This is a genomic window from Streptomyces sp. NPDC053048, assembly GCF_044547045.1.
Classification (GTDB): Bacteria; Actinomycetota; Actinomycetes; order Streptomycetales; family Streptomycetaceae; genus Streptomyces.
Genome location: NZ_JBITZS010000006.1, coordinates 341317 through 397695 on the forward strand (window position 1 = coordinate 341317; position 56379 = coordinate 397695).

Genomic DNA, 56379 nt, shown 5'->3' on the forward strand with positions numbered 1-56379 from the left:
GCCTGCGGGGCCCGGCCCTGGTCCTTGGCCGTTCGCTTGTGCCGTCCGTGTGCGGCCGCCGCCGTCTCCGAGGAGGCGCGGCCGCGCCGGCGGCGGGCGACTTCGCCGCGCCGCCGGACGACAGGCAGCCGGCGCGCGTCGGTGGAGGCGGGCGTACCGAGCGACGGCACGGTGACCGTGCGGCTGCCGATGTCCGGCTCCGGGGCCGACCGGATGAGCGAGCGGAGCCAGCCCCGCAGTTCCTCGAACTCCGGGCGCTCGGCCGGGTCCTTGCGCATCAGGGACTCGACGACGGGCCGCAGCGCGCCGCATTCCTCGGCGTACGCGGGAGGTTCGGCGCAGACGATCTGCACGAGCTCGGCGGTGCTGTCCTCCGGGTAGGGGGCGTGCCCCTGCACGACGCGGAAGAGCAGCGCGCCCAGCGCCCACAGGTCGGCCGCGGGCCCGACGGGGGGCGCGAGCTGCCAGTTCTCCTGGACCGGCCAGGCCTGCTCGGGTGCCCAGCGCTCGGTGACGGCGCCCACCACGACCATGCGCGCCTGCCGGGCCCGCTCGGCGGCCAGGGCGCTGCCGGGACCTCCGGCATGGCCCCACCCCTCCGCCGGCCCCGGGGAGGGGACAGAGAGGGCTTCGGGCCGGAGCTCGCCTGCGACGGCGGGCGGCGTGGGGTGGGCCGGGCCGGGCTCCGGCGCGGCCGTTCCGGTGCCGGGACGGCCGCCGCGGCCGGACGAGGGGCCGTGCAGCAGGGTGTCCGGGCTCCGCGGCGGGGTGGAGCCGGGCGCGGGCGCCGTGCCACTGGCGGCGCTTCCACCGCCCCAGGTGGATGCTCCGGCCGCCGGTACGGATGTGGCCTCGGCCGCCGCGCGCGCGGCGGCGGCACGGGCCGCCGCGTGGTACGCGGCGATGGCACCGGAACGCACCGCGCGGGCGTTACGCGAGGCGTCCCCGTCGCCGGCGTCCCCACGGGCGGGCCCGCCGGCCGGGGTGGGCCGGCCACGGCCGGCAAGGCCCCCTTGGCCGACGGCACCTGCCGAGGGGTACGACGGTCCCGGGACCCCTGGAACCGCTGGGACCCCAGGGACCGCCGGAACCACTGGAGGTGTGCGAGGGACGGGGTCGTAGCCGCACAGGGCCTCCTCGGCCGCGCCGGCGGCCAGGCCCGTGAGAATGGCACGGCCGTCGTCGCAGATGAGGACGGTGCGGGCGGTGATGTTGCGGTGGGTCCAGCCCTGGGAGTGAAGGGCGCGCAGGGCGGTGAGGACGTCGGCGGCGACCTCGGCGGCGCGGTGCGGGGTGAGGGTGCGCTCGGCGAGGAGCGCGGCGAGCGGCCGGGCGGAGACGAACTCGCTGACGATCCACAGGCTGCCCGCCTCGGCGAAGACGTGGAAGACCTGGTCGAGCCGGGGATGGTCGGGGATCTGCGCGGCGGCGGTCGCGGCCGCCAGCGCGCGGCGCACCGCCGGGTCGCCGGTGCCCTGGGCCGGCCGGCCCGTGCCCCCGCCGCCCGCTCTGCCCCCGGGCCGGCCCCGGGCCACGGTTCCGGACCCTGTCCCGGCCCCGGTTCCGTATGCGCCCCCGTCGCCCACGACGTCGGCGTCCACGAGCTCGGGCAGCGGAATCTGCCGGACCAGGACCTCCTGACCGCTGTATGTGTCGAAGGCCCGGGTCTCCACGAGTTCGAACGCCTCGGAAGGTGGCAGCGGCAGGCGGTAGCGGTCGGCGAGCACCCGGCCCGCGTAGTCGTCCACGACGCCTCCCCAAACGTGCGATCCGCCCGAACGTGCGATCCGCCCACCATTGCCCGAACGACCATCAAAGGCGGTCGTTCCACGCTTATTGCGGCTGCGTACGGTCCACGACGACTCACGATACGTGCCGAACCCGCCCCTTCGGGCCCGTACGGCTCAGTACGTCCCCCGGCCCGGCACCGGGTATGCCTGCGGACCGGTCCCCGACCGGCTCAGGGTGTCGGTACGGTCAGTTTGCGCGCGGAACGTCGCGCGTGCCGTCGGCCGGGGTGCCGTACACGGACGTCACCGACGAGACCGAGGCCTTCTTGTGCGGGGTGGTGGAACCGCCCTTGCCGTTCTCGTCCTTGTCGCCGCCGCTCAGGGCGAGGGCGAGCACGGTGCCGATGACGGCCAGCACGACGACGACCGCCGCGATGAGCAGCACGCGGCGCGGCACGACGTCGGTGATCGACGCGCGGCCGTACGTGGTGACCCGGCCGCCCCGGTTGGCGCGGGCGCCGGCGGCGACGCTGTCCACCCGCAGCTTCACGGGCTGCGCGGACCCTTCGGGCTCGGCGGTGACGGACGAGCTCGACGGAGTGTCGTCGCGCAGCGGGCGGAACGCTCCCCGCGTGCGCTCCGTGGCCGCGTCACCCGGACGCGAGCTCCTGGCGGAGACCGGGGACGACGACCTGACGGACGCCCCGGACGAGGCAGAGGCAGAAGCAGAGGCGGCGGAGGAGGAGGAACCGGCCGCGGGCGACGACCCCGACGACCGGCCGCCCGTGTAGCCGCCGTAGCCGCCCTTGCCGTAGCCGTCCTTCTTCGCCTTGGACGACGATCGGCCCGCCGACGAGGACGGGGAGGGCTTCTCCGGTATGGACGGCATGACGATGGCCTGGGTGGCGTCCAGGTCGGGGGTGGGCTCGGGCGGCTTGGGAAGGCGCTCGTCGGGGGCGTTGACGGCGTCCGTCAGCAGCGCCCGCGCGCCGGCCTCGTCGAGCCGCTTCTGCGGGTCCTTGGCGAGCAGTCCGTACATCACCTCGGCCAGCGGGCCGGCGTTGCGCGGCGGCCCCAGGGGCTCGGTCATGACGGCGGTGAGGGTCGCTATGGCCGACCCCTTGTCGTACGGCGGGACACCCTCGACGGCCGCGTAGAGCAGGCCGCCCAGCGACCACAGGTCGGCCGGGGGCCGGGCTTCTGGCCGCGGGCCCGCTCGGGGGATATGTACGAGGGGGCACCGACGAGCATGCCGGTCGAGGTGACCGACGGGTCGCCCTCGACCTGGGCGATCCCGAAGTCGGTGAGGACGACGCGGCCGTCGTCCGCGATGAGCACGTTGGAGGGCTTCACGTCGCGGTGCAGGATGCCCTCGCGGTGCGCGGCGCGCAGCACGTCGAGGACGGCGAGGCCGACCTCGGCGGCTCTGCGCCACTTCAGCGGTCCGTCCTCGCGGATGACGTCGGCGAGCGAGCGGCCCTCGATGAGCTCCATGACGATCCACGGACGGTCGTCCTCGTGGACGACGTCGTAGACGGTGACCGCGCCGGCGCTGCGGATACGGGCAATGGCCTTGGCCTCACGCAGAGTGCGCGTGATGAGGCGTCGCTTCTCGTCCTCGTCGATGTTGGCGGGGAAGCGCAGCTCCTTCACCGCGACGACCCGGCCCAGGGTTTCGTCCGTCGCCCGCCAGACCGTGCCCATGCCACCGCGCCCGAGGACGTCCCCGAGGCGGTATCGCCCGGCGAGGAGGCGCCCTGCCGTGCCCTGCGTCTGCTCCGCCTCCGACATGCGTCCCCTCTGGCAATCAGCTCTGCGACCAACCGACCCTGGCAGAGCGACCATTGTCTCTCATCCGCGGACCGGCGGAAGGCCAGGGTCCGAGAGGCCATGGATGATGAGCGCGTGCCGACGCGTTCCGCCCTCCCGCGCCTCATGGCGGCCATGGCCGCTCTGACCTGCGTCGTGGCGGTTTTCGTGACGACGGGACGCGGCGGCGTCGCCGCCCGCTCCCCTGTAGGGGACCTGGTTTCGGAGCGTACGGTTCCAGGCGCGGCGCAGCTGTCACAGGACGCTCATGGTGCGGCCCGGTTCAGCACGGCGGGCGTCGCGGACCTACGGACCGGACGCCCCATCCGCCTCACGGATCGCTTCCGGGCCGGGAGTATCACCAAGACGGTCATCGCCGTCGTCGTCCTCCAGCTCGCCGCCGAACGCCGGCTGAACCTGGACGATCCGGCCGCCGAGCACCTCCCGGCGGCGGCCGCCGCCGCCCTCCACCGGGCCGGGGCCGGCGGGCCCCCGGTCACCGTCCGTCAACTCCTCACGCACACCAGTGGGCTCTTCTCCTACACCGATGACCGGCCCTTCGGCCGCCGCGTCTTCGGCCAGGGCTTCGCCACGCACCGCTACGAGTCCCACACGCCCGACGCGCTGCTGCGGACCGCGCTCGCGCACCCGCCGTACGCACCACCCGGACAGCGCTACGGCTACTCCAACACGGGGTACCTACTGCTCGGTATGGTCATCCGTCAGGTCACCGGCCATTCCTACGCCGCCGAGGCCCGCCGCCGGGTCATCACCCCCTTGCGCCTCGCCGGCACCACCTTCCCCGGCGTCCGGCTCACGCTGCCGGCACCGCACGGCCGGGCGTACAGCGCGTCAGGGCGTCTGCGCGCGGACGCCCTCACCGACGTCACCGACCTCAATCCCTCCGCCGCGGGGGCCGCCGGTGAGCTGGTCTCCACCCTTCCCGACCTCAACCGCTTCTTCGCGGCCCTGCTCGGCGGCGCGCTGCTGCCGCCGCCTCAGCTGCGCGCGATGCGCGACACCACGGCGTCCGGCGGCCGGTACGGCATGGGACTGTTCCCCGTCCGGCTGCCCTGCCACCGCACCGTGTGGGGCCACAACGGCGAGATCAACGGCTCGTACGTGCAGACCCTGGGCACCGCCGACGGGCGACGCGTGGTCAGCTACCGCACCAACAGCGACACGCACATCCCCCAAAGGGCCGAAACACGGCTTCTGCGTGCCGCGTTCTGCCCGACCGGCGCTTGAGCGTGTCCGAGTTCCGGGCGGTACCCCTCAGATGGGCTGGATCTCCGGCGCGCCCAGCCGGGCCGCGTCCGCCGTCAGGTCGTCGGGCTGCCGCTGCGACTCGCGCTCCGCCTCCACCCGCTTCTCGTAGTGCTCGACCTCCTTGTCGATCTGCGCCGCGTCCCACCCCAGCACGGGGGCGATCAGCTCGGCGGCCTCACGGGCACTGCGCGTCCCGCGGTCGAAGGTCTCGATGGAGATCCGCGTCCGCCGCGTGAGCACGTCGTCCAGGTGGCGCGCCCCCTCGTGCGAGGCGGCGTAGACGACCTCCGCCCGCAGATAGTCCTCGGCGCCGGTCAGCGGCTCACCCAGGGAGGGGTCGGCCAGTACGTAGGACAGCACCTCGTCCACCAGCGAGCCGTACCGGTTGAGCAGGTGCTCCACGCGCGCGACGTGCAGGCCCGTGCGCCGTGCGAGCTGTGCGCGGCCGTTCCACAGCGCCCGGTAGCCCTCGGCGCCGACCAGCGGCACGTCCTCGGTGACACAGTCGGCCACCCGCTGCGCGAGGCCGTGGACCGCCTCGTCCACGGCGTCCTTGGCCATCACCCGGTACGTCGTGTACTTGCCGCCCGCGACGACCACCAGGCCCGGCACCGGGTGCGCCACGGTGTGCTCGCGCGAGAGCTTGCTGGTCGCGTCCGACTCGCCGGCCAGCAGGGGGCGCAGCCCGGCGTACACGCCCTGGACGTCGTCCCTCGTCAGCGGCACGGCGAGCACCGAGTTCACGTGCTCCAGCAGGTAGTCGATGTCGGCGCTGGAGGCGGCGGGGTGGGCCTTGTCGAGGTCCCAGTCGGTGTCCGTGGTGCCGATGATCCAGTGCCTGCCCCACGGGATCACGAAGAGCACGCTCTTCTCGGTGCGCAGGATGAGGCCGGTGGTGGAGTGGATGCGGTCCTTCGGCACGACCAGGTGGATGCCCTTGGAGGCGCGTACGTGGAACTGGCCGCGTTCGGCGATGAGCTGCTGGGTGTCGTCCGTCCACACCCCGGTGGCGTTGACGATCTGCCGGGCCCGGATCTCGAACTCGCCGCCCTGCTCCAGGTCGCGCACCCGGGCCCCCACCACGCGCTCGCCCTCGCGCAGGAATCCGACGACCCGGGCCCGGTTGGCGGCGTCGGCGCCGTAGGCGGCCGCGGTGCGCACGAGGGTGGTGACGTAGCGGGCGTCGTCCATCTGGGCGTCGTAGTACTGCAGGGCGCCGATCAGCGCGTCCTTGCGCAGGCAGGGCGCGACCCGCAGCGCCTTGCCGCGGGTGAGGTGACGGTGCGTGGGCAGCCCGCGGCCGTGGCCGGAGGAGACGGACATCGCGTCGTAGAGGGCCACGCCGGCGCCGGCGTAGAAGCGCTCCCAGCCCCGGTGCTGGAGCGGGTAGAGGAAGGGCACCGGCTTCACCAGGTGGGGCGCCAGCCGCTGCAGCAGCAGCCCGCGCTCCTTGAGGGCCTCGCGCACCAGGGCGAAGTCGAGCATCTCCAGGTAGCGCAGCCCGCCGTGGATGAGCTTGCTGGACCGGCTGGAGGTGCCCGCCGCCCAGTCCCGCGCCTCGACGAGCCCGGTCGTCAGCCCCCGGGTGGCCGCGTCCAGCGCGGTGCCCGCGCCGACGACGCCGGCGCCGACCACCAGGATGTCCAGTTCCCGCTCCGCCATCCGGGCGAGCGCCTCGCCGCGCTCGGCCGGCCCGAGTGTCGCTGTCCTCACCACTGCCTCCCGCCTGACCGCTGTCGCGGCCGTCGCCGGTGACCCGTCACTGCCGGTGCCGCACGCCGCCCGGTGCACCCTCGTCGCGCCGGACGACGGGCCGTCCTCCTTCGATGCTGCCCCAGATCGGCCGCGCGGGCCGGGCCGGACGCCCGAAGCCACCCCCGCCGACGCGGGTTCACCCCGGGGCGTCATCCCAGGCGCGCCCGCGGGCGTCGTCCCGGGCCCACCTCCGGACGTCACCCCGGATCCACCCCACGATCCGTCGGCGCGGCACCGACTCTCCCATGGCAATACGGGAAAACAGTCATATATCCGCCTAACCTGATGTAACGGCCTACCCCGCCGGAAACCGGCCGGTAATCCCCTCCGGGAAGGACCGCATCCCCCCATGCCCGCAGATCTCGCCGTCATCGGTCTCGGCCACCTCGGACTCCCCCTCGCCCAGGCCGCCACCGCCGCCGCCATCCCCACCGTCGGCTACGACACCGACCCCCGCACCGTCGCCGAGCTCCGGGCCGGCCGGGTGCCCGCCGATGTCTGCGACAGATCCCTGACCGCCGCCGGAATCCGCCGCATGCTCTCCGCCGGATTCCGCGCCACGACCGACCCCGCCGAGCTCGGCAGGGTCCGTACGGCCGTGATCTGCGCCCCCACCCGGCTGGGCGAGGACCGGGCCCTGGACCTGAGCGCCATCGACGAGGCGGCCCGCGTCCTGGCGGCCAGGCTGCGCCCGCGCACCACCGTGCTGCTGGAGTCGGCCGTCTACCCGGGCACCACCGAGGACTTCCTGCGCCCCGTCCTCGAGGCGGGCTCCGGGCTGCGCGCGGGCCACGACTTCCACCTCGCCTACTCCCCCAGCCGCCTCGACCCCGGCAACCGCCACTACGGCTACTCCAACACCCCCAAGGTCATCGGCGGCCTCACGCCCGCGTGCACGGAGGCGGCCGCCGCCTTCTACGGGCGCGTCTGCGAACGCGTCGTCCGCGCCCGCGGCCCCCGGGAGGCCGAGGCGGTCAAGGTCCTCGAGATCAACTACCGGCACGTCAACATCGCGCTCGCCAACGAGATGGCGGTCTTCTGCCACGACATCGGCGTGGACCTCTGGGACGTCGTGCGCTGCGCCGAGACCAAGCCGTTCGGCTTCCAGGCCTTCCGCCCGGGGCCCGGGGTGGGCGGCCACGGCGTGCCCATCGACCCCAACTACATCTCCTACAAGGGCCGCAGCCTCGGCTATCCGCTGCGCATGGTCGAGCTGGCGCAGGAGGTCAACGGCCGGATGCCGCGCTACGTCATCCAGCGCTGCGCCACGCTGCTCAACGAGCACGGCAAGTCGGCACGAGGCGCCCGCGTGCTGCTGCTGGGCGTCGGCTACAAGGCCGACGTGGGCGACCAGGAGGGATCGCCCGCCCGCGAGATCGCCTCCCGGCTGATGGAGATGGGCGCCCAGCTCACCTACCACGACCCGCACGTCCCGCAGTGGCGCGTCCTGGGCAAGCCCGTGCCGCGCGCCGACTGCCCCCTGGAGGCCGCGGCCGCCGCCGACCTGACGGTGCTTCTGCAGCACCACCGCTCGTACGACCTGCAGGGGCTCACGGTCAAGGCCCAGCTCCTGCTGGACACCCGGGGCGCGAGCCCCGCCGGAGCGGCCCACCGTCTCTAGGGCCGCGCCGGGAAGGACGTCCTACAGCCGCCCGGTCGACAGCATGCGCGGCTGGGCGTCCAGGACCGTGCGCAGCGCCGCGAAGTTCTCCACGCAGCGCCCGGTGCCGACGGCGACGCAGTCGAGGGGGTCGTCGGCGACGATGACGGGGATGTCGAGCTCCGTGCTCAGCCGCACGTCCAGGCCGCGCAGCAGCGCGCCGCCGCCGGTGAGGACGATGCCCCGGTCCATGATGTCGCCGGACAGCTCCGGCGGGGTCTCGTCGAGGGTCTGGCGCACGGCCATGACGATCGCGTCGACCGGCTCGGTCAGCGCGTGCCGGATCTCGTCGGCCGTCAGCTCGAGCGTCTTGGGCAGGCCGCTGACCTGGTCCCGGCCGCGGATCCGCAGACGGTCCCCGGGGCGCAGGCCCTGGGTCTCCTCCGGGTCGCCGCCCGCCCCCTCCGGGCCGCCGTCGCGCTCCAGCTGCTTGGTGAGGGCGGTGAGCCCGGACGGCGACCAGTAGCCGGTGGGCGAGGCCGAGCCGATGCTCATCTTGATTTCCTCGGCGGTGCGCTCGCCGATCGCGAGGGCGTACTCCTTCTTGATGTACGACATGATGGCCGCGTCCATCGCGTCGCCCGCCGTCCGCACCGAGCGCGCGGTGACGATGCCGCCCAGCGAGATCACGGCGACCTCGGTGGTACCGCCGCCGATGTCGACGACCATGCAGCCGGTCGGTTCGCTGACGGGCAGCCCCGCGCCGATCGCCGCCGCCATGGGCTCCTCGACCAGGTGCACCTGACGGGCCCCGGCGCCCGCGGCGGCCTCGATGACGGCCCGGCGCTCGACGCCGGTGATGCCGGAGGGGACGCACACCACGACGCGGGGGCGCGAGAAGCGGCGGTTGCCCATGACCTTCTTGATGAAGTGCCGCAGCATCCGCTCGGCGATCTCGAAGTCGGCTATGACGCCGTCCCGCAGCGGGCGGATGGCGACGATGTTGGAGGGAGTGCGGCCGATGGTCTCCTTCGCCTCGAAGCCGACCGACAGCACGCTGCCGTCCTCGGCGTTGACGGCGACGACCGACGGCTCGTTGACCACCACTCCCTTCCCCCGTACGTACACCAGCGTGTTCGCGGTGCCGAGGTCGATGCCCATGTCCCTGCCGCTGAACGACTTGCTTTGCGCCATAAGTCGCCAGTATTCCCTATGCTCGAACCTTTATACGGAGCTAACGGCATACGGAGCCAACGGCCTTGGCGGATCGGCGCGCAATAGCGCCGGCGGGCGCGGGAAACGGAAAGGGCCCGGACCGCCGAAGCGGTCCGGGCCCTCCTGACCGAAGGTCAGCGCTTGTCGTGCTGCGACGGAGCGACCGTCACCTCGACGCGCTGGAACTCCTTGAGGTCGCTGTAGCCGGTGGTGGCCATCGCACGGCGCAGGGCGCCGAACATGTTCATCGAGCCGTCCGGGGTGTGCGAGGGACCGGTGAGGATCTCCTCGGTGGAGCCGACCGTGCCCAGGTTCATGCGCTTGCCGCGCGGCACGTCCTCGTGGACGGCCTCCATGCCCCAGTGGAAGCCCCGGCCCGGCGCGTCGGTGGCGCGGGCGAGCGGGGAGCCCATCATGACGGCGTCGGCACCGCAGGCGATGGCCTTGGGCAGGTCGCCGGACCAGCCCACGCCGCCGTCGGCGATGACGTGCACGTAGCGGCCGCCGGACTCGTCCATGTAGTCGCGGCGGGCGGCGGCCACGTCGGCGACGGCGGTCGCCATCGGGACCTGGATGCCCAGGACGTTGCGGGTGGTGTGCGCGGCGCCGCCACCGAAGCCGACGAGGACACCGGCGGCGCCCGTACGCATCAGGTGCAGCGCGGCCGTGTAGGTGGCGCAGCCGCCGACGATGACCGGCACGTCGAGCTCGTAGATGAACTGCTTGAGGTTCAGCGGTTCGGCGGCTCCGGAGACGTGCTCGGCGGAGACGGTCGTCCCGCGGATCACGAAGATGTCCACGCCGGCGTCGACGACGGCCTTGGAGAACTGCGCGGTGCGCTGCGGGGAGAGCGCGGCGGCGGTCACGACACCGGAGTCGCGGACCTCCTTGATGCGCTGGCCGATCAGCTCTTCCTTGATCGGCTCGGCGTAGATCTCCTGGAGGCGCTTGGTCGCGGCGGTCTCGTCCAGCTCGGCGATCTCGGCGAGCAGCGGCTCCGGGTCCTCGTAGCGGGTCCACAGGCCCTCGAGGTTCAGGACGCCCAGGCCGCCCAGCTCGCCGATGCGGATGGCGGTCTCGGGCGAGACGACCGAGTCCATGGGGGCGGCCAGGAACGGCAGCTCGAAGCGGTAGGCGTCGATCTGCCAGGCGATCGAGACCTCCTTGGGGTCGCGGGTACGGCGACTCGGGACGACGGCGATGTCGTCGAACGCGTACGCCCGGCGGCCGCGCTTGCCGCGCCCGATCTCGATCTCAGTCACGTCTGTGGCCTTTCACTTTCCTTGGCGCTCCGTCTGCCGCATACCAGTATCCCCGACGCGGCGGAGCCCGCGGCCTGACGGCCACGGGCTCCAGGGGCGCTGTACGAAGCTCCGACTACTACCGGCGGGAGTAGTTGGGAGCCTCCACCGTCATCTGGATGTCGTGCGGGTGGCTCTCCTTGAGGCCCGCGGACGTGATCCGCACGAAGCGGCCCTTGTCCTTGAGCTCCTGGATGTCGGCCGACCCGACGTAGCCCATGGAGGCGCGCAGGCCGCCGATGAGCTGGTGGGCCACCGAGGAGAGCGGGCCGCGGTAGGGGACCTGGCCCTCGATGCCCTCGGGGACCAGCTTGTCCTCGGAGAGGACGTTGTCCTGGAAGTAGCGGTCCTTGGAGAAGGAGCGCGCCTGGCCGCGGGACTGCATGGCGCCCAGCGAGCCCATGCCGCGGTAGGACTTGAACTGCTTGCCGTTGATGAAGACCATCTCGCCCGGCGACTCCTCGCAGCCCGCGAGCAGCGAGCCGAGCATCACCGTGTCGGCACCGGCGGCGATCGCCTTGGCGATGTCGCCGGAGTACTGCAGGCCGCCGTCGCCGATGAGCGGGACGCCCGCGGCGTGGCAGGCCTGGGCGGCCTCGTAGATGGCGGTGACCTGCGGGACGCCGATGCCGGCGACGACGCGGGTGGTGCAGATCGAGCCGGGGCCGACGCCGACCTTGACGCCGTCCACGCCCGCGTCGATCAGCGCCTGGGCGCCGTCACGGGTGGCGACGTTGCCGCCGACGACGTCGACGCTGATGTTGGACTTGATCTTGGCGATCATGTCGAGGATGCCGCGGCTGTGGCCGTGGGCGCTGTCGACGACCAGGAAGTCCGCGCCGGCCTCGACGAGCGCCTGGGCCCGCTCGAAGGCCTCGCCGCCGACGCCCACCGCCGCGCCGACGACCAGGCGGCCCTCGGCGTCCTTGGCGGCGTTCGGGTACTTCTCGGCCTTGACGAAGTCCTTGACCGTGATGAGGCCCTTGAGCACGCCGGCGTCGTCCACCAGCGGCAGCTTCTCGATCTTGTGGCGGCGCAGCAGCTCGATGGCGTCCTCGCCCGAGATGCCGACCTTGCCCGTCACCAGCGGCATCGGGGTCATGACCTCGCGCACCGCACGGCTGCGGTCCATCTCGAAGGCCATGTCACGGTTGGTGACGATGCCCAGGAGCTTGCCCGCCGGGTCGGTGACCGGCACGCCGCTGATGCGGAACTTGGCGCACAGGGCGTCGGCCTCGGCCAGGGTGGCGTCCGGGCGGACGGTGATCGGGTCCGAGACCATGCCGGACTCGGAACGCTTGACCAGGTCGACCTGGTTGGCCTGGTCCTCGATGGAGAGGTTGCGGTGCAGCACGCCCGCGCCGCCCTGGCGGGCCATGGCGATGGCCATGCGCGCCTCGGTGACCTTGTCCATGGCGGCGGACAGCAGCGGGATGTTGACCCGCACGTTGCGCGAGACCCGGGAGGAGGTGTCCACGGCGTTCGGCAGGACCTCGGAGGCGCCCGGCAGCAGCAGGACGTCGTCGTATGTCAGACCGAGCATCGCGAATTTCCCGGGCATTCCGTCGACGTTGTCAGTCATGACACCTTCCCAAATGGTCTTGCCCCAGCGAGGACTCCCATGCTAACGGCCGTCACGCGTGTCCCATTCCACGATGACTGAGGCTCGCATCACTTGGAGATTCCTACGAACAGGGGCCCCCTTTGTGCCTTTCACTGCTCGGCGAGCGCCCTGAGCCTGCTGAGCGCCCGGTGCTGGGCCACCCGCACGGCGCCCGGCGACATGCCCAGCATCTGCCCCGTCTCCTCGGCCGTGAGCCCCACGGCGACCCGCAGCAGGACCAGCTCGCGCTGGTTCTCCGGCAGATTCGCCAGTAGCTTCTTGGCCCACTCGGCATCGCTGCTCAGCAGCGCCCGCTCCTCCGGCCCGAGCGAGTCGTCGGGCTGCTCCGGCATCTCGTCGGAGGGCACGGCGGTACTGCCCGGGTGACGCATGGCGGCCCGCTGCAGGTCGGCGACCTTGTGCGCGGCGATGGCCACGACGAAGGCCTCGAAGGGCCGGCCGGTGTCGCGGTAGCGCGGCAGGGCGCACAGCACCGCGAGGCAGACCTCCTGGGCGAGGTCGTCCACGAAGTGACGGGCGTCGCCCGGCAGCCGCGACAGCCGGGTGCGGCAGTAGCGCAGGGCGAGCGGGTGCACCAGGGCGAGCAGATCATGGGTGGCCCTGCGGTCGCCCTCGACCGCGCGGCTGACGAGGGCGCCGATCTCCCCCGGTCCGGCAGCCACGGGTGGCTCCGGGGTCTCGTCGTCGCGCATCGGTCCATGGTGCCTTGACGTCAAGCGATCCACGGCATCGCCTTCATCGTTGTGCGTCGAACCGTTACGCGTCGGTGTCCTCGCACTCACGTCTCGCGTCGCCCCCTTCCGGGTATACCCGCCCCGCGCCCACGACTCCACCGATAGCTTGAGCCCGTGCCGTGCGGCATCGGGCAGGGCCTGTCCGTCATGAGGTCTCTTCCGGCCGAGTGAGGAGCCTCGGCCTCCGCCGGGGAGGAGTCACACTCCAAGGATGCGGCATCCCTCGGAGTTTCGGAGTCGGACGCCTGTGACGGACGTGATCGCGCACCCGGCGCGCACGACCGCACACCCATGACGCGCGCGACCGGACACCCGTAACGGGTGGTCGCGCGCCCGCGACGGAGCATCGGCGGCCGATGCGATCGTGGCCGGCGTCATGAGGTCGCGGTGCGCACCACCTGTCCGAGTGACACGTACCGCGACCGCACGGCGCCCGGCGCCACGCCCGGCCTAACGGACCAGGCCCCAGCGGAATCCGAGCGCCACCGCGTGGGCCCGGTCCGAGGCACCCAGCTTCTTGAACAGGCGCCGGGCGTGGGTCTTGACCGTGTCCTCGGAGAGGAACAGCTCGCGGCCGATCTCGGCGTTGGACCGCCCGTGGCTCATGCCCTCGAGCACCTGGATCTCACGCGCGGTGAGGGTGGGCGCCGCGCCCATTTCCGCCGAGCGCAGCCGGCGCGGGGCGAGCCGCCAGGTCGGGTCGGCGAGGGCCTGGGTCACCGTGGCGCGCAGCTCGGCGCGCGAGGCGTCCTTGTGGAGGTAGCCGCGGGCCCCGGCGGCGACCGCGAGCGCGACCCCGTCCAGATCCTCGGCCACCGTGAGCATGATGATCCGGGCGCCCGGGTCGGCGGAGAGCAGCCGCCGGACCGTCTCCACACCGCCCAGTCCGGGCATGCGTACGTCCATGAGAATGAGGTCCGAACGATCGGCGCCCCAGCGGCGGAGGACTTCCTCGCCGTTGGCCGCCGTCGTCACGCGCTCGACGCCGGGCACGGTCGCCACCGCGCGACGGAGCGCTTCTCGGGCAAGCGGGGAGTCGTCGCAGACGAGGACGGATGTCATGGCCGCCCTCCGCAGCTGATGCGCGTCACCTTGAGCCTCCAGAGGCTGGTACTGATCGTCATCTGTGCGGTTGACGACGTCCGGGCACCTGCCACCGCCCGACTGCTTCACGCGTCAACCGTCTCCGCACTCTCAACGACGGTCACCCGAAAGAGTTACGGTCTCGGTCGGTCGTGTTCGGCACTCTACGTGAGGGCGCGGACACGGAGCAGGGCGCACAGAGGGCGCCCGACACATCGGCCAAGCTATGCCCCATTTGCCCACTCGGACCTGCTTTTCTTCCCATTTGCTGCCGTCTATGGCTAGATTCGCAATGAGTCATATTTTCATCTGCTCACACGGATCGCTTCACAGGTTCGCTGCGGCATCGCTTCGACATCGCTTCGATCAGATCGTCTCGAGGGGATAAGCAATGGCAGATTTCTCCCGCCTTCCCGGTCCCAACGCCGACCTGTGGGACTGGCAGCTCCTGGCGGCATGCCGAGGGGTCGACAGCTCGCTCTTCTTCCACCCCGAGGGCGAGCGGGGCGCGGCCCGCAGCGCCCGTGAGACCTCCGCCAAGGAGGTGTGCATGCGTTGCCCCGTGCGCGCGGAGTGCGCGGCGCACGCGCTGGCGGTACGGGAGCCCTACGGCGTCTGGGGCGGCCTCACCGAGGACGAACGCGAGGAACTCATGGGGCGCGCACGGCACCGGTCCATCACGGCGAGCGGCGCGGGCGCCGGCGCGATGACCGCCTGAACGAGCCCCCGGCGGCTCCACCCCCAGCGGTTCCGCCCGGCCACCGGCTCAGCGGCTCCCCGCCGCCGACAGCCGGTCCAGCATGGCCCCGACCGCCGGCACCCGTGCCAGGTCCGGCAGCGTCAGGGCCACGATCTCGCGCTGCACCACGGGCTCGACCGGGACGATCCGCGCCCCCTTGGGCCGTACCGACTCCAGCGCCAGCTCGGGCATCACGGCCACCCCGAGCCCGGCTCCGACCAGCCCGAAGACCGCCGGGTAGTCGTCCGTCGCGAAGTCGATCCGCGGCGTGAAGCCGGCGGACTCGCACACCTCGACCAGGTGCCGCCGGCAGCGCGGGCAGCCCGCGATCCACGGCTCCGACTCCAGCTCCGCGATCCCGATCCGCTCCGCGCCGGCGAGCCGGTGCCCCTCGGGCAGGACGCCGATGAGGCGGTCGGTCAGCAGGGGCCGGACGACCAGGTCGTCCCACTCCGCGCCGGCGGACGGGTCGGCGCCGCGCACATCGGGGTAGCGGAAGGCCAGCGCGATCTCGCAGTCGCCCTCGCGCAGCATCTCCACCGAGCGCGGAGGCTCCGCCTCCACCAGGGACACCTGTGTGCCGGGGTGCGCCGCCCGCATCTCCGCGAGCGCGGTCGGCACCAGCGTGGAGCTGCCGCTGGGGAACGACACCAGCCGCACCCGGCCGGCACGCAGCCCGGCGATGGCGGCGATCTCCTCCTCGGCGGCGGTCAGCCCGGCCAGGATCCCGGTCGCGTGCCGGACGAGGGCCGCGCCCGCCTCGGTCAGCCGCATCTCCCGGCCCGTACGGACCAGCAGCAGCGTGCCCGTCGACTGCTCGAGCGCCTTCATCTGCTGGCTGACGGCGGGCTGGGTGCACCCCAGCTCACGGGCCGCCGCGGAGAACGAACCGGTGCCGGCCACCGCGCGCAGCACCCTGAGATGACGTGCCTCGATCATGCCATCGAGCATAAGCCCACCTTGGGGGCGACCAAAAATGCCCGCATGCCGCTTTGAGAGATGGCCGCGCCATACCCCCTACGCTTGAGTTTCATGCACCTGATCTCCGTGAACACCGGCCGGCCCCGGACCGCCGACGACCGCTCCGGCCTCGGCGCCGCCTTCACCGGCGGCCTCGAGACCGGCATCGACAAGCGCCCGGTGAGCGGCCCGGTCGCGGTGGCCGCGCCCGGCCCCACGGGCACGGCGGGCAGCGGGGTCGCCGGGGACGCGGTGGTGAACCTGCGCCACCACGGCGGGGACCACAAGGCGGTGTACGCGTTCGCGCGTGAGGACCTCGACGACTGGGAGCGCGAGCTGGGCCGGGTACTGCCGAACGGTTCGTTCGGCGAGAACCTCACCACCGGCGGCATCGACGTCAACGGCGCGCGCATCGGCGAGCGTTGGCGCATAGGTACGGATCTGGTGCTGGAGGTCGCCTCGCCGCGCGTCCCCTGCCGCACCTTCGCCGACTGGCTGGGCGAGAACGGCTGGATGCGGCGGTTCACCCAGCGGGCCGCACCCGGCGCCTACCTGCGCGTCGTCGAGCCGGGCGTGATCCGCGCGGGCGACCCCGTCACCGTCGTCCACCGCCCCGCGCACCAGGTGACCGTCTCCTTCGTCTTCCGGGCGATGACGACCGAGCGGGACCTGCTGACCGAGGTGCCGGCCGCCGGGGACGCGCTCGATCCGAAGGTCCTGGCGAAGGCGCTGGCCCACAGCGAGCGTCAGGTGGCGGCCGCGGAGAGCCGGTAGGGGCCGCGAGAGGGACCGGAAGGCCGTCACGGGGTCGCGCCGAGCACTAACGTTCCCGTATGACGACTGCACTGATCACGGGGGCCACGGCGGGCATCGGCGCGGCCTTCGCCCGACGGCTCGCGGCCGACGGCCACAACCTGGTGCTCGTGGCCCGCGACGAGAAGCGGCTGAACGAGCAGGCGACCGAGCTCCACGACCGTCACGGGGTCGAGGCGGAGGTGCTGCGCGCGGACCTCTCCGAGGACGCGGGCATCGCGGCGGTCGAGGCCCGGCTCTCGGATCGCAAGAATCCCGTCGACCTGCTGGTCAACAACGCCGGGTTCGCCAACAAGGGCCGCTACCTCGAGGTCCCGATGGCCGACGAGCTGACGATGCTCAAGGTGCACTGCGAGGCCGTGCTGCGGCTGACCTCGGCCGCGACGGCGAGCATGCGGGAGCGCAGACGCGGCGGGGTGGTCAATGTCGCGTCGGTCGCGGCCTTCGTACCGCGCGGTACGTACGGGGCGAGCAAGGCGTGGGTGGTGCAGTTCACCCAGGGTGCGGCGCGTGATCTGGCGGGCAGCGGGGTGCGGCTGATGGCGCTGTGCCCCGGCTTCGTACGGACCGAGTTCCACCAGCGGGCCGGGATGGGCGTGGACAACGTGCCCGGCTGGATGTGGCTGGACGCGGACAAGCTGGTGGAGGCCGCGCTGAAGGACCTGGCGCGCGGCAAGTCCCTGTCCATCCCCGACCCCCGGTACAAGGCCCTGACCGGCCTGATGAAGCTGGCCCCGCGCCGGGCGGTGTCGCGGGCGGGGGCGACGACGGGCCGCAGGTACGGCCCGAACTGACGGAACACCGGCCTCTCGGGTGACAGACACAGGCAGGACATACAGGACTAGCCTGGAAATATCACCCGGGAGGCCGCCATGACTTTCGTGCAAGTAATCGACTGCAAGACGCGTCGGTACGACGACATGAACCGGCTCATGGACGACTGGGTCGCCGCCACCGAGGGCAAGCGCACCGCCACCCACTCCATCGTCGGCCGGGACCACACGGACAGCGAGCACTACGTCGAGATCATCGAGTTCCCCTCCTACGCCAAGGCGATGGAGAACTCCAACCTTCCGGAGACCAACCGGATCTTCGAGGAGATGGTCGCGCTCTGCGACGGCATGCCGACCTTCACCGACCTCGACGTGCTCCGCGACGAGCAGCTGAACAAGGCGACGGCCCGCCGCTTCTACGAGGAGGTGGCCGTCGGCGGCAATCTGGACCTCGTCGACGAGCTCTTCACCGCCGACTACCGCGACCACGACGTCGGCAAGGAGGAGCTGACCACGACCGGCTCCGATGTCATCAAGCAGGACGTCACCGGCTGGCGCGACGCGTTCGACTTCGACTTCGAGCTCGAGAGCGAGCTGGCCGAGGGCGACCAGGTCTGCGTCCGCTGGACCTGGCGGGGCACCCACCGGGGCGACTTCATGGGCCTGCAGCCCACGGGTCAGCAGGTCGAGATGACGGGCACGACGGTCTGGCGCTTCGAGGACGGCAGGATCTGCGAGGGCTGGTGGACCTACGACATGCTGCGGCTGCTGCGCGAGCTGGGCGCGGTGCGGTTGTAGCGGCGGGCCCGCAGCCGGCACGCCTGCGCACCGGCGCGCCCGTGAACGGGACCGGCCCGGCCCCCCCGCGATGGGGAGACCGGGCCGGACCACTACGAGCGGTGCGCGCGAGGCGCGACGCGTCAGTGCGCGTGGCCGTGACCGTGGCCGTGACCGGCCTCGGCGGGCTCCTCTTCCTTCTTCTCGACGACCAGGGTCTCGGTCGTGAGCAGCAGGGAGGCGATGGACGCGGCGTTCTCCAGCGCGGAGCGGGTGACCTTGACCGGGTCGATGACGCCGGCCTTCACCAGGTCGCCGTACTCGCCGGTCGCGGCGTTGAAGCCCTGGCCCTTGTCGAGCTCCGCCACCTTGGAGGTGATGACGTAGCCCTCGAGGCCGGCGTTCTCGGCGATCCAGCGCAGCGGCTCGACGGCGGCGCGGCGGACGACGGCGACACCGGTGGCCTCGTCACCCTCCTTGCCCAGGCCGCCGTCCAGCACCTTGACGGCGTGGACGAGGGCGGAGCCACCACCGGAGACGATGCCCTCCTCGACCGCGGCACGGGTCGCGGAGATGGCGTCCTCCAGACGGTGCTTCTTCTCCTTGAGCTCGACCTCGGTGGCCGCACCCACACGGATGACGCAGACGCCACCGGCGAGCTTGGCGAGGCGCTCCTGGAGCTTCTCGCGGTCCCAGTCGGAGTCGGTGGTCTCGATCTCGGCCTTGATCTGGGCGACGCGGCCCTCGACGTCGCCGGCGTTGCCGCCGCCGTCGACGATGGTGGTGTCGTCCTTGGTGATCGTCACGCGGCGGGCGGAGCCCAGCACGTCCAGACCGGCCTGGTCGAGCTTGAGGCCGACCTCCTCGGCGATGACGGTGGCACCGGTGAGGGTGGCCATGTCGCCCAGCATCGCCTTGCGGCGGTCACCGAAGCCCGGGGCCTTGACGGCCACGGCGTTGAAGGTGCCACGGATCTTGTTGACGACGAGGGTGGAGAGCGCCTCGCCCTCGACGTCCTCGGCGATGATCAGCAGCGGCTTGGAGCCACCGCCCTGGATGATCTTCTCCAGCAGGGGCAGCAGGTCCTGGATGGAGGAGATCTTGCCCTGGTGGATCAGGATGTACGGGTCGTCGAGGACGGCCTCCATACGCTCCTGGTCGGTGACCATGTACGGCGAGAGGTAACCCTTGTCGAAGGCCATGCCCTCGGTGAAGTCCAGCTCCAGGCCGAAGGTGTTGGACTCCTCGACGGTGATGACGCCGTCCTTGCCGACCTTGTCCATCGCCTCGGCGATGAGCTCGCCGACCTGCTTGTCCTGCGCGGAGAGCGCGGCCACGGCGGCGATGTCGGACTTGTCCTCGATCGGGCGGGCGGTCGCCAGCAGCTCGTCGGAGACGGCCTTGACGGCGGCGTCGATGCCCTTCTTCAGGGCGGCCGGGGAGGCGCCGGCGGCGACGTTGCGCAGACCCTCGCGGACCAGCGCCTGGGCCAGGACGGTGGCGGTGGTGGTGCCGTCACCCGCGATGTCGTTGGTCTTGGTCGCCACCTCCTTGACGAGCTGGGCACCCAGGTTCTCGTACGCGTCGTCGAGCTCGACCTCGCGCGCGATGGTGACACCGTCGTTGGTGATGGTGGGGGCGCCGAACTTCTTGTCGATGACGACGTTGCGGCCCTTGGGGCCGATCGTCACCTTCACGGTGTCGGCAAGCTTGTTGACGCCGCGCTCGAGGGCGCGACGGGCGTCCTCGTCGAACTTCAGGGTCTTGGCCATGGGTTACGTATCCTTCGCCGTATCTCAAACGAACTGCGCCCCCGGTGCCCGGCTAGCAGGCACGGGTACCAGGGGCGCAGATCAAAAGCTTCGAAAGCTCGAAGGCCGCAGGGCCTTCGGCCTCGGGCTCAAAAGCCTGGGGTGAATTACTTCTCGATGACCGCGAGGACGTCGCGGGCCGAGAGGACGAGGTACTCGTCGCCGTTGTACTTCACCTCGGTGCCGCCGTACTTGCTGTAGAGCACGACGTCGCCGACCTGCACGTCGAGCGGCAGGCGCTCGCCGTTCTCGAAGCGGCCCGGACCCACGGCCAGGACAACGCCCTCCTGGGGCTTCTCCTTGGCGGTGTCCGGAATGACCAGGCCGGAGGCCGTGGTCTGCTCGGCGTCGAGCGGCTGGACCACGATGCGGTCCTCGAGCGGCTTGATGGCAACCTTGGAGCTGGCGGTCGTCACGATCCGACCTCCCCCTTCGGAGATCTCACGGGGTTAACTGTCTGAGGTGGCGACCAGGTGGATCCGTCGTCGCGGGTGCCGGACCTGCCCGTCGCTGCGTTTGGCACTCGCCAGTGGAGAGTGCCAACGACGCCGAGACTATGACGCGGTTAGCACTCGGTCAAGCGGAGTGCCAATTCGCCGTGCGGCGAGCTTTGGCTACCCCACACGCGGGGGACCTACTCCTGACCTGCCGCCGGCCTGCCGCAGGGCCCTTCCGGGCCGGCTGTTCCTAGAGGTAATCCTCCAGCCGGGCGACCGTGTAGCCCTGCCGCTGGACGCTGCGCAGCATGTTGGTGACCATCTTGGCCATGGAGGTGCCCTTGAGCTCCCCCGGACCGCGGAAATGAGCCAGGACGATCTCTCCGGGGCGCAGCGTGTCGCCCTGCGCGTAGCGCATGTCGTTGATCTGCATCGTGGCCTCCCAGAGCACCACCGCGCGCACTCCGCAGCTTCCGGCGGCGGCGAGGGTGGCGTCGTTGTAGTTGCCGTACGGCGGCCGGAAGAGGGTGGGCCGGGCGCCGAAACGCTTCTCCAGGGCGTCCTGCTGCCCGCATATCTCGCGCTTCTGCGCCTCGGGGGACAGGGTGCGCAGGTTGGGGTGGGCGAGGGTGTGGTTGTGGACGCCGTTGCCGAGGGCGCGGAGCCGGTCGAAGTAGCCGTAGCCGCGGCCGGCGCGGGCGATGTCGTCGGTGAGGAACATCGTGAACGGCAGCTTCAGCTCCTCGGCCATCCGCACGAACTCCGGGTCCTTCTCGGCCCCGTCGTCGATGGTGATGAAGACGACCTTGTCGCTGGTGGGTATCCGCCGCACCACCGGCGGAAGGCCGCCACCGGTGGCACCCGCCACGGGCTTCTTCGCCGGCGGGGCGGGCGGCGGCGCGAGGGGCTTGTCCAGACCCCAGCGGCGGTAGGCGTCGTCGGGCTCGGAGGACGCGTTCGGGGACGCGACGGCCGTACCGGCACCCTTGCGGGGCTTGTCCCCTCCGCCGGAGGACGAGGCTCCGGAGGACGAGCCGGACGAGCACCCGGCGAGGACGCCGGTCAGCAGCAGGGCGGCGGAGGCGAGGACGGCGGCGCGGCGGCGACCGGAAACAGACTGGCTCACCCGGACGATTGTTGTGCATGCGTTCGGGCCCGGTGCGGGGGCCTGCGTGGGTGGCCCGCGAGAGAGAATGAGACACGTGCCCGCACCGAATCCCGCCGCCACCGACGCCTTCACCGCCCTGCTCACCGAGGAGGGCCGCGCCCTCCTCGAGCAGCTGCGCGCCTACGACCCCGCGCAGGAGCTCGCCACGGCGACCCGGCTGCGCCGCGACCACCCCGCCGAGCTGGTGTCGGCGGCTCTGGGCCAGGCGCGGTTGCGGCAGCGGGCGGTGGCGAAGTTCGGCGCGGAGGACGCGTACCGGATGTTCTTCACGCCCAACGGCGTGGAACAGGCCACACGCGCCGTCGTCGCGGCCTACCGCGCCCGGCGCTTCGAGGCACTGGGCGTGCGCCGGGTCGCCGACCTGTGCTGCGGCATCGGCGGCGACGCGATCGCGCTGGCGCGCGTCGGCATCGCGGTACTCGCCGTCGACCGCGACCCGCTGACGTGCGAGGTCGTCCGCGCCAACGCGGAAGCGCTGGGCCTGGCCGACCTGATCGAGGTGCGCCACGCGGACGTCACGGAGGTCGACACCTCCTCGTACGACGCGGTCTTCGTCGACCCGGCGCGGCGCGGCGGGCGTGGCCGGATCTTCGACCCCGAGGCCTACTCTCCCCCGCTCTCCTGGGCAATCGAGGCGGCGCGCACGGCCCCGCACGCGGCACTGAAGATCGCGCCCGGCGTGCCGCACGAGGCGATCCCCGAGGACGCCGAGGCCGAGTGGATCTCGGACGGCGGTGACGTGAAGGAGGCCGTGCTGTGGTTCGGCACGCGGCCGGGTGCCCGGCGGGCGACCCTGCTTCCGGGCGGCGCGTCCCTGGTCGGTCGCGACCTGCCGGATCCGGCCGTGCGGCCGGTGGGCCGGTACCTGTACGAGCCGGACGGCGCGGTCATCCGGGCGCACCTGGTGGCGGAGGTCGCCGAGGAGCTGGGGGGCGACGCCGGGCTGATCGACGAGACGATCGCGTACGTGACGAGCGACGAGCTGCGGGATTCCGCGTATGCGGCGGCGTACGAGATCACGGATGTGCTGCCGTTCAACCTGAAGCGGTTGAAGGCGATCGTGCGGGAGCGGGAGATCGGCGTCGCCGTCATCAAGAAGCGGGGCTCGGCGGTGGAGCCGGAGGAACTGCGCAAGAAGCTCAAGCTCGCGGGCGCGAATTCGTGTGTGATCGTGCTGACGCGGGTGGCGGGCGCGCCGGCCATGCTGCTGGGCCGGCCGGCGCGATCTGCCGGGTGAGGGGTGACGGTCAGAGGTCCTTGAAGGGCGGGATGATCCGCGTGATGACGATCGACCGATCTCGTGGGGAAACGAGAAAGAAGAAGAAGCCGCCTGCGGTCCTCATCTCCCGCAAGCCACCGGGCTGCCGATCCTGTCTGTACCCGATGTGATCGAGGTCGGCGCCCATACTCGCCAGCTCGGCAAGCTCTCCCGCAAGCCGCTCGACCACAGCCACTACAGCAGCCGGTATGCCACCCGCGACGTGCTCTTCGTCCGGGTTGTACTCCCAGCCCCAGGCATCGCTCAACGCTTTCCCAGCCCAATCGCCTCACACGCGTCGTCGAGGATGCGGCCGAGCTCGGAGACCGCCGCCCGCCTTTGATCCCGGTCCTCGCTTTCGACCGCCAAGATTTCCAGCTCCCGAAACCTGGCTGCGACCAGTGGCTGACGCTGAATCTGTACGTGAATCGACCAGCTCGTGGTGAAGCGCCACACAGGGCCGAAGTCCGCTTCCTGACGCGCCTGATCCACAGCCTCGTCCAACTGATCAGCAAAGGCGGGAAGAGCGGACGGGGTGATCCGAGCGACAGCTTGCCGCAACGCAGCCACCGTCGCAGGCGGCTGCGGGATCAGGGGCCGCTCAGGAACATCGGCAGTCATAGGTTCTCCCATGGACGGAATTCTGTTCCGCGCGCTCACCGTACCGGGCCCAAACAAGCACTCGACCACCCGAACGGGGAGCCGGTGAAGCGGTCTTGACCGCTCCGCCTACGAGTACAGATTGTCCTTGCTCAGCTCGTGGAAGTGGTCGTGGTCATGGGAATGCCCATGGTCGTGCCCCGGCACGTGCGTGTCCGTCACCGGCAGCGACGAGTCCGCCGACAGGTCCCAGGACGACGCCGCGCGGCCCCGGGCCACCATTTCGGCGCCCAGTGCCGCCACCATCGCGCCGTTGTCCGTGCACAGCTTGGGGCGCGGGACGCGCAGCGTGATGCCCGCGTCCTCGCAGCGGCGTTCGGCCATCGCGCGCAGGCGGGTGTTGGCCGCCACGCCGCCGCCGATCATCAGGTGGTCCACGCCGTGGTCCTTGCAGGCGCGCACCGCCTTTCGGGTGAGGACGTCGACGACCGCCTCCTGGAAGGAGGCCGCCACGTCCGCCACCGGCACGTTCTCGCCGGCCGCGCGCTTGGACTCGATCCAGCGGGCCACTGCGGTCTTCAGGCCGGAGAAGGAGAAGTCGTATATCGGGTCGCGGGGGCCCGTCAGGCCGCGCGGGAAGCGGATGGCGTCCGGGTCGCCCTCGCGGGCGTAGCGGTCGATGACCGGGCCGCCGGGGAAGCCCAGGTTCAGCACGCGGGCGATCTTGTCGAAGGCCTCGCCCGCCGCGTCGTCGATGGTCGAGCCGAGGGGGCGCACGTCGGCGGTGATGTCGGGCGCGAGGAGCAGGGAGGAGTGGCCACCGCTCACCAGCAGGGCCATCGTCGGCTCCGGCAGGGCGCCGTGCTCGAGCTGGTCGACGCAGATGTGCGAGGCGAGGTGGTTCACGCCGTAGAGCGGCTTGCCCAGGGCGTAGGCGTAGGCCTTGGCCGCCGAGACGCCGACGAGCAGGGCGCCCGCCAGGCCGGGGCCGGCCGTCACCGCGATGCCGTCGAGGTCCTTCGCGCTCACCCCGGCTTCCTTCAGGGCGCGCTGGATCGTCGGCACCATGGCCTCCAGGTGCGCCCGGCTGGCGACCTCCGGGACCACGCCGCCGAAGCGCGCGTGCTCGTCGACGCTGGAGGCGACCGCGTCGGCGAGCAGCGTGTGGCCGCGGACGATGCCGACGCCGGTCTCGTCGCACGAGGTCTCGATGCCGAGGACGAGGGGTTCGTCAGCCTTGCGAGCCATGGGTCATTCCTTGCACTGCGAAGTTCGGATCGGTCAGACGCATCACGAGCGCGTCGACGTTGCCGGGCTGGTAGTAGCCGCGGCGGACGCCGACCGGCTCGAAGCCGAAGCGCTCGTACAGGCGCTGGGCGCGGGTGTTGTCGACGCGCACCTCGAGCAGGACCTCGCGGCAGTCGAAGGCGGTCGCGGTCGTGAGGAGTTCGGTGAGCAGGCGGGCGCCCAGGCCCGTGCTCCAGTGGTCCTGGGCGACGGCGATGGTCTGCACGTCGCCCGTGCCGTCGATGGCGGCCAGGCCCGCGTAGCCGACGATGCGGGCGGAGCCGTTGTCGTCGTCCTCGCCCGCCGGGCCCGTCCCGCCCGTCTCGGCGACGACGTACCGGCGGTTGGCGTTCGCCCCGCGCGCGTGCGCCAGCTCGGACCAGAACAGGCCCTTGGACCACGCGTCGTGCGGGAAGAGGATGCGCTCGAGCTCGAGCACCGGCCCGATGTCCCACCAGCGCATCTCGCGGATGCGTACCGCCGCCGCGGCTGTCCCGGTCACTGCGGCGTGACCACCTTGTAGTTGGCCGGCACCTGCGCATCCGGGCGGCGCAGGTACAGCGGCTGGTCCGGCAGGAACTCCCCGCCGGTGCGCAGCTTCTCGACGGCGAGCGCGGCCAGCGCGCCCGCCGACTGGTGCTGCGGCAGGTCGGCCCGTACGTCGCTGAAGGCGTCCTGGTAGAGCACGGCGCCGGCGCCAACGGCGGTCAGGCCGGCGAGGGGCTCGGTGAGCTCGGCGGGGCGGTCGACGGCGGGCTCGGTGACGCGGGTCCGGGCGTCGGCGTACCGCGCCCAGTACACCTCCTTGCGGCGGGCGTCCGTCGCGACGACGAATTCGCCCTCCAGGCCCGCCCGGCCGGCCGCGTAGGCGATGCCGTCGAGCGTGCACAGGCTGTGGACGGGCACGGACAGCGCGGCGGCGAAGGTCGCGGCGGTGACGATGCCGACGCGCAGGCCGGTGTACGGACCCGGGCCGACGCCCACGACGATGCCGGTCACGGCGTCCAGCGTGCGGCCTGCCTCGGCCAGCACCCGGTCCACGGCGGGCAGCAGCAGCTCCCCGTGCCGGCGTGCGTCCACCTGACTCGACTCGGCGACGACGGACTCGCCGTCGTGGAGGGCGACGGTGACAGCGGGGGTGGCGGTATCCAGAGCGAGCAGCAGCACGTGACAAGCCTACGGCGCGCCATGGGGCGTCCGGTGCGCGCATTGGCCTTCGCCGGGGGCGCGGCGGGGTCGCGCCCGGGTGCTACGGTCAGCCGCAAAGCCGTGCGAGCGGCCGTACGAGCGGGAAGCACCACTGGTGACGGGCCCGCACGGCGGGCTCGTACGGACCGGTACGCGGGAACGAAACCAGCACGGGAACGAAAGGTGCGCACCGTGGCACGCAGCAGCTCGGGGGCGATCGTGGCCGTGCTCACGGCGGCGGCACTGGGCGGAGTCGGCTTCCTCGCCTTCCAGGCGGAGGCCGCGCCCGACCGCCCCGCGAGCGCGCACGCCGCGGCCGCGGCCGGCAAGGACAAGGGCGAGCAGGGCCAGGACGCGGGCAAGGGCGGCGGAGCGGCCGGCCAGGACCAGGCCAAGGCCGCGAACGCCGTCCCGGAGAACTCCGGCACCGGCCTGCGCGTCGTCTACGCGCTCGGCCAGAAGCGGGTGTGGCTGGTCGGCTCGGACAACAAGGCCACCCGGACGTACGAGGTGGCACCCAGCACGGTGAACCCGCCGCCCGGCTCCTACGCGGTGACCTCCCGCGACCCGCAGGTCGTGGGCTCGGACGGCATTCCGATCGAGCACGTGGTGCGCTTCCACAAGGACACGGCCGGGGTGGTCTTCGGCTTCAGCGCGGCCGTCGACGGCTCGTCGCCGAAGCTGGACCCGACGAAGAAGACGGGCGGCATCCGGGCGCAGCCGGCGGACGGCCGGGCGATGTGGGAGTTCGCGGTGAACAACACCAAGGTGGTCGTCGTTCCGTAAGGGCGGGGTTCCGTAAGGGCGGGCGGTCAGGACGGGCATGCCGTAAGGCGGGCGTGCGGACCCTGGCCGCGTCCTCCGTTCGGGCTAAGACGCGCCGGCCGCGCCGCCGCTACGGCGCCCGCGTCACGCCGCGTCGCGCTCCTCCGCGCGCTCGTCCCCGTTCCCGCGGCGCCCCCGTGCGGCGTCAGCCGCAGGCGGCGCCTTCGGCGGGGTGGAGACCGCGTCGGCCGCGGCGCAGGCCGCGAGGAGGTCGCGCATCGACAGGGGCCGGGGCCGCTCCTCGGAGCGGTCCGCCGCGGGGGCGGGCTCTCGGTCCGTCATGAATGCCTCCTGGGCAGCTCGGGCCGGGGGAGCAGGTTAGGCAGACCTAACCACGTCTCCGTTCTCCATGTGACCACGCCCGGCGCCACGCGCGCAACATCTTGCCGACGCCTTGTCGGAATCTGTCGGAAACTACAGCGGCGCCTGTGCCCTGCCCCGGCCGCTCGACCGGCCCGGCGGCCGTCAGCGCAGGACGTCGAGGTCCACGCCCGCCCAGCGCTCGCCGATGCCGGTGACGGTCACGCTGCGCACGTCGTCCGTGTCGTCGGCCGGGGCGTCCGCGCCCACCGCCCGTTCGATGACCACGCGCAGGCGGTCCTCCGACAGGTCCTCGACCTTGCCGTCGCCCCACTCCACGACGACGACCGACTCCGGCAGCGAGACGTCCAGGTCCAGGTCCTCCATCTCGTCCAGCCCACCGGACAGCCGGTAGGCGTCGACGTGGACCAGGGCCGGGCCGTCCACCAGTGACGGGTGCACGCGGGCGATGACGAAGGTCGGCGACGTCACGGCGCCGCGCACGCCGAGGCCCTCGCCGAGCCCGCGGGTCATCGTCGTCTTGCCGGCGCCCAGCTCGCCGGAGAGCAGCACCAGGTCGCCCGGCCGCAGCAGCGCGGCCAGCCTGCGGCCCAACTCCCGCATGTCGTCGGCGGACTTCACGGTGAGCTGCGTGGCCGCTGTCGCGGCGGTGTCGTGCGGGACGTTCATATCCGTCGATGGTACGGGGCCGGGTGCCTCCGGCGGCAATGTCGCTATTCCGGTGCGGCCCGGCGGTCGGTTCGCGCCCACCTGTTCCGGCCGGCGGAAGGACTGCCCGCGAACCGGCCTGCTACCGCGCCGAGGAGCTCCGTCAGCCGCTCGGACACCAGCTCCGAGCGCTCCATCATCACCAGGTGTCCCGCCCCCGGCACGATCACCAGGTCCGCGTCCGGCAGGGCACTGGCGATGACCTCACTGTGCCCGCTCGGGATGACCAGGTCCTTGTCGCCCGCGAGGACGAGCACCGGCCGGTCGCCGAAGGCGCCGAGCGCCGCCAGCTTGTCGTGCGCGTCGAACGCCGGATAGAACTCGGCGACCACGTCCACCGGCGTCGCCTCGATCAGCCGCTCGGCGAACCGTGCCACCGCCGGATCGACATCCCGCGACCCGAACGAATAGCGCTTGATGATTGCGCCGATGAATTCGGCGGTCGCCCGGCGGCCCTTCTCGACCAGCTCCGTGCGGTCCGCCATCAGCCGGAACGCGCCCGGCAGCACCGCCCGGCGCACCAGGTTCATCCCGGCGGCCGGCAGCCCGTACGTCACCTCCGAGAGCAGGCCCGAGGACGTGCCGATGAACGCCGCCCCGACCACGCGCTCGGCGATCAGGGCGGGGAACTGGTCGGCCAGCGCCATCGTCGTCATGCCGCCCATCGAGTGCCCCACCAGCACCAGCGGCCCCTCGGGGGCGGCGGCGTCGATGACGGCCTTGAGGTCGCGGCCCAGCAGGTCGATGCTGACCGGTTCCCGCCCGTCGCGCTGCGCCTTGCCGCGGGCCGAGCGGCCGTGGCTGCGCTGGTCCCAGTAGACGGTGCGGACGACCCCGCGCAGCGCGGCGCGCTGGAAGTGCCAGGAGTCCTGGGCCAGGCAGTAGCCGTGGCTGAAGACGACGGTGACGGCGGGCGCGGGGCGGCGCCCGAAGAACCGGGGGCGCCCCTCCCGCGCGGGCCTGCCGGCCCCGTCGGCGCCTTCGTCCGGCCCGCCGTCGACCTCGTCCACCTCGTAGTAGAGCTCGGTGCCGTCCTCGGCGACGGCGGTCCCGGGTGTGCCGCGCAGCGTCCCGTACGGGCCCGCCGCGTCCAGCGCGAGCCGGGCCTTGCGGCGCATGCCGCGCCCGACGGTCAGCCGTTCCACGGCGACGCCGACCGCGGCTCCGGCGGCGACGATCCCGACGGCGGCTCCCGCGAGGCCCGCCCCGCGCCGCCAGGCGGCGGCTCCGATCCCCGTGACCCCCGCGGCCGCCGTGACGCCCGCGGCGGCCGTGCTCACTGTGCCCGCGCTGTCGCCGCCCTCGCTCATCTCACTCCCCCGTGTCGCCGCTCTCGGTGCCCTCCTCCGGGACCTCCCCGGTATAGACGCGGGGCACGCGCGCGGAGATGCGGGTGACCACTTCGTAGGCGATGGTTCCGGTCGCCCGCGCCCAGTCCTCGGCGGTCGGTTCGCCCCGGTCGCCCGGACCGAACAGCACCGCCTCGTCGCCCGCACGGGCGGTGTCGCCGCCCAGATCGACCACGAACTGGTCCATCGCGACCCGGCCCGCCGCCGTGCGCCACTTGCCTCCCACCAGCACCGGACCGGTGCCGGAGGCCGCACGCGGGATGCCGTCGGCGTAGCCGACCGGAACCAGCGCCAGGGTGGTCTCGCCGGGGGTCGTGTAGAGATGGCCGTAAGAGACCCCGTGCCCACCCGGCACCCGCTTGACGGACGCCAGGGACGCGGTGAGCGTCATGACCGGCTTGAGGCCGAAGTCCTCGGGGAGGCCGATCTCCGGGCTCGGCGATATGCCGTAGATCGCCAGGCCGGTCCGTACCAGGTCGAAGTGGGTCTCCGGCAGGGTGAGGGTGGCCGGGGAGTTGGCCAGGTGCCGCACCTCGGGGGTCAGCCCCTGACGCTCGGCGTAGGAGACGGCGTCCTTGAAGACGTCGATCTGCGCCCGGATGGAGGGGTGCCCCGGCTCGTCCGCGCACGCGAGGTGCGACCACACACCGGTGACCTTGATCAGCCCATCCCGCTCGGCGTTGCACGCGGCCGCGACCAGCTTCTCCCAGTCGGCGGGCTGGCAGCCGTTGCGGCCCAGACCCGTGTCGATCTTCAGCTGGACGCGGGCGGGACGGCCCGCCGCACGCACGGCCGCCGTCAGCTCCTCCAGGGCCCACAGGCCGGAGACGGACACGTCGATGCCGGCCTCGACGGCCTCCCGCCACGGCCCGCCGGGCGTCCACAGCCAGCACATCAGCCGGCCCGTGTCGCCCGCCGCGCGCAGCGCCAGCGCCTCCTGCGGAGTGGCGGTACCCAGCCACTCCGCTCCGGCCTGCCGGGCCGCCCGCGCGCAGGGCACCGCCCCGTGCCCGTACGCGTCCGCCTTGACGACGGCCATCAGCTGCGCCCGGGGGGCGCGAGCCCGCAGAGCACGTACGTTGGCCCGCAGGGCGGCCAGGTCGACCACGGCACGGGCGCGCATCGGTGTCTCACTCATCCCCGCCAGTGTCTCAGGCCAGGGCCGGGGACGGGGCAGCCGGTGTGTCACGGCACCCGCCGCCCCCGGTGGCCGCGGCCCGCGCGCCTGCGGGAGGCTGACCCCATGAGGACCGCCCACAGCGTGGAGACCGTACGTACCGCCGAGCAGGAACTCATGGCCGTCCTGCCGCCCGGCACCCTGATGCAGCGGGCCGCCGCCGGCCTCGCCGCGGCCTGCGCCGACCTGCTCGGCCGCCGCGTCTACGGGGCCCGGATCGCCCTCCTCGTCGGCAGCGGCGACAACGGCGGCGACGCCCTGTACGCCGGCGCCCGCCTCGCCCGGCGCGGCGCGGGCGTCACCGCGGTGCTGCTCAGCCCCGACCGGGCGCACCCCGGCGGGCTGCGGGCCCTGCGCGCGGCCGGCGGCCGGGCGGTGCCCGCCCCGGACGGCGTACGGGCCGTCGAACGCGCCGACCTCGTCGTGGACGGCATCGTCGGCATCGGCGGCAAGGGCGGGCTGCGCCCGGACGCCGAGGCGCTGGTGCGCGCCGCCGACGGAGCGCTGGTCGTCGCCGTCGACCTGCCGAGCGGCGTCGACGCCGACAGCGGCGAGGTGCGGGGCGCGGCGGTGCGCGCGGACGCGACGGTGACGTTCGGCGCGTACAAGCCGGGTCTGCTGATCGACCCGGCGCGCGAGTACGCCGGCGCGCTGCGGCTCGTCGACATCGGGCTCGGGCCCCACCTGCCCGCCGTCCCCGGCGTGCAGGCCCTCCAGCACGCGGACGTGGCCGACGTGCTGCCCTCCCCGGCCGCCGAGAGCGACAAGTACCGCCGGGGCGTCGTCGGCATCGTGGCCGGCTCGGCCCGCTACCCGGGCGCGGCGGTGCTCGCCGTGGCGGGCGCGCTGAGCGGCGGCGCCGGCGCGGTGCGCTATGTCGGGCCCGCCGTGGACGCGGTGATCGCCCGCTTCCCGGAGACGCTCGTGACGGCCGGCCCGCCGGGCAAGGCGGGGCGGGTGCAGGCCTGGGTGGTGGGTCCTGGCCTGGGCGACGGCGCCGACGCCCGGCAGGCCCTGGAGGACGTGCTGGCCTCCGACGTACCGGTGCTGGTGGACGCGGACGGCTTGCGCCTGCTGGACACCGAGGCGCTGCGCACCCGGCGGGCGGAGACGGTGATCACGCCCCACGCGGGGGAGGCGGCGGTGCTGCTGGGCGTCTCGCGGGAGGAGGTCGAGGCGTCCCGCCTCACCTCGGTGCGCGCGCTGGCGGCCCGCTACGGCGTGACGGCCCTGCTCAAGGGCTCGACCACGCTGGTGGCCGACGCCGACGGCTCCCCCGTGCGCGTCAACCCGACGGGCACCCCTTGGCTGGCCACGGCCGGCAGCGGCGACGTCCTGTCGGGCCTGACCGGCTCCCTCCTGGCAGCCGGCCTCCCGAGCCGGGAGGCCGCCTCGGCGGGGGCCTATCTGCACGGGCTGGCGGCCCGCCGGTTGGGCGAGGCCCCGCTGACGGCCCTGGAGGTGGCCGGTGCGCTGCGGGGGGTTTGGCGGGAGGTGTGGGGGCAGTAGCCCAACGGTCGCCGGTGCGCGGTCCGTTGGCGTTCTCCCCCGACCTGCCGGGAGTACCGTTCTGAGTGTCGATGTCAGAACGGAGCGATCCATGCCCTCGCACCATGACGAGCACACCGGCGCACGCATCAAACGAGCGCGGAAGATCCGCCGCTTGACGCAGCGCGAACTGGCCGAACTGTCGAACGTTTCCTACAGCACCCTGACCAAGGTCGAGCAGGGCGCGCTCCCCGCGAGCCCTTCGGTCATAGGGGCCGTCGCCCGCGCTCTGTCCGTCTCCGTGGCCGAGCTGAACGGTCAGCCCTACTTCGAGGAACTGCGCCAGGACCAGTTGGACGTGCTGATCCAGCCGATCCGCGAGGCGCTGAACGTGTACGACCTCGGGCCCGATCCGGACGTCAGGCCACGGCCGGTGAAGGAGTTGGAGGCACACGCCGACAAGCTGTGCGAGCTGGTGCGCGCGACCAACATCAAGCAAGCCGCCGCCGACCTGCCCGCCCTGATCCGTGAAGCCACCACGACGGCCCACACGGCCGGGAACGACAGGAGCTGGCGCCTGCTCGCCAGCACGTACCGCACCGCGTACGACGTCACCACGAAGCTCAGCTGCCCGGACCTGGGCATGGTCGCCCTCGACCGGATGGGGTGGGCCGCCGAGCGCGCGTCGGACCCGGTCCTGGCCGCGATCCGCCAGTACATGCGCGGCGTCGCCTACCTCCGCGCGGGGGACTACCGGACAGGACGGCGGCTCGTTCGGCTGGGCATGTCCGCCTTGGACCAGGCTGATCCGAGCCGGGTGAGGGACGTCGCGACGGGCCAGCTGAACCTCGGCTCCGCCGTGCTGGCCGCCAGGGGCATGGACGATGACGCCGCCGGTGCGCACCTGGACCAGGCGCAGCGCATCGCGGACCGCACCGGACCGGCCGAGGCCGTCCACTGGCTGTCGTTCGGCCCGACCAATGTCGGAGTGCACCGGGTGAGCGTGCTCGCCGAGCTGGGCCGGTATCCGGAGGCCGTGGAGGCCGCGAGGAAGACCCCGATTCCGGACGGCTGGATTCCGTCCCGCCTCGCGCACCACTACACGGAGGTCGCCCAGGCGTTGATGTGGACCGGTCGCACGGAGGCGGCCTTCAAGAACCTGCAGAAGGCGCGCAAGCTGGCGCCGCAGCAGACCAGGTACCACTCGTTGGTGCGGGAGACCTACGCCGGCCTGGAGTCGGCGAAGCGGCGGATGCCGGACACGTTCAGCAACTACGGGGCCTGGCTGGGCATGTGAGGGGCGTAACCGCCCGCGAACCATTGGCCGGGGCTATCAGCAACGTCTGATAGTTCCGGCCTTGTTACGTCGGCACGCTGTGACGGTCAGCAAGGACCCCCGCGGCCGGTGTAAGCGGCCCGGGGGCGTGGCCAACGCTTCGAAGGAGCGCCGACAATGCGAGACCTTATCCGCCGCCTGGCCCAACGGGCGAGGGCACGTTCCGGCCCCCGAACGCCCGCGCTGCGCGCCCCGCACGGCACGTGCGCCCCGCGCACACCCGCCCCGCCGGCGCCGGCGACCCGCAGCCCGTACCGCGCGGTGATGACCGCGCACGGCATCGACGTCGTGCTGCCTTCCAGGGGGCAGCTGTGAGCGCGTGCATCGTCACGGCGGCGGCGCCGCCGAAGGAGACCTACCGGCTCATCGCCCCGGTGGCACCCGGCACGGCCCGGCTGGCCAGGGAGTTCGTGACCGCCTCACTCGTGGCGGCGGAGCGGCAACCGTTGATCGAGAACGCGCGGATCTGCGTGTCGGACGCCGTCGCCAACGTCGTCCGACACGCGCGCGTGCCCGAGCTCAGCGTGGAGGTGACCGTGCGGGCGGCGAGCGTGATCGTGGGGGTGCGGGACGACGATCCCGGAAGACTGCCGTGGCCGGCCGCACGGCCACACGGCGAGTGCGGCGGGAGGGGGCTGACGCTGGTGCGCCGCCTGTCGCACGCGTCGGGGATCCGGTGGGTGTGGGACGAGCTCACGCTCGTCGGCAAGCAGGTCTGGTTCGAGCTGCGGGAGGGCGATCCGGAGCAGGTCGTGACCTAGCCTTTGACTCTCCAGCGACGGGAGACCCCAAGGTGGCGGACATGGACGACGACACCACCCTCTACTCCATCGGGGAGCTGGCGCGGCTGACCGGGCTGACGGTCAAGACGATCCGGTTCTGGTCCGATGAAGGGGTGGTGCCGCCGGCCGACCGCACACCCGCGGGCTACCGCCTCTACGGCCGGGACGCGCTGGCGCGCCTCGGTCTCGTCCGCACACTGCGCGAACTCGGTGTCGGCCTCTCGACGATCCGGCGGGTGCTGGAGCGCGAGGTCACCGTCGCCGAGGTCGCGGCCGTGCACGCCGAGGCCCTGGAGACGCAGATCCGCACATTGCGGCTGCGCCAGGCCGTGCTGCGAGCGGTGGCGGGACGCGGGTCGACACCGGAGGAGATGGAACTCATGCACAGGCTCGCCAACCTTTCCGATCAGGAACGCCGCCGACTGATCACCGACTTCGTCGACAGTGCCTTCGACGGCATGGACGTCGACCCCGACTTCGTCGCCACCATGCGCAACGCCCTGCCCGTCCTGCCGGACGACCCGTCGCCCGCGCAGATCGACGCGTGGGTGGAGCTCGCGGAGCTGGTGCAGGACGACGCGTTCCGGGCCGGCATGCGGCGGGCGGCCGCCGACCAGATGCGGGTGTGGGCCGAGTCCGGCCGGCCCGACCCGGACGCCGTGCAGCGGATGGCCGGCCTGATGAAGGAGCGGATCGGCGCCGCCCGGCAGGCCGGCGTCGATCCGGGGTCGGCGGCGGCCCGACCGGTGGTCGACGAAGTGGCGGCGCGGGCCGCGGAGCTGTCCGGCCGGGAGGACGGGCCGGAGTTCCGGGAGTGGCTGCTGGAGCGCCTGGAGATCGGCAATGACTCGCGGTACGAGCGGTACTGGAGGCTCGTCGCGGACATCAACGGCTGGCGGCGACCCGACATGGGGCCGGTCGTTCAGTGGCTGATCGCGGGGCTGCGGGCCGGCTGAGGCCCGTGGGGCGCGCGGGGGCCCGCCCTCCCCGAGAGGGCGGGGCCTCGTGCGTCGCGCAACCGCAGGCTCCTTCCCGGTGTTCTCCAAGTGAGGCTGGCGTATCGTCTGGTCCGCTTGGGAGGCGAAGGGGGAGAGCTGTGCACCCGGCGAAGGAACGCATCGCGGCGGTTTTCGGAAGGAGTCAGGGGAGCGGGTATCTCCTGGCGCCGAATGTGGTGTTGACGGCGGCTCATGTCGTGCGGGGCTGTGATGCGCCGCGGGTGATCGTGCCGGGCGGGGTCGGCCGGGTGCGCTGCCGCGTCGGGTGGGCGCGGGACGACAACCGGCGGTGCGACGTGGCCCTGCTGGTGGCCGAGCGGAACCTGGTGCCGGACGAGGTCGCGGAGGCGTTCGAGCCGCTGGTCTGGGGGCGGTCCTACGACCTGCGGGCCTGGCCGGGGGCGCAGGCGATCGGCTTTCCGCAGGTCCAGCGCGACGCGGACCATGAGCTCGACACCGAGCAGATCGTCGGCACGCTGAAGCCGGGCAGCAATCTGCTGAGCGGACGGCATGTGCTGGACAGCGAGTTCGGCGCGCCGGAGCGGCCCGGCGACGGAGGCTCGCCGTGGGCGGGGATGTCCGGGGCCGGCGTGTTCGTGGACGGGCTGCTGGCCGGTGTGGTGTGCGCGGATCCGAGCGGCTGGGGGCACGGGCGGCTGACCGTCACGCCGTCCGAGACGCTGTGGCAGGACTTCCGCTTCCTGCAGGAGTGCCTGCTGGCGGGGCACAAGCCGGAGTCGCGTTCGCTCGCCTCACCGCGGCAGCTCGAAGTCGAGGCCTTCGAGCGGCGGTTACGCGACTACGTGGTCGATAAGGCGAGCGAGCTGACCATCATCGGGCTGACGCTCTCGGACGGCGAGGGCGAGACGTGGCCGCTCGACGCGGCGTATCTCAGCCTCGAGCTGACCGGCGCCTCCCGGGAGGACGCCGTCTCCTCGCCCCAGCGGGCGGAGGAGGCGCTGAGCGGGCAGCGCCGGGTGCTGCTGCGGGGCGCCGCCGGATCGGGGAAGACCACGCTGCTGCAGTGGCTCGCGACGATCACCGCCCGGGGTGATCTGCCGCCGGGGCTGGGGCATCTCAGCGGCTGTATGCCGCTGACCCTGCCGCTGCGGACGCTGATCCGCCGGGGCGAGCTCCCGCAGCCGGAGGAATTCCTCGCGGCCGCCGCCGGCCCGCTGTCCGGGCTGCCCGCCGCGCAGGGCTGGGTGACCCGCCGGCTGACCGAGGGCACGGCGCTGCTGCTGATCGACGGCGTGGACGAGGTGCCCGAGGCCGACCGCCGGCGCACCCTGGCCTGGGTCAAGGACCTGCTGGCCGCCTATCCCGAGGCGCGGTACGTCATCACCACCCGGCCGTCCGCCGTGCGCGAGGGCTGGCTGGCGGACGCGGGCTTCACGGAGCTGGAGCTGCTGCCGATGAGCCGCGGCGACGTCCTGGCCTTCATCGACCGCTGGCACGACGCGGCCGGGCAGAAGAACGACGAGCGGGTGCGCGCCTTCGCCGCCGCGCTGTCGGCCGCGGTCGTCGCCAAGCGCGACCTGGGACGGCTGGCCACCAATCCCCTGATGTGCGCGATGATCTGCGCCCTCAACCGCTCGCGCCGCGGCTATCTGCCCCACGGCCGCATGGAGTTGTACCGGGCCGCGCTGGAGCTGCTGCTGATCCGGCGCGACCGCGAGCGCGAGATCGTCGTCGGCCTGGAGGGGCCGGAGCTGGAGCAGGCGCAGGTGGCGTTGCTCCAGAAGATCGCCTACTGGCTGATCAGGAACGGCCGCGCCGAGATCGAGTGGCACAAGGCCGTGGAGATCCTCGAGCGGGCGCTGCCCGCGATGCCGGCCGTGGCGGCGAAGGGCGGCGCGGAGGACATACTGCGACACCTCGTGGTGCGCAGCGGGCTGCTGCGCCAACCCACGAGCGAGACGCTGTCCTTCATCCACCGCACGTTCCAGGACTACCTGGGCGCCCAGGCCGCCGTCGACGACTGGGACTTCGACCTGCTCGTCAACCACGCCCACGACGACCAGTGGGAGGACGTCCTGCGCATGGCGGTCGGCCACGCGCCCCCGCGGGCGCGGGCGGAGCTGCTGCGCAAGCTGCTGGAGCGCGGCGAGCGGGAGGGCGGCAACCGCCACCGCCTCCATCTGCTGGCGGCCGCCTGTCTGGAGCAGGCGACGGAGGTCGATCCGGCGGTCCGCACCCGGGTCGAGCAGGCGGCGGCCGAGCTGGTGCCGCCGCGCGACACGGAATCCGCCAAGGCCCTGGCCGAGGCCGGAGAGATCGTCCTGGACCTGCTCCCGGGCCCGGAGGGCCTGACCGACGAGGTGGCCCACGCGGTCGTCGTCACCGCCACGACCGTCGCCGACGACCGGGCGATCCCCCTGCTGTCCGCCTACGCCACACACCCCTCGCGCCAGGTCCGCGCCCAGCTGGCCTGGGCATGGGACCGCTTCGACACCGAGCACTACGCCGACGCGGTGATCGGCAGACTCTCGTACGACGACGGCCTGGCCTTCGTGGTCAAGAGCGACGCCCACCGCACCGCCCTCACCAGACTCGGCGGCCGCCCCGAGGTCTGGCTCAGGGGGGAGGCGGCAGGGGGCGCGGCCCCACCCCCGTGAAGGCCGCGCCCGGTCCTACGACCGCCGCCGCTCCCCGCGCGTCAGGGACTCGCTCGCCGCGCCCACCGCGATGCCCAGGACCACCATCACCACGTAGCTGTAGACCTCGTAGCCGTCCGGGGCCAGGAAGCGCAGGAAGCCGAAGAGACGGAACCAGCCGAGCCATTCGTGCAGCAGGCAGCTGATGCCTCCGGCGATCAGCATGAAGCTGACGAAGCCCAGCAGGCTCTTGAGGCCCTTCAGCCCGTTCTCGGAAGACCCGTTCTCGGAAGAGGAAGGAGAAGGGGAGGAGCCGGAGTCGGAGTCGGAGTCGGAATTCTTCATGCCCTGAACGTAGGAGCCGCCGGCCGGGCCCGGCATCGGCCGTCGGCACCCGTCGCCCCGACCAAAGTCTCGACCCCCGCACCCTCACTCATCCGAAAGTATCGACCCGCCCCTCCGCGCCTCCGGGCCCGCCTCACCGGAACGTAGATTCGTTCATCGTGCGCCGTATTCACCGAACCCGCCGCGACTGGGCCGTCGACATCGGGCTCTTCGTCTTCGCGGCCTGCTTCGCCGCGATCAGCTCCCGGTCCATTCCCGTCTCGGAGGACCTGAGCCAGGGCTGGCGGGTCGCCGACCAGGTCGCGGGCGGCCTCGGGTGTGCGGCCGTGTTCCTGCGGCGGCGGTGGCCGGTGCAGCTGGCCGTCGTGCTGCTGGTGGCCGGGACCGTGGCGCACTATCTGACGGGGCCCGCCCTCGTCGCCGTGTTCACCGTGGCCGCCGGCCGGCCGTGGCGCAGCACCGCGTGGGTCGCCGCGCTCGCGTTCGCTCCGCTGCCGTGGTTCCTCTCCGAACTGCCGGAGATGTCCGAGGACCGGGTCGGCTCCGCGGTCACCTACTTCGCGCTGATCGCCGCGGCCATCGGCTGGGGGCTGTTCCGCCGCTCCCGGCAGCAGTTGATCGACTCACTGCGGCAGCGGGCCGACCTGGCCGAGGCGGAGGCGGCACTGCGCGCGACGGAAGCCGCACGGCAGGCGCGCGAGGAGATCGCCCGCGAGATGCACGACGTGCTCGCACACCGCCTGTCGCTGCTGAGCGTGCACGCGGGAGCGCTGGAGTTCAATCCGGCGGCCCCGCCGGCCGAGATCGAGCGGGCGGCCGGAGTCATCCGCGACAGCGCGCACCAGGCGCTGCAGGACCTGCGCGAGGTCATCGGCGTTCTGCGTGCCCCCGTGGGCGACAGCCGGCCGCAGCCGACGCTGGACGACGTCGCCCGGCTGATCGAGGAGGCGCGGGAGGCCGGGGCCCGGATCGACTACGCCTACGAGCCCGCCGCCGGCGCCGAGGCCCCCGCCGCCCTGGGCCGCACCGCGTACCGCATCGTCCAGGAAGGCCTCACCAACGCCCGCAAGCACGCCCCGGGCGCCCAGGTGAACGTCACCGTCTCCGGCGGTCCCGGCGACGGGCTCCGCGTCGAGGTGCGCAACGCACTGACCGAAGGGACCACCGGCGAGTCCATTCCCGGCGCCGGACAGGGGCTCATCGGGCTCGGGGAGCGGGCCGCGCTCGCCGGGGGGCGGCTGGAGCACGGCCGGGTCGGGGCGGACTTCCGCCTGGCGGCCTGGCTACCCTGGCCGCCGACCGGACGCCGATCCCGGCCGATGGGACGCTGAGCCCGACGACGAGCCACCAGACTGCGAGGCCCCGCCCTTGAACACGCCCGACGCGCCGTCCGCCCCCATCCGCGTGCTCCTCGTCGACGACGACCCCCTCGTACGGGCCGGCCTGCGTCTGATGCTCGGCGGCGCACCGGACCTCGAGGTGGTCGCGGAGGCCGCCGACGGCGCCGAGGTGCAGGGCCTGGTCGCGGCCCACTCCCCCGCCGTCGTCCTGATGGATATCCGGATGCCGGGCGTCGACGGCCTGGCCGCCACCGAGGCGCTGCGCCGGCTCCCCCGGCCGCCCGAGGTCATCGTGCTGACCACGTTCAACACCGACGAACACGTGCTGCGCGCCCTGCGCGCGGGCGCCGCCGGGTTCGTCCTGAAGGACACCCCGCCGCGCGACATCGTCGCCGCCGTGCGCAAGGTCGCGGCCGGCGAGCCCGTACTGTCGCCGGCCGTGACCCAGCAGCTCATCGCCCAGGTGTCGGGCGGGAGCGGCCAGGACACACGGGCGGCCGCCGCCCGTGCGCGGCTGGCCGTGCTGGGCGAACGGGAGCGCGAGGTCGCCACGGCGGTGGGGCGTGGCAAGTCGAACGCGGAGATCGCGGCGGAGCTGTACATGTCCGTGCCCACGGTCAAGACGCACGTCTCGCGCATCCTCACCAAGCTGGACCTCAACAACCGGGTCCAGATCGCCCTGCTCGTCCACGACGCCGGGGAGGTCTGAGCCACGCCGGGGAGGTCTGAGCCACGCCGGGGAGTCCGGCCGACCGGACTCCCCGCCCCCCGTCATCTCTCCGCGATCACCACCGCCGACGCCACCCCCGCGTCATGGCTCAGCGAGACGTGCCACGAGGTCACCCCCAGCGCCTCCGCCCGCGCGGCCACCGTCCCGGTGACCACCAGCCGCGGCTGCCCGCTGTCCTCGGTGGTGACCTCCGCGTCCGTCCAGAGCAGCCCCGCCGGCGCCCCCAGGGCCTTCGCCAGGGCCTCCTTGGCCGCGAAGCGTGCCGCCAGCGAGGCGATGCCGCGCCGCCTGCCGTCGGGCAGGTAGAGCTCCCGCTCCACGAACAACCGGTCGGCCATGCCCGGCGTGCGCTGCAGCGCCGCGTCGAACCGGTCGACCTCGGCGACGTCGATGCCCACTCCCACGATCATTCGACCGTCACCGACTTGGCCAGGTTGCGCGGCTGGTCGACCTCGTTGCCGCGGGCCGTCGCCAGCTCGCACGCGAAGACCTGCAGCGGCACGGTGGCGACCAGTGGCTGCAGCAGCACAGGCGTCGCCGGGATCTCCACCAGGTGATCCGCGTACGGGCGTACGGCCTCGTCACCCCGCTCCGCGATCACGATGGTGCGGGCGCCCCGCGCCCGGATCTCCTGGATATTGGAGACGATCTTGTCGTGGAGAACGGACCGCCCCCGCGGCGAGGGGACGACCACGACCACCGGCACGTCCCGCTCGATCAGCGCGATCGGCCCGTGCTTGAGCTCACCGGCCGCGAAGCCCTCCGCGTGCATATAGGCGAGCTCCTTGAGCTTGAGCGCGCCCTCGAGGGCCACCGGGTAGCCGACGTGGCGGCCGAGGAACAGCACCGTGTTCTTGTCGGCGAGGGAACGGGCCAGCTCGCGCACCGGCTCCATCGTCTCCAGCACTTCCTCGACCTGCGTGCCGATCTCCGACAGCTCGCGGACCACGCTGAACACCTCGTCGCCCCACTTGGTGCCCCGCACCTGGCCCAGGTACAGCGCGACCAGGTAGCAGGCCACCAGCTGGGTCAGGAACGCCTTGGTGGAGGCGACCGCGACCTCGGGCCCGGCGTGCGTGTAGAGCACCGCGTCCGACTCGCGCGGGATCGTCGAGCCGTTCGTATTGCAGATGGCCAGCACCTTCGCGCCCTGCTCGCGCGCGTGGCGCAGCGCCATCAGGGTGTCCATGGTCTCGCCCGACTGGCTGATGGCGATCACCAGCGTCCGCTGGTCCAGGATCGGGTCGCGGTAGCGGAACTCGCTCGCCAGCTCCGTCTCGCACGGGATGCGGGTCCAGTGCTCGATGGCGTACTTGGCGATCAGGCCCGCGTGGTAGGCCGTGCCGCAGGCCACGATGACGACCTTGTCGACCTCCCGCAGCACCGAGTCGGGGATGCGGACCTCGTCCAGCGTCAGCGAACCCGCCGCGTCGATCCGGCCCAGCAGCGTGTCGGCCACGGCCTTCGGCTGCTCGGCGATCTCCTTCAGCATGAAGTAGTCATATCCCCCCTTCTCGGCCGCCGAGGCGTCCCAGTCCACGTGGTACGTCCGTACGTCGTCGTCCGCGGGCGCGCCGTCGAAGTCCGTGACGGTCACGCCATCGCGCCGCAGCTCGACGACCTGGTCCTGGCCCAGCTCGATCGCTTCCCGCGTGTGGGCGATGAAGGCGGCGACGTCCGACGCGAGGAAGTTCTCACCATCTCCAACACCGACGACGAGCGGAGAGTTGCGCCGCGCCCCGACCACCACGTCCGGCTCGTCCGCGTGCACCGCCACGAGGGTGAACGCGCCCTCCAGGCGGCGGCAGACCTGCCGCATGGACTCGGCGAGGTCGCCGCACGAGGAGAAGGACTCGGACAGCAGGTGCGCGACGACCTCGGTGTCGGTCTCCGACTCCAGCGCGTGCCCCCGCCCGGCCAGCTCGGCGCGCAGCTCGGCGAAGTTCTCGATGATGCCGTTGTGGACGACCGCGACCCGGCCCGGATTGTCCAGGTGCGGGTGGGCGTTGGCGTCCGTGGGGCCGCCGTGCGTCGCCCAGCGGGTGTGGCCGATTCCGGTCGGCCCGGACGGCAGCGGGCGGTCGCTCAGCTCCTTCTCCAGGTTCGCCAGCTTGCCCGCCTTCTTCGCCGAGGCCAGCCCGCCGTCGGCCAGGACCGCCACCCCGGCCGAGTCATAGCCGCGGTACTCCAGCCGCCGCAGCCCCGCCAATACGACATCGAGGGCGCACTGCCCTCCCACATAGCCAACGATTCCGCACATGGTGTGCAGCGTACGGCCCGGGGGTCGGCGCCCGCGGCCCAACGACCGGGCCCGATCCGGTCAACCGGCAGAGCCCGCTCCGGTCAACCGACCGGGCCCCTTCCGGTCAACCGGCAGAGCCCGCTCCGGTCAACGACCGCGCTCGATCCGGTCGATGGCCTCCTGCACCAGCTCCAGGTACTCGACCTCCTCGCAGCGCGGTTTGCTGCCGAGAACGTAGCGGTCGAGGCAGTCGTCGAGGTCCTGGCCCAGGTCCTCGTCGGGCAGCTCGGCGGCCAGGTCGCCGTGCACCCGGTCGGCGAAGGAACCGAGGGCGGCCCCGGCGCCCACCCCCGCGCCGGCACCGGCGTACGCCCGCGGCGCCCCGCGGCGTACCAGGCGCCGTACGCCCTTGCCGACGCGGCGGACACGGCGGAGCAGAAGCAGGAAAACGAACACGGAGCGACGCCCCTCGCGTGGTGCGTGCGGACAGGAGCCCGGACGTTATTCCTGACCGGCAAGTAAGTACAGACCCCCGGGAGAAACTTCACCCACCGGTACCCCGCGATTCCCTCGCGTCACTGCGCAAACGCACACCCCGACGTGATCCGCCCGCCCCGCCCGCGCACAATGGGGCCGTGCCGACCACCACCGAGCAGCCGCCGCAACGACGCCGCGCAGACTCCTCGCCCTTCGTGGACCTGACGCGCGCCGAATGGAGCGCCCTGCGGGAGAACACGCCGCTGCCGCTGACCGCCGGGGAGGTGGAGCGGCTGCGCGGGCTCGGCGACGTCATCGACCTGGACGAGGTCCGCGACATCTACCTGCCGCTCTCGCGCCTGCTCAACCTCTACGTGGGCGCCACCGGCAGCCTGCGCGGCGCGCTCAACACCTTCCTGGGCGAGAAGGGGGCCCAGCGCGGCACCCCGTTCGTCATAGGCGTCGCCGGCAGCGTCGCGGTGGGCAAGTCGACCACGGCCCGCCTGCTGCGGGCGCTGCTGGCCCGCTGGCCCGAGCACCCGCGCGTGGAGCTGGTCACCACGGACGGGTTCCTGCTGCCCAACGCGGAGCTGCAGGCCCGCGGCCTGATGTCGCGGAAAGGTTTCCCCGAGTCCTACGACCGCCGTGCCCTCACCCGGTTCGTCGCGGATGTGAAGGCCGGCAAGGACGAGGTCTCCGCGCCCGTCTACTCGCACCTCATCTACGACATCGTCCCCGGCGAGCGGCTGACCGTGCACCGCCCGGACATCCTGATCATCGAGGGCCTCAACGTCCTGCAGCCCGCCCAGCCGGGGCAGGACGGCCGTACGCGCGTCTCGCTCGCCGACTTCTTCGACTTCAGCGTCTACGTCGACGCCCGCGCCGAGGACATCGAGCGGTGGTACTACGAGCGGTTCAAGAAGCTGCGCGCCACGGCGTTCCAGAACCCGGACTCCTACTTCCAGCGCTACACGCGGGTCTCCGAGGAGGAGGCAATGGACTACGCGCGCCGGAACTGGCGCACCATCAACAAGCCGAATCTGCTGGAGAACGTGGCGCCGACCCGGGGCCGCTCGAACCTGATCCTGCGCAAGGGCCCGGACCACAAGGTCCAGCGCCTCTCCCTGCGCAAGCTCTGACGCCGACGCGCCGGCGCCGGCGCCGGCACCAACAACGCTGCCCCGCCCGGAACCACGTCCGGGCGGGGCAGCGCGTACGTTCGACGCCAGGGGCCGGGCCTAGCCCAGCGCCGACTTCACGACGTCCGCCAGCCGCTGGGCGACCGCGCGGGCCTGCTCGATGTCGGCGGCCTCGACCATCACCCGGACGAGCGGCTCGGTGCCGGACGAGCGCAGCAGCACCCGGCCGGTGGAGCCCAGCTCCTGCTCGGCGGCGTTGACGGCGGTGGCGAGCTCCTCGGAGGAGCCCACGCGGGACTTGTCGACGTCGCGGACGTTGATCAGCACCTGCGGCAGGCGCTCCATGACGGCGGCCAGGTCAGCCAGCGAGCGGCCGGTGGCGGCGACGCGCGCGGCCAGCATCAGGCCGGTCAGGGTGCCGTCGCCGGTCGTGGCGTGGTCCAGGACGATGACGTGGCCGGACTGCTCGCCGCCCAGGGCGAAGCCGTTCGACTTCATCTCCTCCAGGACGTAGCGGTCACCGACCGCCGTCTGGACGAGCTGGACGCCCTCGCGCTCCATGGCCAGCTTGAAGCCCAGGTTGGACATGACCGTCGCGACGACGGTGTTCTTGCGCAGCGAGTCCGCCTCGCGCATGGCGAGCGCCAGGACGGCGAGGATCTGGTCGCCGTCGATCTCGTTGCCCTTGGCGTCCACGGCCAGGCAGCGATCGGCGTCGCCGTCGTGGGCGACGCCCATGTCGGCGCCGTGCTCGACGACGGCGGCGCGCAGCTTGTCCAGGTGGGTGGAGCCGCACTCGTGGTTGATGTTGAGGCCGTCGGGCTCGGTGCCGATGGTGACGACCTCGGCGCCGGCGCGCGAGAAGGCCTCGGGCGAGACGCGGGAGGCCGCGCCGTGGGCGCCGTCGATGACGACCTTGAGGCCGTCGAGGCGGTTGGGCAGGACGCCGATCAGGTGGGCGACGTAGTTGTCGAAGCCCTGGTCGTAGTCCTTGACGCGGCCGACGCCGGCGCCGGTGGGACGGTCCCAGGGCTCGCCGGAGGCGTGGGCGCGGTAGGTGCGCTCGATGCGGTCCTCGAGCTCGTCGGCGAGCTTGTGGCCGCCGCGGGCGAAGAACTTGATGCCGTTGTCGGGCATGGCGTTGTGGCTGGCGGAGAGCATCACGCCGAGGTCGGCGCCGAGCACGCCCGTCAGGTAGGCGACGGCCGGCGTGGGCAGCACGCCCACGCGCAGGACGTCGACGCCGGCGCTGGCCAGGCCGGCCACCACGGCGGCCTCCAGGAACTCCCCGGACGCGCGCGGATCACGTCCGACCACCGCCACCGGGCGATGGCCCTCGAACGTGCCCGCCTCGGCGAGCACGTGCGCCGCCGCGACCGACAGGCCGAGCGCGAGCTCCGCCGTCAGATCGGCGTTGGCGACACCGCGCACACCATCCGTACCGAAGAGTCGTCCCACTGGTGTCCTCCGAAAAAACGGGCGGGGCCACGCGCCGAGGCCCCGAACATACGTACCAAGTCCTGACCGTTAATGGCCGAACGCCCCGGCGGGCACGGATCGTGCCGCCGGGGCGTTCGGGCAGTGCAGCAAAGCGCGGAGATTTAGCGCTTGCTGTACTGCGGAGCCTTGCGGGCCTTCTTCAGACCGGCCTTCTTGCGCTCGACCGCACGGTCGTCGCGCTTGAGGAAGCCGGCCTTCTTCAGCGGGCCGCGGTTGTTGTCCACGTCCGCCTCGTTGAGCGCGCGGGCCACACCGAGGCGCAGGGCGCCGGCCTGGCCGGAGACGCCGCCACCCGCGATGCGGGCGATGACGTCGTAGCGGTCGTCGAGCTCGAGCACCTTGAAGGGCTCGTTGACTTCCTGCTGGTGCACCTTGTTGGGGAAGTAGTCCTCAAGGGTGCGACCGTTGATCTTCCACTTGCCGGAGCCCGGAACGATCCGGACGCGGGCAATGGCGTTCTTGCGACGGCCCAGGCCGGCGGCCGGCTGCGGGTCGCCGAAGCGGGACGCGAGGGACTCGGAGGTGTACTCCGACTCAACGACCTCGGTCTCGGTGGTGTACTCCTCGACGCCCTCGACCGGCATCTCGGCGGTGGTCTCAGCCACGATTCTCCTCAGACTTTCTGGTTCGGCGGTGGCCGGGACTTAGCCCTGCTTGACCTGGGTGATCTCGAACGGAACAGGCTGCTGGGCGGCGTGCGGGTGCTGGTCGCCCGAGTAGACCTTCAGCTTCGAGAGCATCTGACGGCCGAGGGAGTTCTTGGGCAGCATGCCCTTGATCGCCTTCTCGACGGCCTTCTCGGGGTTCTTGTCGAGCAGCTCGTCGTAACGGACGGAGCGCAGACCACCCGGGAAGCCAGAGTGGCGGTAGGCCATCTTCTGGGTCTTCTTGTTACCGGACAGGTGCACCTTGTCGGCGTTGATGATGACGACGAAGTCACCCATGTCCATGTGCGGGGCGTACACGGTCTTGTGCTTGCCGCGCAGCAGGGAGGCGGCCGTCGAGGCCAGACGGCCCAGGACGACGTCCTGCGCGTCGATGATGTGCCACTGGCGCTGGACATCGCCGGGCTTGGGGCTGAACGTACGCACGGTCGTAGCCTTCGCTTCTTCGTAATGGGGTCTCCCCGGGCCCGCTAGGGCCGAGGGGACGGGTCCTGACACGGTCCACCAGGACCGATCACGCAGCGATGGCCGCACATCGGGGACGCAACCCGAGTGCCGACCACTGGCGATCCGTCCAGTGGACAAGCGTAAGGGCCCCTCGCGTGAGAACGACCAAGCCAATACGCATAACGAACTCGTAGAGTACCCGTCGCCCACCGGCGGGGTCAAAACATGGTCGCACCGGTCACCACCGGCTACCGCTTACGGGCCACCCGGGCCTCGTCCCACACCGGCTCCGGCACCTCCCGCACCGTCCCGTCCGCACCGAAGACGACGAACCGGTCGAAGGACCGCGCGAACCAGCGATCATGCGTGACGGCGAGGACGGTCCCCTCGTAGGCCTCGAGACCCTCCTGCAGGGCCTCGGCGCTCTCCAGGTCGAGGTTGTCGGTGGGCTCGTCCAGCAGCAGGGCGGTGGCGCCCGCCAGCTCCAGCAGCAGGATCTGGAAGCGCGCCTGCTGGCCGCCGGAGAGCTTCTCGAAGGGCTGGTCGCCCTGCCGCTCGAGCTCGTAGCGGCGCAGGGCCGACATCGCACCGCCGCGATCACGCGCGTGCTCCGTCCAGAGAATGTCGACCAGGGTGCGCCCCAGGAGCTCCGGATGCGCATGCGTCTGGGCGAAATGCCCGGGGACGACCCTCGCGCCCAGCTTCCACTGGCCCGTGTGCGCCACCGGATTCTCGGTGTCCCCGGCGAGCAGCCGCAGGAAGTGCGACTTGCCCGAGCCGTTCGACCCCAGGACCGCCACCCGCTCGCCGTAGAAGACCTCCAGGTCGAACGGCTTCATCAGGCCCGTCAGCTCCAGCCCCGCGCACGTCACGGCCCGCACGCCCGTGCGCCCGCCGCGCAGGCGCATGCGGATGTCCTGCTCGCGCGGCGGCTCGGGCGGCGGGCCCGCCTCCTCGAACTTGCGCAGCCGGGTCTGGGCCGCGGCGTAGCGGGAGGCCATCTCGTGGCTGACCGCCGCCGCCTGCCGGAGGGTGATCACCAGCTTCTTCAGCTGGGCGTGCTTCTCGTCCCAGCGCCTGCGCAGCTCCTCGAAACGGGCGAAGCGCTCCTTGCGGGCCTCGTGGTAGGTGTCGAAGCCGCCACCGTGCACCCAGACGTCACTGCCCGCCGGGCCCGGCTCGACGCTGATGATCTTCTCGGCGGAACGGGCCAGGAGCTCGCGGTCGTGGGAGACGAAGAGGACGGTCTTCTTCGTCTCGCGCAGCTTCTCCTCCAGCCAGCGCTTGCCGGGGACGTCGAGGTAGTTGTCCGGCTCGTCCAGCAGCAGCACCTCGTCCGTGCCGCGCAGCAGCGACTCCAGCACCAGGCGCTTCTGCTCACCGCCGGAGAGGGTGCGCACCTGGCGCCACTGGGCCTTCTCGTACGGGACGCCGAGCGCGGCCATGGTGCACATGTCCCACACGGTCTCGGCCTCGTAGCCACGTGCCTCGGCCCAGTCGGCGAGGGCCTGCGCGTAGCTCATCTGCGCGGCCTCGTCGTCCTGCTCCATGATCGCGAGTTCGGCGGCGTCGACCGCCCGCGCGGCCTCGCGGATGCGCGGCTGGGCGACGGACACCAGCAGGTCACGGACCGTACGGTCGTCCCGCACAGACCCCACGAACTGCGGCATCACCCCGAGCCCGCCCGTGACCGAGACCGAGCCGCCGTGCGGCTGGAGCTCGCCGGAGATCAGCCTCAGCAGCGTGGTCTTGCCCGCGCCGTTGGCCCCGACGAGGGCCACCGAGGCCCCCTCCCCCACCCGGAACGAGACATCGCCCAGGAGCGCCCTCCCGTCGGGAAGGTAGTACTCCAGATGTGCCGCTTCCAGGTGTCCCATGCGGTGAATTCTCGCCGCTCCCTGGCCGCCGACCAACCGGTTTACGATGCACGCCATGAGTTTTGGGCAGGGAGGGCCGCACGAGCCCTCGGGGGATTCCGAGCCGATCACGCCGCCGTGGGGCCCGCCCCCGCCGCCGGCCCCTTCGACACCGGCGCAGCAGGCCCCGCAGGCCCCGCAGTCACCTGCGCCCCAGGGGCCTCAAGGGCCCCAGCCGCCGCATGCGCCCCAGGCACCGCAGCTTCCGGCCGCGCCCGCCGCCGGCCCCGGGGCACCCCTCGACCCCCGGTCGGGCTGGGCGCAGGCACAGCCCCAGGCCCCGGCCCACCCCGCGCCGCAGCAGCCGCAGCAGCCGCACCCACCGGCGCAGCCGCAGGCACAGCAGCCGCCCGCCCACCCGCGGACCGAGCAGATACCGGCCCTCCAGCCCGGGATACCGAGCGGACCGACCGGCGGACCGGCCGCCGGCCCCGTCGGCGGCCCCCTCGGCGGACCGTCCGCCGGCCCGCCCGCCGGCCCCCTCGACGTCCCCGCCACCGGCCCCACCCCCGACTGGAATCAGCTCGCCGACACCACCGCCGCCCGCGGCCGCCGCCGCAAGCTGCTGATGGTGGGCGGCGGCGCCCTGGCCGCCGGCGCGGTCGCCGCGATCGTGGCCACGGCCGTGGTGATGACGGACAAGGGCGGCAAGGACAAGCCCGCCGAAGCCAAGTCCCCCGGCGCCTCGGCGACCGCCGAGCCGACGTTCTCGCCGGTCGCGCCGCCCAACCCCCGCGAGTTCATCGCGAGCGCGGACAAGGACAAGGCGCCGCTCACCACCAAGACGCTCTTCCCGCACTCGCGGCCCAACCTCGACAAGCGCACCTACAAGCGCGTCGACACCGCCACCACCACCGACTGCGACTCCGCCGCCCAGAACGGCCTCGGCCAGGTCCTCAAGGACAACGGCTGCCGCAAGGTGCTGCGCGCCACCTATGTACGGGACGGGGTCGCGGTCACCGTCGGCGTCGCCGTCTTCGACAACAAGGCGGCCGCCGACAAGGCCAAGGCCAAGTCCACCGGCAACATCGAGGCCCTCACCGGCGGCGACGCCCCCTCCTTCTGCCGTAACACCGCCTGCCGGCTGACGGCGAACGCCGAGGGCCGCTACGCCTACTTCACCGTCGCCGGCTACACCAACGGCGACGCGGTGCCCTCCGACGACACCAAGGCGCTGCAGGCAGGCCGCGACGTGGCGGGCTACACCTTCCGCCGCATCATGGCCCGCGCCAACGCCCAGGCGACCGCGTCGGGCAAGCCGTCGGCCAAGCCCTCCGCCAAGGAGTCGGCCAAGGAATCCGCCAAGCCCTCGGCGAAGCCCTCCGCGTCCGCGTCGACCAAGGACTCCAAGGACTCCAAGGACTAGCCCGCAAGGACCGGCCCGCCACACCACCGGGACGGCCGGCCCTACTCCTCCTCACCCCCGTCACTGTCCCCGGCCTCGCCGCCCTCGGCGAGGCCGGCGTGCGGGGGCGGCTCGGTGGGCGGGCGCTCGGCGCGCGCCAGCCGCTCCACCTTCGCCACCTGCGCCGCCACCAGCCGCTCCGGGATCTCCACGCGCCCGGGATCGGCCAGGTTCGTCGCGAAGAACATCGACAACGTGGTGCCCGTCCGCACCACCGTCACCAGGCTCGGCGCCTCCTCCGCCGCGTTGACCAGCCGGTAGGCCATCGCCTCGTCACCCAGCTCCGGCGGGGGCAGGACCCGCACCGCCTCGAACCGCTGGGGCTCGCCCTCGCCCGTCGTCATCCCGAAGCCGTCCTCGCACTCCGCGGCGGCCGCGCGCAGCTCCCGCAGCGTCGTCCGGGCGTCGTCGCCCTCGTACGACGAGACCCGGATCGTGCCCAGCAGGCCCTGGAAGTCACGGGCCCCGGTGGGCCCGGCGAAGGTGTTGACGACGGATGCCACGGGCGCCGGCTGCGGCAGCGAGCCCATGGCCACCACCAGCGGACGGCAGGCGCGCCGGTCCGTCCCCGGACGGCCGTGCCCGGCCGTCACCGCCGAGCCCTTCTCGATCACCAGACCCGGCACCTCGCCCGTCCCCAGCTCCACGTGCCCCAGCTGGGCCGCGCCCAGCACCTTCAGCAGCCCCGGCTCGTCCTTGCCCTCCACGTTCCTGCCGCCGCCCCCGGCACCCGGCCCGCCGCCACCGCAGCCTGCCGCGCACCCCAGCACCACGACCGTGACGGCGACCGCCGCCAGCGCCCGCGTCCGCACCTTTCCCCGCCTGCCAGCACCCACCGAGCCGGCCCTCCTCACACCCTCTTGCGACGTGACCCAAGCCACAATGTAGGCTGCGCAGGCAACCGAAATCCCTCCCAACGGTCTTAACCGACGGATCGGACCGCACAACCAACCGACGGACCGGTCGCACGGGACGACCCGGACATCACCCAGGCCACGGGGGAAGGACGGACGCGGCGCCACGGGCAGACCGCGACACACACCGCCATGAAGATTTCTTTCCTTTTGCAGAACGCCTACGGCATCGGCGGCACGATCCGGTCCACGTTCAATGTCGCGAGCGCACTCGCCGCCCGGCACGACGTCGAGATCGTGTCCACCATGAGGACGGGCGAGAAGCCCAGCCTTCCTCTGCACCCCAAGGTCAAGCTGGTCAACCTCATAGACCAGCGGGCCGAGAAGGGCGCCGACCGCGACAACCCCCTGCTCAAGCAGGACAGCCAGTACATCCCGCCGGTCGAGGCCAAGGGCGCGCACTTCAACGCCCTCACCGACCAGCGCCTCGCCGCGCACCTCGCGGAGACCGACGCCGACGTCGTCGTGGCCACCCGGCCCGGCCTGGTGATGTACCTCGCCGAGTTCGGCCGGGACCACTACCTGCGCATCGGTCAGGAACACCGGATCTACGGCACCCACGAGCCGACCATCCGCGCCTACCAGGACGCGTCCATCCCGCACCTCGACGCGCACACCACCGTCTCCGAGGCCGACGCGCGCACCCACCGGGAGCAGTTCCCGGACGTCAAGACCAAGATCGTCTGCCTGCCGAACGGCTGCCCCCCGTCCGAGGTCGAGCCCTCCGACGGCAGCGCCAAGCTCGTCGTCGCCGCCGGCCGCCTCATCCCCGTCAAGCGCTACGACCTGCTGGTCAAGGCCTGGGAGACGGTCGCCGCGGCCCACCCCGACTGGAAGCTGCGCATCTACGGCCGCGGCCCCGAGCTCGCCAAGCTCCGCGCCCAGGTCGACCGGCTCGGCCTCAACGAGGCCATCACCCTCATGGGCGCCCACTCCCCCATCGAGACCGAGTGGGCCAAGGGCTCCATCGCCGCCGTGACCTCCCGCGAGGAGTCCTTCGGCATGACGATCGTCGAGGCCATGGGCTGCGGCGTCCCCGTCGTCGCCACCGACTGCCCGCACGGCCCCGGCGAGATCATCAACGACGGCCACGACGGCCTGCTCGTCCCCGTCGGCGACAGCGACGCCATCGCCAAGGGCCTCCTCAAGCTCATCGAGGACGACGACCTGCGCCGCACCATGGGCGCCGCCGCCCGCGAATCCGCCCAGCGCTACGCCCCCGAGCGCATCGCCGACGCCTACCTCGAGCTGATCGACAGCCTCGGCGGCCCCCGCGTCTCCAGCAGCGCCAAGCCCGCGACGGCCGACGCCGGCAACCAGCCCGTCCCGCTCGGCAAGCTGCTGCGCCGCACCGCCGGCAAGATCGTCCGGCCGCTGCGCCGCCGCCCGGTCGCCAAGGCCGCCAAGCCGCCGGTCAAGACCGTGCTGAAGGACATCGTCGTCCGCAAGCCGCTGCGCCCCGTGGCCTCCTGCCGCGTCGACACCAACGGCGACATCCACGTCTCCGTGCAGGGCAAGGGCGTCAGCGGCGAGCAGCTCTCCCTGACCGTCACCCGCCGCAAGGAGGGCAAGCCGGTCGCCGTGCCGCTGCACAAGCCGGCCACCGACGGCGGCCCCTGGACCGCCGTCCTCAAGCGCGCCGACCTGCGCCTGGGCGAGGGCCGCTGGGACCTGCACGTGGTGCGCGCCGACGACAAGGCCCGCCGCCGCGTGGTCTCCCACCTCGCCGAGGGCCGGGGCCTGGTCGACCTCCAGCCGCTGCCGGGCGCACCCTTCACCTGGTGGGTGCCCTACCCGACCGTCGACGGCTACCTCGCGCTGCGCGCCTGGCACCGCGACGCCCACGCCGAGGCCCGCTCGGTGCGCCACGACGGCGACGCGTTCACCGTCGAAGGCACCCTGCACGGCACGGAGTTCACCGCCGACAGCAACCCCGTGGTCATCGGCACCCCGCGCGGCGACAGCGGGGCGTCCGAGGTGTCGGCGGACGTCGAGGTCGTCGACCCCACGTCCTTCCGCGTCACCGTCCCCTACGCGGTGCTGCGCTCGGCCCGCGACGGCGCCGAGGCCACCACGTGGGACCTGACCCTGCGGATCGCCGCCGGCACCGACCCGATCCGCATCGGCCGGATCGTCGGCGACATCGTCGACCGCAACAAGACCGACCTCTACCCGACGGTCGCGGGCGTCCGCCCGTACTTCACGATGGCCAGCGACCTGGCCGTCAACATGCCCGCCACCGAAGGGGCCTGACGGTACGTGTGCTGATCCGTCAGGCCCGTCCGGCGGATCAGCAGCACCCCGCGCCGGGGAGCGACCGCTTGTTGCGCGCTTCCCGGTTGCGGGCCGCGAGCTCGGAGTCGGCCGGGTAACCGACCTCCTCCAGCGTCAGCCCGTGCGGCCGTACGACGTGCACCGCCGAGTCCCGCACTCCGGCGGCCAGCACCTTGCCCGGCCAGTCCACCGGCCGGTGCCCGTCACCCACGAACAGCAGCGCGCCCACCAGCGAACGCACCATGTTGTGGCAGAAGGCGTCCGCCCGCACGGTCGCCGTGACGACGCCCGACTCGTCGCGCTCCCAGCTCAGTTGCTGCAGCGTACGGATGGTCGTCGCACCCTCGCGCTTCTTGCAGTACGCGGCGAAGTCGTGCTCGCCGACCAGCTTCTGCGCGGCCGCGTTCATCACGTCCACGTCCAACGGCCAGTCGTGCCACAGGACATGACCGCGCAACAGCGGATCCACGCCGCCGGGGTGGTCGACGACCCGGTAGGCGTACCGCCGCCAGATCGCGGAGAAGCGCGCGTTGAACCCGGCGGGCGCCTCGGTGGCACGCCACACCCGGACGTCGTGCGACAGCCGGCCGGCGAGCCGGCGCAGCAGCTTGTCCTCGTGCTCGGCCCACACCTCGGCCGGCAGGTCGACGTGCGCGACCTGACCGCGCGCGTGCACCCCCGCGTCCGTCCGGCCGGCGACCGTCAGCTCGTACGTCTCCTTGGATCGCGTCACGGTCCGGATCGCGTCCTCGAGCTCGCCCTGGACCGTGCGCTGGCCCTCACGCTGCTTGGCCCAGCCGGAGAAGTCCTTGCCGTCGTACGACAGGTCCAGCCGCACCCGGACGAAACCGGGCTCCACCTCGTCACTCACCGAGTGTTTCCTCTCAGAATGCGGGACGGGCCCGCCCCCGGAAAGGGGCGGGCCCGTCACTGACACGTCAGACGCGTCAGGCGTCCTTCGACTCCTCGGCCGGAGCCTCGGCGGCAGCCTCGGACTCCTTGACCGCACGCTTGGTGGCGGCCTCGGCCTCGGCGACGGTCGCCTTCTTGGCGATCTCACCCTCGACCAGCTCGATCACAGCCATCGGGGCGTTGTCGCCACGACGGTTGCCGATCTTGGTGATGCGGGTGTAGCCACCCGGACGCTCGGCGAAGCGCGGAGCGATCTCGGTGAAGAGCACGTGGACGATGCCCTTGTCCGTGATCGTCTGCAGCACCTGGCGACGGTTGTGGATGTCGCCCTTCTTCGCCTTGGTGATCAGGCGCTCGGCGACCGGACGCAGGCGGCGGGCCTTGGCCTCGGTCGTCGTGATGCGGCCGTGCTCGAAGAGCGACTTGGCGAGGTTCGCCAGCATCAGCTTCTCGTGCGCGGCACCGCCGCCCAGACGGGCACCCTTGGTGGGACGCGGCATGGTGTTTCTCCTAGGTGTCTGCCCCGGCCGTATCAGGTACCGGAGTCAGTATCCGAGCAGGCGGTCGCCTGTCGGAGATCCGGGCAGCCCCCGAAGGGGCGCCCGGAAGGGGCGCGGGGAACTGCGCGACAAGCCACAGCGCACCCGCACCCGAAAACCATCAGTACTGCTCGGTCTCGACGAACCCGGCATCCGCGTCGTCGTCGGCGCCAAAGGCGTCGGCCGCGGCGGTCGGGTCGAATCCGGGCGGGCTGTCCTTGAGGGCCAGGCCCATGCCGGCCAGCTTCGCCTTGACCTCGTCGATCGACTTCGCACCGAAGTTGCGGATGTCGAGCAGGTCGGCCTCGGAACGGGCGACGAGCTCACCCACGGAGTGGATGCCCTCGCGCTTGAGGCAGTTGTAGGACCGAACGGTGAGCTCGAGCTCCTCGATCGGCAGCGCCAGGTCGGCGGCCAGGGCGGCGTCCGTGGGGGACGGGCCCATGTCGATGCCCTCGGCGTCGATGTTGAGCTCGCGGGCCAGACCGAACAGCTCGACCAGGGTCTTACCGGCGGACGCCATGGCGTCGCGCGGGCGCATGGCCTGCTTGGTCTCGACGTCGACGATCAGCTTGTCGAAGTCGGTGCGCTGCTCGACTCGGGTCGCCTCGACCTTGTAGGTGACCTTGAGAACCGGCGAGTAGATGGAGTCGACCGGGATACGGCCGATCTCCTGGCCCACCTGCTTGTTCTGGACGGCGGAGACGTAGCCGCGACCGCGCTCGACGGTCAGCTCCATCTCCAGCTTGCCCTTGGCGTTCAGGGTCGCCAGGACCAGGTCGGGGTTGTGCACCTCGACACCGGCCGGCGGGGCGATGTCGGCGGCGGTGACCAGACCCGGGCCCTGCTTGCGCAGGTACATCACGACCGGCTCGTCGTGCTCCGAGGAGACGACCAGCTGCTTGATGTTGAGGATCAGGTCGGTGACGTCCTCCTTGACGCCCGGCACGGTGGTGAACTCGTGCAGGACACCGTCGATACGGATGGACGTGACCGCCGCACCCGGGATCGAGGAGAGGAGCGTACGACGCAGGGAGTTGCCGAGGGTGTAGCCGAAGCCCGGCTCGAGCGGCTCGATCACGAACCGCGAGCGGAACTCGTCGACGACCTCTTCGGTCAGCGAGGGACGCTGAGCGATCAGCATGCGATGAATCCTTCAGTCATGGACACCCACTATTTGATGTCCTGAGGTATTACAAGGGTACGGGCGATACGGCCCCGAGGAGCCGTACCGCCCGTGTGCCGTACGAAGCGGCGCGAAGATGATCAGCGGGCCTCGCGGCCCGACGGATCAGACGCGGCGGCGCTTCGGCGGACGGCAGCCGTTGTGCGGGGTCGGGGTGACGTCCTGGATGGAGCCGACCTCGAGGCCCGTCGCCTGGAGCGAACGGATGGCGGTCTCGCGACCGGAACCCGGGCCCTTGACGAAGACGTCAACCTTGCGCATGCCGTGCTCCTGCGCGCGGCGGGCGGCCGACTCGGCGGCCATCTGCGCGGCGAAGGGGGTGGACTTGCGCGAGCCCTTGAAGCCGACGTGGCCGGCGGAGGCCCAGGAGATCACGTTGCCCGTGGGGTCGGTGATCGAAACGATGGTGTTGTTGAACGTGCTCTTGATGTGCGCGTGGCCGTGAGCGACGTTCTTCTTTTCCTTGCGGCGCACCTTCTTGGCAGCGCCCTGACGACCCTTGGGGGGCATGTCTTACTCCTGGATGGAGGGAGGTGGTCGGTCCTACAGCGAAGACCGCTGGTGAGCGTCCGCTGCGGACTACTTCTTGCCCGGCTTCTTCTTGCCGGCGATGGCGCGACGCGGGCCCTTGCGGGTACGAGCGTTCGTGCTGGTGCGCTGACCGTGGACGGGCAGGCCACGACGGTGACGCAGACCCTGGTAGCAGCCGATCTCGACCTTGCGGCGGATGTCGGCCTGGATCTCGCGACGGAGGTCACCCTCGGTCTTGAGGTTGGCGTCCACGTACTCGCGGATCTTGACCAGGTCCTCTTCGGGAAGGTCACGAACGCGGGTGT

General features: G+C 72.3%; 53 protein-coding genes and 1 pseudogene (2 of these 54 cut by a window edge). 19 read left to right on the forward strand and 35 right to left on the reverse strand.

The features are described from left to right. On the reverse strand, nt 1–1748 hold the 5' portion of the coding sequence (locus tag ACIG36_RS18165; RefSeq protein WP_399928396.1) for a protein kinase. It extends 766 nt beyond the left edge of the window; the window shows 1748 of its 2514 coding nt (coding positions 1–1748); its start codon is at nt 1746–1748; the stop codon falls past the left edge of the window. 328 nt (nt 1749–2076) lie between these two features. After that, a pseudogene (locus ACIG36_RS18170) lies at nt 2077–3521 on the reverse strand (serine/threonine-protein kinase); the annotation flags it as partial. A 114-nt stretch (nt 3522–3635) separates the two neighbouring features. On the opposite strand from ACIG36_RS18170, the gene ACIG36_RS18175 reads away from it, so the two are divergent. Then, complete coding sequence (locus ACIG36_RS18175; RefSeq protein WP_399928399.1) at nt 3636–4787, forward strand: serine hydrolase domain-containing protein; 1152 nt, start codon at nt 3636–3638, stop codon at nt 4785–4787. Between the two features lie 27 nt (nt 4788–4814). On the opposite strand, the gene ACIG36_RS18180 is transcribed toward ACIG36_RS18175, so the two are convergent. Beyond that, complete coding sequence (locus tag ACIG36_RS18180) at nt 4815–6521, reverse strand: glycerol-3-phosphate dehydrogenase/oxidase (protein ID WP_399928402.1); 1707 nt, start codon at nt 6519–6521, stop codon at nt 4815–4817. A gap of 391 nt (nt 6522–6912) precedes the next feature. On the opposite strand from ACIG36_RS18180, the gene ACIG36_RS18185 reads away from it, so the two are divergent. Beyond that, a complete protein-coding gene (locus ACIG36_RS18185; RefSeq protein WP_399928405.1) occupies nt 6913–8184 on the forward strand; it encodes a nucleotide sugar dehydrogenase in 1272 nt (423 codons plus the stop codon). 21 nt (nt 8185–8205) lie between these two features. On the opposite strand, the gene ACIG36_RS18190 is transcribed toward ACIG36_RS18185, so the two are convergent. From ACIG36_RS18190 to ACIG36_RS18210, 5 genes are all read right to left on the reverse strand, one after another. Beyond that, complete coding sequence (locus ACIG36_RS18190) at nt 8206–9357, reverse strand: rod shape-determining protein (protein ID WP_399928407.1); 1152 nt, start codon at nt 9355–9357, stop codon at nt 8206–8208. A gap of 155 nt (nt 9358–9512) precedes the next feature. After that, nucleotides 9513–10640, reverse strand: coding sequence for a GuaB3 family IMP dehydrogenase-related protein (locus tag ACIG36_RS18195; protein ID WP_168093463.1), 1128 nt, complete (start codon nt 10638–10640; stop codon nt 9513–9515). Nucleotides 10641–10758: 118 nt separating this feature from the next. Then, nucleotides 10759–12261: an IMP dehydrogenase gene (gene guaB / locus ACIG36_RS18200; RefSeq protein ID WP_399928410.1), complete on the reverse strand. Its 1503-nt coding sequence runs from the start codon at nt 12259–12261 to the stop codon at nt 10759–10761. Nucleotides 12262–12392: 131 nt separating this feature from the next. Beyond that, the gene (locus ACIG36_RS18205) at nt 12393–12995 is read right to left on the reverse strand and encodes a sigma-70 family RNA polymerase sigma factor (RefSeq protein WP_086567115.1); all 603 of its coding nucleotides are present in this window, start codon (nt 12993–12995) and stop codon (nt 12393–12395) included. A 492-nt stretch (nt 12996–13487) separates the two neighbouring features. Then, the gene (locus ACIG36_RS18210) at nt 13488–14099 is read right to left on the reverse strand and encodes a response regulator transcription factor (protein ID WP_003948568.1); all 612 of its coding nucleotides are present in this window, start codon (nt 14097–14099) and stop codon (nt 13488–13490) included. Nucleotides 14100–14511: 412 nt separating this feature from the next. On the opposite strand from ACIG36_RS18210, the gene ACIG36_RS18215 reads away from it, so the two are divergent. Next, on the forward strand, nt 14512–14838 hold the full coding sequence (locus ACIG36_RS18215; protein ID WP_099199465.1) for a WhiB family transcriptional regulator: 327 nt from the start codon (nt 14512–14514) through the stop codon (nt 14836–14838). A gap of 48 nt (nt 14839–14886) precedes the next feature. On the opposite strand, the gene ACIG36_RS18220 is transcribed toward ACIG36_RS18215, so the two are convergent. Continuing rightward, nucleotides 14887–15798, reverse strand: coding sequence for a LysR family transcriptional regulator (locus ACIG36_RS18220; protein WP_399928414.1), 912 nt, complete (start codon nt 15796–15798; stop codon nt 14887–14889). 93 nt (nt 15799–15891) lie between these two features. Between ACIG36_RS18220 and ACIG36_RS18225 the strand changes: the two genes are divergently transcribed. The 3 genes from ACIG36_RS18225 (at nt 15892) to ACIG36_RS18235 (ending at nt 18203) form a co-directional block, all read left to right on the forward strand. Continuing rightward, nucleotides 15892–16593 carry an MOSC domain-containing protein gene (locus ACIG36_RS18225; protein WP_399928417.1) on the forward strand — a complete coding sequence of 234 codons (702 nt, stop codon included), beginning with the start codon at nt 15892–15894 and terminating at the stop codon, nt 16591–16593. A gap of 59 nt (nt 16594–16652) precedes the next feature. Beyond that, nucleotides 16653–17426 (forward strand): SDR family NAD(P)-dependent oxidoreductase, encoded by a 774-nt coding sequence (locus ACIG36_RS18230; RefSeq protein WP_399928420.1) that lies wholly within the window; start codon nt 16653–16655, stop codon nt 17424–17426. 78 nt (nt 17427–17504) lie between these two features. Further along, a complete protein-coding gene (locus ACIG36_RS18235) occupies nt 17505–18203 on the forward strand; it encodes an ester cyclase (RefSeq protein ID WP_399928422.1) in 699 nt (232 codons plus the stop codon). 122 nt (nt 18204–18325) lie between these two features. Here the strand turns inward: ACIG36_RS18235 and groL are convergent, their stop codons facing one another. The 3 genes from groL to ACIG36_RS18250 form a co-directional block, all read right to left on the reverse strand. After that, nucleotides 18326–19954: a chaperonin GroEL gene (gene groL, locus ACIG36_RS18240; protein WP_399928425.1), complete on the reverse strand. Its 1629-nt coding sequence runs from the start codon at nt 19952–19954 to the stop codon at nt 18326–18328. A 146-nt stretch (nt 19955–20100) separates the two neighbouring features. Further along, nucleotides 20101–20409, reverse strand: coding sequence for a co-chaperone GroES (gene groES, locus ACIG36_RS18245; RefSeq protein ID WP_399928426.1), 309 nt, complete (start codon nt 20407–20409; stop codon nt 20101–20103). A 271-nt stretch (nt 20410–20680) separates the two neighbouring features. Then, complete coding sequence (locus ACIG36_RS18250) at nt 20681–21556, reverse strand: polysaccharide deacetylase family protein (RefSeq protein ID WP_399928429.1); 876 nt, start codon at nt 21554–21556, stop codon at nt 20681–20683. A 76-nt stretch (nt 21557–21632) separates the two neighbouring features. On the opposite strand from ACIG36_RS18250, the gene ACIG36_RS18255 reads away from it, so the two are divergent. Beyond that, complete coding sequence (locus tag ACIG36_RS18255) at nt 21633–22835, forward strand: methyltransferase domain-containing protein (protein WP_399928431.1); 1203 nt, start codon at nt 21633–21635, stop codon at nt 22833–22835. Nucleotides 22836–22845: 10 nt separating this feature from the next. Here ACIG36_RS18255 and ACIG36_RS18260 read toward each other — a convergent pair whose 3' ends face one another. The 5 genes from ACIG36_RS18260 to tsaB form a co-directional block, all read right to left on the reverse strand. After that, nucleotides 22846–23124 (reverse strand): hypothetical protein, encoded by a 279-nt coding sequence (locus tag ACIG36_RS18260; RefSeq protein ID WP_399928434.1) that lies wholly within the window; start codon nt 23122–23124, stop codon nt 22846–22848. Then, nucleotides 23121–23477: a hypothetical protein gene (locus ACIG36_RS18265; protein ID WP_399928436.1), complete on the reverse strand. Its 357-nt coding sequence runs from the start codon at nt 23475–23477 to the stop codon at nt 23121–23123. Before ACIG36_RS18265 ends, ACIG36_RS18260 begins: the two co-directional genes overlap by 4 nt. 108 nt (nt 23478–23585) lie before the next feature. Further along, a complete protein-coding gene (gene tsaD / locus ACIG36_RS18270; protein WP_399928439.1) occupies nt 23586–24704 on the reverse strand; it encodes a tRNA (adenosine(37)-N6)-threonylcarbamoyltransferase complex transferase subunit TsaD in 1119 nt (372 codons plus the stop codon). After that, complete coding sequence (gene rimI, locus ACIG36_RS18275) at nt 24688–25206, reverse strand: ribosomal protein S18-alanine N-acetyltransferase (protein ID WP_399928950.1); 519 nt, start codon at nt 25204–25206, stop codon at nt 24688–24690. Before rimI ends, tsaD begins: the two co-directional genes overlap by 17 nt. A gap of 35 nt (nt 25207–25241) precedes the next feature. Next, nucleotides 25242–25910: a tRNA (adenosine(37)-N6)-threonylcarbamoyltransferase complex dimerization subunit type 1 TsaB gene (tsaB, locus tag ACIG36_RS18280; RefSeq protein ID WP_399928442.1), complete on the reverse strand. Its 669-nt coding sequence runs from the start codon at nt 25908–25910 to the stop codon at nt 25242–25244. Between the two features lie 213 nt (nt 25911–26123). Here tsaB and ACIG36_RS18285 point away from each other — a divergent pair, with 213 nt between their 5' ends. After that, complete coding sequence (locus ACIG36_RS18285) at nt 26124–26717, forward strand: hypothetical protein (RefSeq protein WP_399928445.1); 594 nt, start codon at nt 26124–26126, stop codon at nt 26715–26717. A 123-nt stretch (nt 26718–26840) separates the two neighbouring features. Here ACIG36_RS18285 and ACIG36_RS18290 read toward each other — a convergent pair whose 3' ends face one another. The 4 genes from ACIG36_RS18290 to alr all read right to left on the reverse strand — a co-directional run bounded on the left by ACIG36_RS18290 (nt 26841) and on the right by alr (nt 30272). Continuing rightward, nucleotides 26841–27038, reverse strand: a complete 198-nt coding sequence (locus tag ACIG36_RS18290; RefSeq protein ID WP_399928448.1) for a hypothetical protein — start codon at nt 27036–27038, stop codon at nt 26841–26843. Nucleotides 27039–27221: 183 nt separating this feature from the next. Then, nucleotides 27222–27746 carry a tRNA (adenosine(37)-N6)-threonylcarbamoyltransferase complex ATPase subunit type 1 TsaE gene (gene tsaE / locus ACIG36_RS18295; protein WP_399928451.1) on the reverse strand — a complete coding sequence of 175 codons (525 nt, stop codon included), beginning with the start codon at nt 27744–27746 and terminating at the stop codon, nt 27222–27224. Nucleotides 27747–27790: 44 nt separating this feature from the next. Beyond that, nucleotides 27791–29095, reverse strand: a complete 1305-nt coding sequence (locus ACIG36_RS18300) for an alpha/beta fold hydrolase (RefSeq protein ID WP_399928454.1) — start codon at nt 29093–29095, stop codon at nt 27791–27793. A 1-nt stretch (nt 29096) separates the two neighbouring features. Next, nucleotides 29097–30272 carry an alanine racemase gene (alr, locus tag ACIG36_RS18305; protein WP_399928456.1) on the reverse strand — a complete coding sequence of 392 codons (1176 nt, stop codon included), beginning with the start codon at nt 30270–30272 and terminating at the stop codon, nt 29097–29099. Between the two features lie 105 nt (nt 30273–30377). Here alr and ACIG36_RS18310 point away from each other — a divergent pair, with 105 nt between their 5' ends. The 6 genes from ACIG36_RS18310 (at nt 30378) to ACIG36_RS18335 (ending at nt 37533) form a co-directional block, all read left to right on the forward strand. Then, a complete protein-coding gene (locus tag ACIG36_RS18310) occupies nt 30378–31820 on the forward strand; it encodes an NAD(P)H-hydrate dehydratase (protein ID WP_399928459.1) in 1443 nt (480 codons plus the stop codon). Nucleotides 31821–31911: 91 nt separating this feature from the next. After that, nucleotides 31912–33096, forward strand: a complete 1185-nt coding sequence (locus ACIG36_RS18315) for a helix-turn-helix domain-containing protein (protein WP_399928462.1) — start codon at nt 31912–31914, stop codon at nt 33094–33096. A gap of 156 nt (nt 33097–33252) precedes the next feature. Beyond that, nucleotides 33253–33450 (forward strand): hypothetical protein, encoded by a 198-nt coding sequence (locus ACIG36_RS18320; protein ID WP_399928465.1) that lies wholly within the window; start codon nt 33253–33255, stop codon nt 33448–33450. Further along, nucleotides 33447–33896, forward strand: coding sequence for an ATP-binding protein (locus ACIG36_RS18325; RefSeq protein WP_399928468.1), 450 nt, complete (start codon nt 33447–33449; stop codon nt 33894–33896). Before ACIG36_RS18320 ends, ACIG36_RS18325 begins: the two co-directional genes overlap by 4 nt. A 41-nt stretch (nt 33897–33937) precedes the next feature. Beyond that, on the forward strand, nt 33938–34873 hold the full coding sequence (locus ACIG36_RS18330; protein ID WP_399928471.1) for a MerR family transcriptional regulator: 936 nt from the start codon (nt 33938–33940) through the stop codon (nt 34871–34873). A 140-nt stretch (nt 34874–35013) separates the two neighbouring features. Beyond that, nucleotides 35014–37533 carry an NACHT domain-containing protein gene (locus ACIG36_RS18335; protein WP_399928473.1) on the forward strand — a complete coding sequence of 840 codons (2520 nt, stop codon included), beginning with the start codon at nt 35014–35016 and terminating at the stop codon, nt 37531–37533. 15 nt (nt 37534–37548) lie between these two features. Here ACIG36_RS18335 and ACIG36_RS18340 read toward each other — a convergent pair whose 3' ends face one another. Then, nucleotides 37549–37857: a hypothetical protein gene (locus tag ACIG36_RS18340; protein ID WP_399928476.1), complete on the reverse strand. Its 309-nt coding sequence runs from the start codon at nt 37855–37857 to the stop codon at nt 37549–37551. A gap of 158 nt (nt 37858–38015) precedes the next feature. On the opposite strand from ACIG36_RS18340, the gene ACIG36_RS18345 reads away from it, so the two are divergent. Together ACIG36_RS18345 and ACIG36_RS18350 are read left to right on the forward strand one after the other, a co-directional pair. Continuing rightward, a complete protein-coding gene (locus tag ACIG36_RS18345) occupies nt 38016–39188 on the forward strand; it encodes a sensor histidine kinase (protein ID WP_399928479.1) in 1173 nt (390 codons plus the stop codon). A gap of 37 nt (nt 39189–39225) precedes the next feature. Beyond that, entirely contained in the window at nt 39226–39906 is a 681-nt protein-coding gene (locus ACIG36_RS18350) for a response regulator (protein ID WP_399928482.1), read from the forward strand. Between the two features lie 62 nt (nt 39907–39968). Here the strand turns inward: ACIG36_RS18350 and ACIG36_RS18355 are convergent, their stop codons facing one another. The 3 genes from ACIG36_RS18355 to ACIG36_RS18365 form a co-directional block, all read right to left on the reverse strand. Next, complete coding sequence (locus ACIG36_RS18355) at nt 39969–40337, reverse strand: holo-ACP synthase (protein WP_399928485.1); 369 nt, start codon at nt 40335–40337, stop codon at nt 39969–39971. Beyond that, nucleotides 40334–42187, reverse strand: a complete 1854-nt coding sequence (gene glmS / locus ACIG36_RS18360; protein WP_399928488.1) for a glutamine--fructose-6-phosphate transaminase (isomerizing) — start codon at nt 42185–42187, stop codon at nt 40334–40336. Before glmS ends, ACIG36_RS18355 begins: the two co-directional genes overlap by 4 nt. Before the next feature lie 129 nt (nt 42188–42316). Then, entirely contained in the window at nt 42317–42625 is a 309-nt protein-coding gene (locus tag ACIG36_RS18365; RefSeq protein ID WP_399928490.1) for a hypothetical protein, read from the reverse strand. 179 nt (nt 42626–42804) lie between these two features. Here ACIG36_RS18365 and coaA point away from each other — a divergent pair, with 179 nt between their 5' ends. Further along, complete coding sequence (coaA, locus tag ACIG36_RS18370) at nt 42805–43785, forward strand: type I pantothenate kinase (protein ID WP_399928493.1); 981 nt, start codon at nt 42805–42807, stop codon at nt 43783–43785. A gap of 99 nt (nt 43786–43884) precedes the next feature. Here the strand turns inward: coaA and glmM are convergent, their stop codons facing one another. The 4 genes from glmM to ACIG36_RS18390 form a co-directional block, all read right to left on the reverse strand. Then, nucleotides 43885–45243 (reverse strand): phosphoglucosamine mutase, encoded by a 1359-nt coding sequence (gene glmM, locus ACIG36_RS18375; protein WP_399928496.1) that lies wholly within the window; start codon nt 45241–45243, stop codon nt 43885–43887. Nucleotides 45244–45386: 143 nt separating this feature from the next. After that, nucleotides 45387–45890, reverse strand: coding sequence for a 30S ribosomal protein S9 (gene rpsI / locus ACIG36_RS18380; protein WP_399928499.1), 504 nt, complete (start codon nt 45888–45890; stop codon nt 45387–45389). 39 nt (nt 45891–45929) lie between these two features. Next, nucleotides 45930–46376: a 50S ribosomal protein L13 gene (gene rplM, locus ACIG36_RS18385; RefSeq protein WP_399928501.1), complete on the reverse strand. Its 447-nt coding sequence runs from the start codon at nt 46374–46376 to the stop codon at nt 45930–45932. Between the two features lie 269 nt (nt 46377–46645). Then, on the reverse strand, nt 46646–48274 hold the full coding sequence (locus tag ACIG36_RS18390) for an ABC-F family ATP-binding cassette domain-containing protein (RefSeq protein ID WP_399928504.1): 1629 nt from the start codon (nt 48272–48274) through the stop codon (nt 46646–46648). 55 nt (nt 48275–48329) lie between these two features. Here ACIG36_RS18390 and ACIG36_RS18395 point away from each other — a divergent pair, with 55 nt between their 5' ends. Then, nucleotides 48330–49679: a hypothetical protein gene (locus ACIG36_RS18395; protein WP_399928507.1), complete on the forward strand. Its 1350-nt coding sequence runs from the start codon at nt 48330–48332 to the stop codon at nt 49677–49679. A 41-nt stretch (nt 49680–49720) separates the two neighbouring features. Here the strand turns inward: ACIG36_RS18395 and ACIG36_RS18400 are convergent, their stop codons facing one another. After that, a complete protein-coding gene (locus ACIG36_RS18400; RefSeq protein WP_399928510.1) occupies nt 49721–50554 on the reverse strand; it encodes a hypothetical protein in 834 nt (277 codons plus the stop codon). A gap of 210 nt (nt 50555–50764) precedes the next feature. On the opposite strand from ACIG36_RS18400, the gene ACIG36_RS18405 reads away from it, so the two are divergent. Then, on the forward strand, nt 50765–52885 hold the full coding sequence (locus ACIG36_RS18405) for a glycosyltransferase family 4 protein (protein WP_399928513.1): 2121 nt from the start codon (nt 50765–50767) through the stop codon (nt 52883–52885). Between the two features lie 37 nt (nt 52886–52922). Here ACIG36_RS18405 and truA read toward each other — a convergent pair whose 3' ends face one another. The 5 genes from truA to rpsM form a co-directional block, all read right to left on the reverse strand. Beyond that, a complete protein-coding gene (gene truA, locus ACIG36_RS18410) occupies nt 52923–53777 on the reverse strand; it encodes a tRNA pseudouridine(38-40) synthase TruA (protein ID WP_399928516.1) in 855 nt (284 codons plus the stop codon). A gap of 76 nt (nt 53778–53853) precedes the next feature. Further along, nucleotides 53854–54318: a 50S ribosomal protein L17 gene (gene rplQ / locus ACIG36_RS18415; protein ID WP_030368392.1), complete on the reverse strand. Its 465-nt coding sequence runs from the start codon at nt 54316–54318 to the stop codon at nt 53854–53856. Between the two features lie 160 nt (nt 54319–54478). After that, on the reverse strand, nt 54479–55501 hold the full coding sequence (locus ACIG36_RS18420; RefSeq protein ID WP_004946635.1) for a DNA-directed RNA polymerase subunit alpha: 1023 nt from the start codon (nt 55499–55501) through the stop codon (nt 54479–54481). 147 nt (nt 55502–55648) lie between these two features. After that, nucleotides 55649–56053, reverse strand: coding sequence for a 30S ribosomal protein S11 (gene rpsK, locus ACIG36_RS18425; RefSeq protein ID WP_003948617.1), 405 nt, complete (start codon nt 56051–56053; stop codon nt 55649–55651). A 69-nt stretch (nt 56054–56122) separates the two neighbouring features. Next, nucleotides 56123–56379, reverse strand: the 3' portion of a protein-coding gene (gene rpsM / locus ACIG36_RS18430; RefSeq protein ID WP_030368393.1) for a 30S ribosomal protein S13. 124 nt of this gene lie beyond the right edge of the window; 257 of the gene's 381 nt are visible here — the last part of the coding sequence; its start codon lies beyond the right edge, outside the window; the stop codon is at nt 56123–56125.

Bases quoted from the DNA above. Each gene is read 5' to 3' on its own strand.
- ACIG36_RS18220 (WP_399928414.1), bottom strand. From the start codon at position 15,798: ATGATCGAGGCACGTCATCTCAGGGTGCTGCGCGCGGTGGCCGGCACC.
- ACIG36_RS18205 (WP_086567115.1), bottom strand. From the start codon at position 12,995: ATGCGCGACGACGAGACCCCGGAGCCACCCGTGGCTGCCGGACCGGGG.
- ACIG36_RS18290 (WP_399928448.1), bottom strand. From the start codon at position 27,038: ATGACGGACCGAGAGCCCGCCCCCGCGGCGGACCGCTCCGAGGAGCGG.
- ACIG36_RS18315 (WP_399928462.1), top strand. From the start codon at position 31,912: ATGCCCTCGCACCATGACGAGCACACCGGCGCACGCATCAAACGAGCG.
- ACIG36_RS18265 (WP_399928436.1), bottom strand. From the start codon at position 23,477: ATGACTGCCGATGTTCCTGAGCGGCCCCTGATCCCGCAGCCGCCTGCG.
- ACIG36_RS18310 (WP_399928459.1), top strand. From the start codon at position 30,378: ATGAGGACCGCCCACAGCGTGGAGACCGTACGTACCGCCGAGCAGGAA.
- ACIG36_RS18405 (WP_399928513.1), top strand. From the start codon at position 50,765: ATGAAGATTTCTTTCCTTTTGCAGAACGCCTACGGCATCGGCGGCACG.
- tsaE (WP_399928451.1), bottom strand. From the start codon at position 27,746: ATGAACGTCCCGCACGACACCGCCGCGACAGCGGCCACGCAGCTCACC.
- ACIG36_RS18230 (WP_399928420.1), top strand. From the start codon at position 16,653: ATGACGACTGCACTGATCACGGGGGCCACGGCGGGCATCGGCGCGGCC.
- alr (WP_399928456.1), bottom strand. From the start codon at position 30,272: ATGAGTGAGACACCGATGCGCGCCCGTGCCGTGGTCGACCTGGCCGCC.
- ACIG36_RS18215 (WP_099199465.1), top strand. From the start codon at position 14,512: ATGGCAGATTTCTCCCGCCTTCCCGGTCCCAACGCCGACCTGTGGGAC.
- ACIG36_RS18355 (WP_399928485.1), bottom strand. From the start codon at position 40,337: ATGATCGTGGGAGTGGGCATCGACGTCGCCGAGGTCGACCGGTTCGAC.
- ACIG36_RS18225 (WP_399928417.1), top strand. From the start codon at position 15,892: ATGCACCTGATCTCCGTGAACACCGGCCGGCCCCGGACCGCCGACGAC.
- glmS (WP_399928488.1), bottom strand. From the start codon at position 42,187: ATGTGCGGAATCGTTGGCTATGTGGGAGGGCAGTGCGCCCTCGATGTC.
- ACIG36_RS18320 (WP_399928465.1), top strand. From the start codon at position 33,253: ATGCGAGACCTTATCCGCCGCCTGGCCCAACGGGCGAGGGCACGTTCC.
- ACIG36_RS18210 (WP_003948568.1), bottom strand. From the start codon at position 14,099: ATGACATCCGTCCTCGTCTGCGACGACTCCCCGCTTGCCCGAGAAGCG.
- ACIG36_RS18300 (WP_399928454.1), bottom strand. From the start codon at position 29,095: ATGAGCGAGGGCGGCGACAGCGCGGGCACAGTGAGCACGGCCGCCGCG.
- ACIG36_RS18190 (WP_399928407.1), bottom strand. From the start codon at position 9,357: ATGGCGCAAAGCAAGTCGTTCAGCGGCAGGGACATGGGCATCGACCTC.
- ACIG36_RS18340 (WP_399928476.1), bottom strand. From the start codon at position 37,857: ATGAAGAATTCCGACTCCGACTCCGACTCCGGCTCCTCCCCTTCTCCT.
- groL (WP_399928425.1), bottom strand. From the start codon at position 19,954: ATGGCCAAGACCCTGAAGTTCGACGAGGACGCCCGTCGCGCCCTCGAG.
- rplQ (WP_030368392.1), bottom strand. From the start codon at position 54,318: ATGCCGCGTCCCACCAAGGGTGCCCGTCTGGGCGGCGGTGCCGCGCAC.
- rimI (WP_399928950.1), bottom strand. From the start codon at position 25,206: ATGCGCTGGTGGGACATCGGGCCGGTGCTCGAGCTCGAGCGCATCCTC.
- ACIG36_RS18420 (WP_004946635.1), bottom strand. From the start codon at position 55,501: ATGCTGATCGCTCAGCGTCCCTCGCTGACCGAAGAGGTCGTCGACGAG.
- ACIG36_RS18395 (WP_399928507.1), top strand. From the start codon at position 48,330: ATGAGTTTTGGGCAGGGAGGGCCGCACGAGCCCTCGGGGGATTCCGAG.
- guaB (WP_399928410.1), bottom strand. From the start codon at position 12,261: ATGACTGACAACGTCGACGGAATGCCCGGGAAATTCGCGATGCTCGGT.
- ACIG36_RS18235 (WP_399928422.1), top strand. From the start codon at position 17,505: ATGACTTTCGTGCAAGTAATCGACTGCAAGACGCGTCGGTACGACGAC.
- ACIG36_RS18185 (WP_399928405.1), top strand. From the start codon at position 6,913: ATGCCCGCAGATCTCGCCGTCATCGGTCTCGGCCACCTCGGACTCCCC.
- ACIG36_RS18330 (WP_399928471.1), top strand. From the start codon at position 33,938: ATGGACGACGACACCACCCTCTACTCCATCGGGGAGCTGGCGCGGCTG.
- tsaD (WP_399928439.1), bottom strand. From the start codon at position 24,704: ATGGCTCGCAAGGCTGACGAACCCCTCGTCCTCGGCATCGAGACCTCG.
- rpsK (WP_003948617.1), bottom strand. From the start codon at position 56,053: ATGCCCCCCAAGGGTCGTCAGGGCGCTGCCAAGAAGGTGCGCCGCAAG.
- ACIG36_RS18390 (WP_399928504.1), bottom strand. From the start codon at position 48,274: ATGGGACACCTGGAAGCGGCACATCTGGAGTACTACCTTCCCGACGGG.